A 57,671-nucleotide genomic window follows, 5' to 3' on the forward strand; every position below is an offset into this window, starting at 1 on the left:
TTTTTGGGTTCAGATCAGAAGCTCTGGTTTATTTTTTTTGTGTGTATTCGAGGATGGTGCTCCACGCCGCATCCTTCCCATGGCCCGTTTCAGAAGAAAAGAGAATCAGAGGATCATCCGGCTTCTTTTTCAATGTGTCACGGACGACCTTCAAATGTTTCTCCCATTTTCCTTTTGGAATCTTGTCGCACTTGGTTGCGACAACGATAACAGGAATCTCATGGTATTTCAGCCAATCATACATCATCACATCGTCTTTGGACGGTGCATGGCGAATATCAACCAGCTGGACGACGGCCTTCAGCTGAGGCCTCTCCATGATATAGCGCTCAATCATCCTTCCCCAGGCTTCTCTTTCGGTCTTTGAAACTTTAGCGAAGCCGTATCCCGGCACATCCACGAAATAAAGCTGATCATTGATGATATAGAAGTTAAGAGTTTGCGTCTTGCCTGGCCGCGATGACGTTCTGGCCAGGTTTTTGCGCGCAATCATCTTGTTAATGAATGAAGACTTCCCTACATTTGAACGGCCGGCAAGGCCAATTTCCGGAAGCTGGTCTTCGGGGTACTGTTCCGGCTTTACCGCCGAAATCACAATATCTGCTTTTGTTACTTTCATTTACTGTCTCCCACTAACGCATGTTTTAACACTTCATCGAGATGAGATACCGGTATGAACGCAAGGGTGCTGCGTACACTTTCCGGAATATCATCGATGTCTTTTTCGTTTTCTTTTGGCATGATCACGGTCTGTATCCCCGCTCGATGAGCGCTTAATGACTTTTCTTTTAAGCCCCCGATCGGCAATACCCTGCCGCGGAGAGTGATTTCTCCGGTCATGCCTACATCCTTGCGCACCGGCTTTCCTGAAAGAGCAGATACAAGTGCAGTTGCGATGGTAATACCGGCAGACGGTCCGTCCTTCGGTGTAGCCCCTTCAGGTACGTGAATATGAATATCCGTTTTTTCGTAAAAATCCGGATCAATTTCAAATTCTTCTGCTCTTGAACGGACATAGCTTAATGCCGCCTGTGCGGATTCCTTCATCACGTCACCCAGTTTACCGGTCAGGATGAGTTTTCCTTTCCCGGGTGTAAGCGCGACTTCTATAGAGAGCGTATCGCCTCCGGCTGTCGTATATGCCAAGCCGGTCGCTGCTCCTACCTGATCTTCCATCTCAGCCTGTCCATAGCGGAAACGCGGTTTGCCGATATAGCTCTCAAGATTTTTATCCGTTATGGTTACTCTCTTCTTCTCACCGGATACGAGCTGTTTCGCCGCTTTCCTGCATAAACCTGCAATCTGGCGTTCCATGCTCCTTACGCCTGCTTCTCGCGTATAGTTTCGAACTAGTTTAAGAATCGCTTCTTCTTTAAGCTGAAACTGAGATTTTGTTAAACCATGCTCTTTCAATTGCTTTGGAATGAGATGGTTTTTAGCGATATGGACTTTTTCCACCTCGGTATAGCCTGCGATTGAGATGATCTCCATTCGGTCGAGCAGCGGGCCAGGTATGGTCGCCAGGCTGTTCGCTGTCGTTATGAACATCACCTTGGAAAGATCATAGGGCTCTTCGATAAAATGATCGCTGAACGAATTATTTTGTTCCGGATCCAGAACCTCCAACAGGGCAGCGGACGGATCTCCTCTGAAGTCATTGGACATTTTATCAATCTCATCGAGAAGAAATACCGGATTGATCGTCCCTGCCTTTTTCATTCCCTGAATAAGACGGCCAGGCATCGCCCCGACATAGGTCCTGCGGTGGCCGCGGATTTCGGCTTCATCCCGCACTCCCCCCAGGGAAATACGGACAAAATTCCTTCCGATCGCTTTTGCAATGGAACGTGCCAGCGACGTTTTACCGACTCCAGGGGGCCCGACAAGACAGAGGATCGGCCCTTTCAGTGAATTGGTCAGCTGCTGAACAGCCAAATACTCCAGTACACGCTCTTTTACTTTTTCAAGTCCGTAATGATCTTCGTTTAAAATTTTTTCTGTACGGATAATGTCCAGCTGATCTTTCGTTTCCTTTGTCCAAGGCAAATTGATCAGCCAGTCGATGTAGTTTCGAATGACCGCGCTCTCCGCAGAGGAACCTGGCATTTTTTCATACCTGTCCAGTTCTTTAAGTGCAATCTCCTGTACATTTTCAGGCATGTCCGATTCTTCAATTTTTTCTTTAAGTGAAGAGATTTCGCCTGTCTTGCCCTCTTTTTCCCCAAGTTCCTTCTGAATGGCTTTCATCTGTTCGCGAAGGTAATATTCTTTCTGGGTTTTTTCCATCGCCTTTTTGACGCGCTGGCCGATTTTCTTTTCCAATCCAAGTACTTCTTTTTCGTTGTTCAGGATGGAAATCAGATGGTTCAACCTTTCCTTCACGTCAATAATTTCAAGGATATGCTGTTTTTCTTTAATTTTTAACGACAGGTGAGAGGAAATAACATCAGCCAAACGACCTGGTTCTTCGATATCTTGGACAGAAGCCAAAGTTTCAGGTGTTACTTTTTTGGAAAGGTTTATGTACTGCTCGAATTGCTGAAGAGCCGTTCTCATAAGGGCCTGAATTTCCAAATCCTTTTCGCCCTGATCTTCCATCAGTTCTACTTCAACTTCCAGGTATTCCTCACGGTCAATGAACTGCTTGATCTTTCCGCGCTGGATGCCTTCAACGAGCACACGGATGGTACCGTTGGGAAGCTTAAGCATCTGATTCACCTTGGAGAGGGTTCCGATTTCATATATTTGTTCGCCGCTCGGATCTTCTAGAGCTACTTCCTTTTGTGTTGAAAGGAAAATATGCTGATCATCAAGCATAACCTGCTCTAATGCCTGTACGGATTTTTCCCTTCCTACATCAAGGTGGAGCACCATGGTGGGATACACCAGCAGGCCGCGAAGAGGAAGGAGGGGAAGGATGCGGGTAGTTTTTTCGTCCATTTAACACACCTCCGAATACTGCTTAATGTATTGAATGATTTCAAATTCATGCAGCCTATTTTTAGAATGTTGGCATTTGCAGCTTCATAGCAGTATTCCGCTTGAGAGAGCTTAGCTACAGTTCAATGCCACAAGACAGAGAAATTTCTTCAGTCTTTGTACAATTCTACCTATAAAGAGCCAATTTGTCTAATTGTATCTCGTTTTCACACTCTAAAGGAAAGCCCCCTCTTCACACGGATTTCGGAGGGGACTGCAAAAAGGCTGAAGCAGGAATAGCCTGCTGATTATCTTTATCGATTTCCGGGAACGCCAGCTGAAATACTTGGGATAACTTTGTCACTGGAATGATTTCAATTCCTGAGATTTCACGCAATATAGCCTGGTCATTATCTTTAGGGATAATAACCTTCTTCACTCCCGCAAGCTTAGCCGCTAATACTTTCGCCATCACTCCGCCTACAGGCTTCACTTTTCCATGAACACTTAATTCACCGGTCATAGCCAGTTCATTATCAATCTTGATATTGTGAATGGCCGAGTAAATAGAAGTAGCGATCGCGATTCCGGCAGATGGCCCGTCCACTGGTCCGCCGCCCGGAAAATTGACATGAATATCATAGAGTCCGGCGTCGACTCCCATATTGCGAAGGACGGTCAGCACATTTTCAACCGATCCCTTGGCCAGACTTTTTCTTCTGATTGATTTTGAGCTGTTGCCGATCGATTCTTCTTCGACTATGCCTGTTATCGTAATCGTACCCTGTTTTTTTGCAGGTAAAACGGTGACTTCAATCTCAAGCAGTGAACCGCTGTTTGGTCCGTATACTGCGAGCCCGTTGACCAATCCTACTTTTGGTTCCTCTGAGATCTTACTCTCTGGGCGCGGGGTCATCTGGCTGGAATGAATGACCCATTCCATATCTGCTTGTTTAATAAAATTACGGTCTTCCGTAATGGCCAGCCCTGCCGCAATCTGCATCATATTCACAGCTTCACGGCCATTCTTGGCATAGGTTGAAAGCAGCTCAACCGTTTCCTCCTCCACGTTCATGTTTACCTTATCCGCAGCTTTCAGCGCAATCTGCTGAATTTCCGGAGACTGAAGCTCTCTAAAAAAGACTTCCAGACAACGTGAACGGATGGCTGGAGGAATTTCATCCGGCGTTCGTGTGGTTGCTCCAATTAACCTGAAATCTGCAGGAAGTCCATTTTGAAAAATATCGTGGATGTGGGAAGGGATATTCGTATTCTCTTCATTATAATAGGCGCTCTCCAAAAATACTTTTCGGTCTTCTAACACTTTAAGCAATTTATTCATTTGAATCGGGTGAAGTTCTCCAATTTCATCGATGAACAGGACCCCTCCATGGGCGTTTGTAACAGCTCCCTGCTTCGGCTGCGGAATTCCAGCCTGTCCCATCGCTCCAGCCCCTTGATAGATAGGATCGTGTACGGAACCAATCAAAGGATCTGCAATTCCACGTTCGTCAAACCGGGCGGTCGTTGCATCCAATTCAACAAATACGGATGTCGGTCGGAAAGGGGACTTTTTATTACGCTTAGCTTCTTCCAGCACAAGACGGGCTGCAGCAGTCTTACCAACGCCAGGCGGCCCATAGACGATGACATGTTGAGGGTTAGGGCCGCAAAGTGCAGCATACAGTGCCTTAATGCCGTCCTCCTGACCGACGATATCAGCAAACTTTCCCGGCCTGACTCGTTCAGACAGCGGTTCAGTCAATGAAACCGATCGCATCTTTCGCAATTGATCCATTTCTTTTTTTGATTCTTTATCGATACTCACTTTCTGAGTGCGCTGATTCTTCAACAAGTTCCAAAAGTACAGTCCTATCACGATTCCAAAAAACAGCTGAATGAGTAATGCAATTCCAGTCCAGTTCATTTCTTCCTCCCGAATTTTTTTTATGCTCCTAGTATCTCCGAGTGGGTAAAGGACTAAACAGGGAAATTGGAAAAGCTAAAATAGGACGCGACTTAGAATCGCTTAAGTTTGCATAGATTTTAAAGGCATTTACACGCCGTCTGAACCAGTGTTCGCTGTCAGTAACGATTGAAGATCGAAAATAGGCAGTAACCTAAAAAAAACCAGCCCCTGAAGGCTGGTTTTTATACTCAATTTATGCACTTTCCTTTGGTGTTTCTTTTTTCGGTTCAACAATCGTTCCGTCTTCAAGTTCAAGCTTCGGCGGAACTTTGTCAGAAACCGTTTCTTTCGTAATAATACACTTAGCCACGTCTTCACGGGAAGGAAGCTCGAACATGACATCCAGCATCATTCCTTCAATGATAGAACGCAGACCGCGTGCACCCGTTTTACGTTCAATGGCCTGAGTCGCAATCTCAGTGAGAGCTTCATCCGTGAATTCAAGTTCAACACCATCCAGGTCAAGAAGCTTTTGATATTGCTTAACAAGCGCATTTTTTGGCTTTGTCAGAATTTCAACAAGTGCATCCTCATCTAGCGGAGTAAGGCTTGCTGTGACAGGAAGACGCCCAATGAACTCTGGGATCAAGCCAAAGCGAAGCAAATCCTCAGGCAATACTTTTGCCAGGTATTCACCGGCTTTCAGTTCAGCCTGCCTGGACTCGGAGCTGAATCCGATGACTTTTTTACCTAAACGGCGTTTGATGATCTGTTCGATGCCATCAAAGGCACCGCCGCAAATAAACAGGATATTGGTTGTATCGATTTGAATAAACTCCTGATGCGGATGTTTTCTTCCTCCTTGAGGAGGTACACTGGCAACGGTGCCTTCTAGAATTTTAAGCAAGGCCTGCTGGACCCCTTCGCCGGAAACATCACGTGTAATCGATGGATTTTCAGACTTTCTGGCAATTTTATCGATTTCATCGATATAAATAATGCCTTTTTCTGCTTTCTCCACATCATAATCAGCCGCTTGAATCAATTTAAGCAGAATATTTTCAACGTCTTCGCCCACATATCCTGCTTCAGTTAATGATGTGGCATCAGCGATCGCGAAAGGCACATTCAGTATTCTGGCGAGTGTTTGAGCCAATAGCGTTTTACCGCTTCCTGTAGGCCCGATCATCGCGATGTTGCTTTTTGAAAGTTCCACTTCATCTGATTTCTGGGAAGAGTTGATCCGTTTATAATGGTTGTAGACCGCTACGGAAAGAGACTTTTTAGCTTGCTCCTGGCCAATGACATATTCATCAAGAATCTTGCGGATTTCCATTGGCTTTGGTACTTCTTTAAGTTCTACATCCTCTTCAGTGCCAAGTTCTTCTTCCACAATTTCAGTGCAAAGCTCGATACATTCGTCACAAATATATACACCTGGTCCTGCTACCAGTTTACGAACTTGATCTTGTGTTTTTCCACAAAAGGAACATTTCAGCTGCCCTTTTTCGTCATTGAATTTAAACAATGAAATCACCCCTAAACCTTAAATTGGATGAAACCAATTACCTTTTCATACCCGTTCCAGATATGCTTGTTTCATTATGCTGTAAGCAATTTTTCAAATGTACATTGATTTCATTTCCGCAAGTTTATGTATTGGATTGTATCATATTACCCCTAATGAACGGAAATAAAAACCCTTCCCTGACAATTAATAGTATGTATTGGCTGAAACGATGTGTTCTATAAGTATTAACCTTATGGCTTGTTTTAAAACCTCTATCCCAAAATAAAGCCTTTAGAAAAGTTTCAATAAAAAAGTTCTTTTTCCTGCCAGAAAGGATAAATAATTATATAAAACAAGGCACGAAAAGTTCGTGCCTTGTCCGACCTTACTCTATCTTATGCAATTGTTTTGCTGTTATCCACTAGAAGATCAATCGCTTTTCTGATTTTCAGATCAGCCGCTACAGCATCATTGCCGCCTTGCATAGCAAGCATTTGCGTAATTTTCTCTACGTCCATATTGTACGTTTCTGCCATTTTCTTAAGCTCTTCATTGATTTCTTCTTCATTTGCTTCAATATTTTCAGCTTCAGAGATCGCTTCAAGTACGAGGTTTGTTTTCACGCGTTTTTGAGCGTCTTCTTTCATTTGCTCACGAAGGGCAGCTTCATCTGTGCCTGAGAACTGGAAGTAAAGATCCAGGTTCATGCCTTGCATTTGCAGGCGCTGTCCAAATTCTTGAACCATACGGTCTAATTCTGTGTTAACCATCGCTTCAGGAATATCAACTTCTGCTGCTTCCACCGCTTTGTCAACGACAGTGTCGCGTGTGTGGTGTTCAGCTTCATGCTTTTTGCTTTCTTCAAGCTTCGTGCGAATGCTTGCTTTAAGAGCGTCAAGCGTTTCAACTTCGGAATCGGCTTCTTTAGCAAACTCGTCGTTAAGCTCAGGAAGCTGCTTCGTTTTAATTTCATGGATTTTCACTTTGAATACGGCAGGTTTACCAGCAAGCTCAGTTGCATGGTATTCTTCAGGGAACGTAATGTTTACGTCTTTTTCAGTACCAGCTTTATCTCCGATTAACTGCTCTTCAAATCCAGGAATGAAAGAACCAGATCCGATTTCTAATGGATAATTCTCAGCTTTTCCGCCTTCGAACGGTTCATCATCAACGAATCCTTGGAAATCGATCACAGCGGTATCACCGTTCTCAACTTCCCCTTCTTCTTTGACAACAAGCTCAGCTTGCTGCTCTTGAAGACGTTTGATTTCGTTGTCAACATCTTCATCTGTAACAGACGCATCGAATTCTGTAACCTCAAGCCCTTTGTAATCACCAAGCTTAACTTCAGGTTTTACTGTAACTTTAGCTGTGAAAACAAGGTTGCTGCCTTTTTCCATTTGCTCGATGTCAACCTCTGGACGGTCAACTGGTTCAATGCCTGTTTCTTCTACAGCTTGGCTGTATGCTTGCGGAAGAATAATATCAAGAGCATCTTGGTAAAGTGATTCTACTCCAAAACGCTGTTCGAACATTTTACGCGGCATTTTCCCTTTACGGAATCCAGGTACGTTTACTTGTTTAACGACTTTTTTAAACGCTTGGTCAAGAGCTGTATCTACTTCAGATGCCTCAACTTCGATCGTCAAGACACCTTGATTGCCTTCTAACTTTTCCCACTTTGCACTCATTCAAAGTTCCCTCCAACATTACGTATTTCATTGAAAATCTAACATTTTCGTTACAACCATTCCATTATATCATAACAGACTTGTATTTCAACAATGACCCAGCTTGTTTCCGAATTAGTAACCTTGAAATTTATTCGGGCCAAACGTAAACCGCTCAATGTCCAGCAGCTGCTCGACTGCCTTTTCTAAATTCTCTGGGTGAATTTCAATTTCGGACTCAATCGCTTCGCAGCTGTCCATGCCGATCAGTTTACCAGCCGCACACTGAAGAGCACGTGCCCAATAATGAGGATCTGCCGGTTCAGGTACCTGAGGATAAATCGCAAGTATGTAGTCCCACCATATTGTGAGCGCAAATTCAGTCAGGGTTGGATTGTCCTGCTCCAGCCGATTCTCCAGTTCCTTTTTCACTTCAAGGTTAAATGAATCCTCATAAACATCATGAAGTTCCTGTATGTTGATCGAATAAGTATTTCCAAACTTATGTAAAACTACGGTTTCCTCTATGTCCTTTGATTTTAAATAGTTTAAGGCCATCGTCTTAATACCCGGATGTCCATCTTGATTTTTTAAAAACTCCTGATACACGCCGAACGTGTCCTCAGGGTTCATATAGCTCAATTGCTGCATGGCAATCCACTGGTTATGTATTTCATCGCTTGCCAGCATCGCCCGAAGAGTTTCAATTTCCTTGGAACGGTCCTGCGGCGGGTCAGGCGAAAGGTCAATCGGCGGCTCCGGATCATCTGCCATCTTACGGCTGAAATGAAGAAGCTGATAAAAAGATTCTGCCTGAGCAGCTGGAAGCTGGTGTTCCTCAAGCACCGCTTCAACAACGGATACGACCGTTTCATATTCCGAAAGCTGTATAAGAACAGAGAGGTAAATCTGCAATACATCAAAATATTCTCCGATTCCCTGTTTCAGCATTTTTTCTGCTCTTAACTTCGCTTCCTGGAGCTGGCCAAGTTCGATCAGGCTTAACACAACACCCAAATGTCCTTGAGAATGTCCGGGGTCGATGTCCAGCAGCTGAAGAAAACAGGATAAAGATTCCTTAAATTGTTTTGCTTTTAGAGAAGACATACCTTTCTCGAGCAATCGCGAAGACAAATTAGGGAACGGTACTATATTGCTGGTTTTTTTGTCTTTTTTTTCATTTGCCATTGGTTTTCTTCACTTCCAGTTCTATTTGCATCAGTTTAACAGTTTAAAGACGCAAACTCAAGATGAGGCATTCTACAGGAAGGAACAATAAATCCTGCACTCAATTGTGCAGGATTGCTCGTATGTACAGATTTCCCTTTGGGGGATAGGGAATAACAGGAGAAGGCTTGGTGCATCCCGATGCCTCTTATCCTTTATTATTCCCTGTCAGCTGTTCTTCAAACCCGTTGGCTTTTAGACCACTCCGATCCTCTTCTCGTAGCGGCTGATTGCTTCATCGTACTGAAGCGTAAGTGATATTTCATCCCAGCCGTTCTGAAGCATCTCTTTCCAATACGGATCAAAATCGAACGAGGCGACCTTGTCTGTTCCCAAAGAGATTTCCTGCTGGTCCAGGCTGACGGTTATCCGCTCATTTCCATTTTTCACTCTGGCTTTCAGTTCTTCGATTACCGGTTTAGGAAGGGTAATGACAAGAATGCCATTCTTCAATGAATTATTATAGAAGATATCCGCAAAATCAGGTGCTATAATCACTTTAAAACCATAATCCTTAAGTGCCCAAGGAGCATGCTCTCTTGATGACCCGCATCCAAAATTCGCACCTGTGATTAATATTTCCGCACCCTTCGCATCTTCATGATTCAGTTCAAACTCCGGGTTTGGAGAGCCCTCACTGTTAAACCGCCAGTCAAAAAACAAAAATTGGCCAAAACCGCTGCGCTCGACCCGTTTTAGAAACTGCTTGGGTATGATCTGATCGGTGTCCACATTTTCGCGGTCCAGGACCGCTGCTATTCCCGTCAACGTTTTAAATCCCGGCATAAGCTTCACCTTCTCTCAAACCGGAAACAAATTTTCGAACATCTACAAATCTGCCTTCAATCGCAGCAGCTGCTGCCATCGCCGGGCTGACAAGATGGGTTCTTGCACCTTTGCCCTGCCTTCCTTCAAAGTTTCTGTTGGAAGTGGAAGCACATCGCTCGCCCTCAGGAACAATATCCGGATTCATGCCCAGACACATCGAACAGCCCGAATCCCGCCAGTCAAAGCCTGCTTCCTTAAAAACAAGGTGAAGACCTTCTTCTTCTGCTTTTGCTTTTACTTGCTGTGAACCTGGCACAACAATGGCCTGGACTTCAGCGTGAACTTTCTTTCCTTTAACTACTTCAGCTGCAGCCTTCAGATCGCTTAAACGTGAATTTGTACAAGAACCGATGAATACATGCTGTACCGGCACTTCCGTCAAAGACTGTCCCGGTGTAAGACCCATATAGGCCAGTGCTTTTTGGATCGATTCCTTTTCTTTTTCAGACTGCACTTCATTTAATGAAGGAACATGTTCTGAAATTCCTACACCCATGGAGGGATTCGTTCCCCATGTGACCATCGGCTCAACTTGTGCAGCATTGATCTCAATGGTTTTATCAAATACTGCATCAGGATCAGACCTTAGCCCGCTCCACTCATTGACTTTTTCTTCAAATTCATCGTCCTTTGGAGCGTATTTTTTTCCTTTTATATACGCATAGGTAGTCTCATCCGGCGCGATCAATCCTGCTTTGGCCCCCGCTTCAATGGACATGTTGCAAAGCGTCATCCGCTCTTCCATCGTGAAATTCCTTACTGTTTCTCCGGTAAATTCAATAACATGGCCTGCACCTGCATTGGTGCCATAGTTGGCGATAAGCGCGAGAACAATGTCTTTTGCGGTTACACCATAGCCCAGCTTTCCTTCAATCTTTACCTGCAGCTGCTTCGGCTTCTGCTGCCATAGTGTCTGAGTGGCAAGAACATGTTCCACTTCACTTGTTCCAATACCGAACGCCAATGCCCCGAACGCTCCATGTGTGGAGGTATGGCTATCACCGCATACAATGGTTTTTCCGGGCAGCGTCAAGCCGAGCTCCGGTCCGATGACATGCACGATGCCCTGATCTGCCGAGTGCAGACCTTCCAAGTGAATACCGTACTCTTTACAGTTTTCCTCGAGGGTTTGAATCTGCTTAAGCGCAATACTGTCATCTATAACAAACCTGTTCTTTGTCGGTATGTTATGATCCATCGTTGCAAAACAGAGGTCTGGCCTGCGTACTGTACGTTTTTTTTCCCGCAGGCCGGCAAAGGCCTGCGGTGACGTCACCTCATGAAGGAGGTGCAGGTCGATGTATAAAAGGCTCGGTTTGTTGTTTTCCTGGATGACCGAGTGATTTTCCCAAATTTTATCTATGATTGTTTTTGCCATTTCGCACCCTCCTCCTTAAACGTACACTTCAATCAGCGTAGCTGCTGCAGCATTGTCCTCCAGCCTGTAAATAAGCTGCTCGACCACCTGATCTGTTGTTGAAACTTTATCCTTATTGCTGGAGATATCGCCTGTTCGGAAGTTGGCATTCAAGACTTCCTGAACAGCTAATTCAATGGCATCTGCTTCGTCGTTCATATGGAAGGAATGTCTGAGCATCATCGCCGCAGAAAGGATCATTCCAAGCGGATTAGCTGCATTCGTTCCTGCAATATCAGGAGCGGAGCCGTGAACGGGCTCATATAATCCCGGACCTTCTTCACTCAAGGATGCCGAAGCAAGCATTCCAAGAGAACCTGTAATCATTGACGCCTCATCAGACAAAATGTCGCCGAACATGTTCTCGGTTACGATCACATCAAACTGTGAAGGGTTCCGGACAAGCTGCATGGCAGCATTGTCGACCAGCATGTGCTCAACCTTTACATCCGGATAATGCTTAGCCGTTTCATCGACGACTTCCCTCCATAGTTTACTGGACTCCAGAACATTGGCTTTGTCCACGGAAGTCAGCTTTTTCTTTCTGGAGGCGGCAAGGACAAACGCCTTTTTTACTACTCTTTCAATCTCTTTCCTATGATAATAAAGAGTATCTACCGCCTCATCCGAGCCCTTTCTTTCTTTTGGCTGTCCAAAATAGATTCCTCCAGTGAGCTCCCTCACGAATACAAGATCAACATTTTCAAGCAAAGCAGGCTTTAAGGGTGCAATATCGGCCAGCGGCCCGAACGCTTTGACTGGTCTTACGTTCGCAAAGACATTCAGTTCTTTTCGGATCCTCAGCAACCCTTGTTCCGGCCGCTGTTCCATTCCGTCCCATTTGGGTCCGCCCACCGCTCCCAACAGAACCGCATCACTCTTTTTGCACTGTTCAATCGTTTCAGGGGGCAGAGGATTTCCTGTCTCATCGATGGCATTTCCGCCGATCGGCATCTCGGTCACTGTAAACCGATGGTGAAATCGGGATTCAATAGCCTTGAGCACCCGCAATGTCCCTTTCATCACTTCCGGTCCGATTCCGTCACCCGGCAAGACTGTTATTGCTTTTTCCATCTTAACCCCTCCTCATAAAATTTATAGACTGACTTTAACTAATTCGTCCTTTTGCGCATTCATAATCGTTTTATTTAATGCGTGGACATATGCCTTTGCAGATGCCTGCAGCACGTCCTGAGCTGTTCCGCTTCCGTTGATCTCCTGGTCTTCGTACTTTAGCAGCACATAGACCTGTGCGAGCGCATCCCTTCCTGAGCCAACGGACTGAATGCGGTAATCCTTCAGGTGCACTGGCAGGGGCAGCATCTTATCCAATGTATTGTAGATGGCCTCTACACTTCCTGATCCTGTTCCTGCTTCCTGAATTCGTTTTCCGTCCGGTGATTTTAATGTAATGGTCGCTGTCGGAATGTTGTTCGTTCCATAATTAACCTGGATGTCTCCCAACTGATACATAGGGACTGGAGGCTGAATCTGATGTTCGAGCAGGAGTGCCAGAATGTCTTCTTCCGTCAGCTCCTTTTTCCTGTCAGCGAGTTCTTTAAATTCTCCGAACAGTTCGTTGAGCTGTTCTTCGCCTGGTTCAAAGCCCAGTTTGTTAATATGTTTTCGGAAGGCATGTCTTCCGGAATGCTTGCCAAGAACCAATTGATTGGAAGAAACTCCAACGAGCTCGGGAGTAATAATTTCATAGGTGGATTTTTCCTTCAGGACGCCATCCTGGTGGATGCCCGATTCATGGGCAAAGGCATTCCTTCCCACCACTGCTTTATTCGGCGGAACACTAATGCCGGTCAGCCTGCTGACAAGACTGCTCGTTCGGCTGATCTCCTTAAGTTCCATGCGTGTTTCCGCCTGATAGAAGCTGCTTCGGATCGCAAGGGCAACCGCAATTTCTTCTAATGAAGCATTTCCTGCTCTCTCACCGATTCCGTTGATCGCACCTTCGATCTGATCTGCACCGTTCTCAATGGCTGCCAAGGAATTGGCAACCGCCATCCCCAGGTCATCATGGCAATGAGCCGATAGTTTCGCCTTGTGGATATTTGGAACATGCTCTCTTACGTACCGGAACAGGTGACCGTATTCGGCAGGGCTGTAATACCCTACCGTATCCGGAAGATTGATGACCGAAGCACCTGCATCAATCACCTGTTCTATAATTTTTACGAGAAAAGCCAGATCTGACCGGCAGGCATCCTCTGCAGACCATTGGACGACTGGAAAGCGCTTGCGTGCGTATTTTACTGATTGAACGGCGGTTTCGACTACCTCATCCGGTGTTTTCTTCAGCTTATATGTCATATGGATGGGTGAAGTAGCCAAGAAAACATGAAGCCGGGGTTCTGCTGATCCCTTTAACGCTTCCCATGCTGCATCAATGTCTTTCGTTGTGGAACGGGCAAGACCGGTAACCGAGCTGTTCTTGATTTCTTCAGCGATTCGTTTCACTGCCGCAAGATCACCGGGGGAGGCTGCCGGAAATCCCGCTTCGATGATATCCACACCGAGCCGTTCGAGCTGTTTGGCGATCTCAAGCTTTTCCTGGGCATTCAGGTTCACTCCTGCCGTCTGCTCCCCGTCTCTTAATGTGGTGTCAAAGATATCAATTTTTCGCACTTGTCACCGCCTCCTTCGTTTTTTGCTTTTGTTGTTTAACAAAAGGCATCATCGCTCTGAGTTCACGGCCCACTACTTCGATCGGGTGTTGTTTTTCACTCTCATTGATCGCATGGAATACTGGACGGTTTGCCTGGTTTTCCAAGATCCACCCTTTGGCAAACTCCCCGCTTTGGATATCCTTCAATACTGCTCTCATTTTTGTTCTTGTATCTTCATCAACCACTCTCGGGCCAGATTGGAAGTCTCCCCACTGTGCTGTATCAGAAATGGAATATCTCATTCCTTCCAGTCCGCCTTCGTACATTAGATCAACAATCAGCTTCAGTTCATGTAAACATTCAAAGTAGGCCACTTCTGGCTGATAGCCTGCTTCGACGAGCGTTTCAAATCCTGTCTTTACTAGAGAGGTCAGCCCACCGCACAATACCGCCTGTTCACCGAAAAGGTCCGTTTCGGTCTCTTCTTTAAACGTAGTCTCGAGAACACCGGCTCTTGCGGCTCCAATTCCTTTTGCGTATTCCAACGCTGTTTCTTTCGCTGTTCCAGTTACGTCTTGATATACCGCGATAAGGGCAGGCACCCCTGCTCCGGCTTCATATGTCCGTCTTACGAGATGTCCTGGCCCTTTAGGTGCAACAAGGAATACATCCACAAAGTCCGGCGGAACGATCTGATGGAAATGGACGTTGAAGCCATGGGCGAAAACAAGGGACTTACCACGTGCCAGCGCCGGTTCGATCTCTTTTTTGTAAACTTGCGGCTGAAGTTCATCCGGAAGAAGAATCATGATCACATCCGCTTCATTGGCAGCTTCTTCAACTGAGGCTACACGGACACCATCCTGGACGGCCTGATCATAAGATTTACCTTGTCTTACTCCGACAACCACGTCATAACCGCTTTCCTGCAGGTTTAGAGCGTGGGCATGCCCCTGTGAGCCGTATCCGATCACGGCTACCTTTTTTCCGTTTAAATATTGATCTGCGATTTCCTTGTCATAGTATACTTTTGCCATTTTACATCTCTCCTCAATTTTTATTGGTATGATTAAATGATTGAAAACTGGTTCAGGTTATACACAGTCCTCTGTGTTCCGCGCGGCATTGCCGTCAGTCCGGTCCTTGAGATCTCCTTGATCCCGTAAGGCCTCAGCAGCTCGATCAATGCCTCTACTTTATCGTTGTCCCCGGTTACCTCAATGGTCACATTCTCAAGGCTGACATCGATGATCGACGCCCTGAAAGGTTCAATGATGACCTTAATCTCACTTCTCGTATCCGGTGTGGTCAGGACTTTGATCAAAGCCAGTTCCCTTGCCACAAGAGCCATGTCTGTCAGGTCCTTCACCTTCAGCACATCAATCTGCTTATGGAGCTGTTTAAGCAGCTGTTCGAGTTTCCTGTCATCCTCCACCTGTACAACAATGGTGATCTTTGATATACCGGGATCATCGGAATGTCCTACAGTAATACTCTCAATGTTAAATTGCCTTTTGGTCAGCAGTCCGGTCAGCCTGTTGAGTACACCGCTCTGGTTTAAAACGGTTGCTGTAATAATGCGCCTCATGGTTTCACCCCGATCATTTGATGAATTCCTTTCCCGGGTGCGATCATCGGATAGACGTTCTCATCCGATGTCACCCTGCAGTCGAGCAAGAAAGGTGAGTTGGATGCCAGCGCCCTTGCAAATTCCTGGCGGGCTTCTTCTTCAGTTCCCGCAACCGCCCCATCAATTCCATAAGCAGCTGCAAGCTTCACGAAATCAGGCTGGACTGGAATCAAAGACTGGGAATATCGTTCCTCGTAAAAGATTTCCTGCCACTGCCTTACCATTCCGAGTGATTGGTTATTGACGATAACAATGATGACCGGAAGCTTTAATTCCTGAAGGACAGACAGCTCTTGAAGTGTCATTTGAAAACCGCCATCCCCTGTTACGGCTACAACGGGAAGTTCCGGATTGCCAATTTTAGCGCCAATCGCGGCTGGGAACCCGAATCCCATCGTTCCCAAACCTCCGGATGTTACCCAGCGATTTGGTTTTGAAAAACCGTAATATTGCGCGGTCCACATCTGATGCTGTCCAACATCGGTCGTCACAATAGCTTCTCCTTTTGTTTCTTCATGGATGATTTCAAGGAGCCGCTGAGGCTTTAATGTTTTATCATCTTTTTTATACCAGAGCGGGTAGCTGCTTTTCAGCTCGGATAGATGATAGACCCATTCCGCCGTATCCCCTGAAGAAGTGCTTTCGCGGAGCAGGGCAGATACGGTATGTTTGGCGCATCCTACGATCGGAATCAATGTTTCTACATTTTTGCCGATCTCCGCCGGGTCAATATCGATATGAGCTACTGCTGCCTTTTGGGCGAAATGGTTAAGATCACCAGTCAGCCGGTCATCAAACCGCGCTCCAATTCCAATGAGAAGATCGCATTCGTACAACGCAATATTGGCGGCATAGGTCCCATGCATTCCGGCCATCCCAAGGAAGAGTGGATGATCGGACGGGAAGCTTCCTAACCCGAGCAACGTATTCGCAACAGGGATCCGGTGCTGTTCAGCCAAGGACAGGATCTCTTTCTCTGCACCCGCAAACAGTACGCCTGCACCTGCAAGAATGACTGGCTTTTTCGCTGTCGCAATGGCGTCTGCTAGACGTTTCACCTGAAGCAGATTCGGCATAACTGTTGGCTGATATCCCGGCAGCGAAACGTGCTTCGGCGCAGCGTACGCTCCCAAAGCCGTTGAGATATCTTTGGGAATATCCACCAGAACCGGACCAGGCCTTCCTGACTGGGCGATATGAAAGGCTTCCTGAATGATTCCGGGGAGGTCTTCCACTCTTCTTACCTGGTAATTGTGTTTGGTGATCGGCATCGTCACACCGACAATATCTGCTTCCTGGAAGGCGTCCGTTCCAATGACGGTTGTTGCCACTTGACCGGTAAATATGACAAGAGGGAGTGAATCAATCATCGCATCAGCTATCCCGGTTACTAGATTGGTTGCCCCCGGTCCCGAAGTGGCAATCACAACTCCTGCTTTACCGGTAACCCTGGCAAATCCTTGAGCCGCATGAATAGCTCCTTGCTCATGGCGGGTTAGAATATGTCTGATCTTTTTCTTGTACAATGCATCGTAGATGGGAAGAACAGCACCTCCGGGATATCCGAACAATACCTCTACCCCTTCTTTCTCGAGTGCTTCCATCAGCATGTCTGCCCCTGACATCATTTGAACTTTACTTTTTTCTTCATCAGCCACCCAGCTGGCTTTCATTCCTGATTCCTCCCTTTATAAAATCAAAATAAAAAACCTTTTCACCCAAAATGACAGTGTTCTGCTGCCAAAGGGGTGAAAAGGCTTCTTTTCACGGTACCACCCTTCTTCGCGGCTGTGCTGCAAGCCGCCTCATGGACGAATTGATTCGCCCGGTTTGATAACAAGTTAACACCTTTTCCGGGTTAACTCGGCCTGCCCTACTGGCTTACAGCGTTCGGACAGGCACTCAGGGGTGAGGTCCTGATAAGAGTATTACCGGCTCTCAGCGCTTCCGGCTCTCTGTGAATACTCTGTTATCATTCTTCCCCTTCATCGATTTAGCTCTATTTTCCTTTTTTAGATGGTTAAATCTTTAGAACTCCGCCAGTATTGGCAGAAGTGACAAGCTTGGAGTAACGGGCAAGATAGCCTTGCTTAATTTTTGGTTCAGGCTGTTTCCAGTCCGCTTTTCTTTTTTCAAGTTCTTCTGTGCTCACCATAAGATTGATTGTTCTTTTCGTCAGATCAATGAATATGCGGTCTCCGTTCTCCAGGAATGCAATGGGTCCTCCTTCAGCTGCTTCAGGTGAAATGTGCCCAATGGATATGCCTCTGGAAGCTCCAGAAAATCTTCCGTCAGTTATTAAAGCGACCTTGGTGCTTAGTCCCATTCCTGCAATGGCGGAGGTAGGTGAAAGCATTTCCGGCATCCCCGGTCCGCCTTTCGGTCCTTCATAGCGGATGACTACAACGTGGCCTTCTTTTACCTTTCCGCTGTTGATGCCCTCTAACGCCTCATCCTGTGATTCAAAAACGATGGCTTCTCCTTCAAAATATTTTATTGAAGGGTCGACCCCGCCCACCTTGATCACACATCCATCCGGAGCAAGATTTCCATAAAGGATGGAAAGTCCTCCTACAGGGCTGTAGGCGTTGTCTGGATAACGGATGACATCGCTGTTTGTTATGGAGGCATCTTGTATATTTTCATAAAGAGTGTCACCTGTTATAGTGATCCGGTCTCTATGAACTGCGCCGTCTATACCGCATAGCTGTTTGATGATGGCGCTGACTCCACCCGCTTCATGGACATCCTGCATCGTATAATCGGATGCGGGACTGATCTTCGATAAATACGGGACTCTCTCAGCAACCTCATTAATTCGTTTCAAATCATATTCGATTCCCGCCTCATTTGCGATGGCCAGCATGTGGAGAACCGTATTCGTTGATCCTCCCATGGCCATATCCAATGCGAAAGCGTCATCGATGGCTTCTTTTGTAATAATGTCTCTCGGCCTGATGTCGCGTTCAACGAGTTCCATCAAACAGGAGGCAGCGTCTTTATAAAGCTTATCCCGCTCTTTCGAAGTGGCAACCAGGGTTCCGTTTCCTGGAAGCGTGATTCCGAGCATTTCCATAATGGAGTTCATGCTGTTTGCCGTAAACATCCCAGAACAGGAACCGCAGGTCGGACAGGCGCTTGTTTCAAGTTCCAGCAGTTCTTCCCTCGACATCTTACCGGAAAGATGGGACCCGACTCCTTCGAATACGGATACGAGCGAGAGCGATTTTCCTTCGGAAGATTTTCCCGCCTCCATCGGTCCGCCTGATACAAATACGGCCGGCACATTCGTTCTGACTGCCGCCATCAGCATCCCTGGCGTTATCTTGTCACAGTTCGGAATAAAGAAGACTCCGTCGAACCAGTGGGCATTAATGACGGTTTCTGCTGAATCCGCGATAATTTCACGGCTCGGAAGCGAATAGCGCATCCCGATGTGGCCCATGGCGATCCCATCATCCACTCCGATGGTATTAAACTCGAACGGAACACCGCCTGCTTCCCGAATCGCTTGCTTTACTTTTTCACCCACTTTATTGAGGTGCATATGCCCGGGGATAATATCGACATACGAGTTACAGACCCCGATGAACGGTTTGTTCATATCTTCTTCTTTGACACCGGCAGCATGCAGCAAGCTTCGATGCGGCGCACGGTCGATTCCTTTTTTTATCATGTTACTGCGCATAAACCACAACTCCTGTTACGAATTAATTATCCCGCCTGAACGGTACTGGAAGCCGGATAAACTTTGACTCCCTCTTCAACAACTCTTTGTCTGAACATTTGAAGCAAGGTGTTCGTGTGTTTTCCCGGAACCCCTTCACCGATTACCCGGCCATCCACTTTTATAACTGCGATGACTTCGGCTGCGGTTCCTGTGAGAAACACTTCATCAGCCACATAAACATCATGTCTTGTAAATGGCTCTTCGCTTACGCGGTAGCCAAGCTCTGAAGCAATCTCAAGAATGGCGTTTCGTGTAATTCCCTCAAGCGCTCCCAGGTAACCAGGAGGTGTCTTAATGCTGTTTCCTTTTACAATGAATACGTTGTCCGCCGAACCCTCTGCCACATAGCCTTGATCGTTCAGCATGAGCGCCTCGCTCACCCCGGCCAGATTGGCTTCGATCTTCACCAGAATGTTGTTCAAATAATTCAGTGACTTCACTTTAGGGCTGAGAACATCTGCCCGGTTCCGGCGGCTCGCTACGGTTACAATTTCAATTCCAGTTTCATAAAGTTTTTTAGGGAAGAGGGCCAGCTGCTCTGCAATGACTATGACTCCAGGCTTCGCACAGCTAAAGGGATCCAAGCCTAAATTCCCTCTGCCTCTTGATATGACTAAACGAATGTAGGCATCACGATACTGGTTTTTCTGGAGCGTCTCGACAATAATTTTTGTTAGCTCCTCTTTCGTGTGCGGAATGGTTAACATGATGGATTGAGCTGATTCAAACAGACGCTTTAGATGTTCATCGATCCGATAAACATTTCCATTGTAGACTCGAATGCCTTCAAACACCCCATCTCCGTATAAAAATCCATGGTCGTACACAGAGACTTTGGCGTCTTCTTTTAAGACAAATTCGCCGTCTACATAAACCCATTGTTCTTGCATCGTGATCCTCCTTTTCTTCTTTGTGAATTGTTCGAATATTTAAATAGTAACCTGATAATTGCTGATTATGTTACGCCCCTTTTCGTTCTAGGTCAACCACCTTTTTTTAAAAAATTAAATTTTTCTGTTTATTCAGTTTTTTTGTATCCGCTTACATTCTTTGTTTATCAAAGAAAACAAGGACAAACGCCGAAATTGTAAACATTTTTAAAGCGCTTACAAAATAAGGACAGCCCGCATGCAAAGCTGCGTAAATAGAACACAAAAAAAGACACCTTTTCAGTACATTTAATCGATGTACTGAAAAGGTGCTGCATATGTAAGTTAGATGGCGTCCCAGGAGAGATTCGAACTCCCGACCGTACGCTTAGAAGGCGTATGCTCTATCCGGCTGAGCTACTGGGACATATGTATTTTAGAGCCCTTTTCGCTTAGCAATGCAACTTCATGCGATTGCAGAGCGCTGCGGGCACACAGTTTTGTTTTCCTCGGGGAAAACATATGATCAATCAAATCTTTGACTTTTCCAGTATAAAAAAGTCTTGCCTGTTTGTTTCCATTGCGACGTGAGAAATAGCAAATGGAGCGGGTGATGAGAATCGAACTCACGACCAGAGCTTGGAAGGCTCTTGTTTTACCACTAAACTACACCCGCAAGTAGGTAACTTGGCCGCTAACATCAGCGACATAAGTAAATATACTATATCTTTTATAGTATGTCAACAGTTTTGGGGAGAAAAATCTCCCCATCAATAAGAAAAGCGAAAGTGCCCCGTTAAAGTCCCACAAGCACTGGAGCTTTTACACAGCAACACGCTTTATATGTTGAGGTGTAAAAATGAAGCGACCAAGGATGAAGATCTTACTTTTTATCCTCCGAGGACTCGCTGAAAACAAGAAATACGGTTTTCAGTCTTGGGCACTGCAGCTAGACATTACATCCCGCAATCCTCTAGCTTGAAAACTGAAATTCTCTTCTAAGGTCTTCGACTTCTTGCCCTTCAAGATCCAGAAAGTATACGGTCACCGAACTGCCGTCAACCTCGCAGATCGCATACGTTTTCTCAAAGCGTTCCCTCGGCATTCTGATGCTCCCGGGGTTAATATATACATGGCCATTCTTTTCAAAACTGTGCGCGGCATGGGAGTGTCCATAACAAATAATCCTGGCTCCCGTTTCTTCACCCCTATAGGTGAGGGATACAAGCGACATTTTTACATTGTACAAATGGCCGTGAGTAACATAAAAGCATGTGTCCCCAATCAGCTCTATGGCTTCAGTAGGAAGGTCCGGGGCCGCATAATCCATATTTCCCTGCACCGTGATAAAATCCTTTAATTCACGAGAGTCGGCCGTAAGTTCAGAATCTCCGCAATGAATCATTGCTTGTACTTCATCGCGATGGCGGTCTTTAATCATTTCGAGTTCTTTTTTATATCCATGGCTGTCACTGACAATTAACACTTTCACAGTTGGCTAACCTCCTAAAACAGCAGATGCACCTGATCCTTAAGCTTTGCCATGGCGTTTGCGCGATGGCTGATTTTATTCTTCTCTTCTTTAGTTAGCTCTGCCATTGTAGACGAAGTGTCCTTTACGAAGAAGATTGGGTCATAACCAAATCCGTTGCTTCCGACTTTTTTATAGCCAATCTCGCCTTCACAATAGCCTTCAACAATCAATGTTTCCTTTCCCGGCCTAGCCACAGCGAGCGCACAAACAAAACGGGCACTGCGTTCCTCCGGCGGCACACTTCGCATCTCATCGAGCACCTTGTCTATATTTTTGTCATCGTCCTTTTCCATTCCCGCATATCGGGCAGAGAAAACCCCCGGCCTTCCGTCCAATGCATCAATCACAAGACCTGAATCATCTGCGATTACAGGAAGGTTGTATAGCTCCGAGATTTCTTCCGCTTTTATTTTTGCATTTTCAGAAAATGTTGTTCCCGTTTCTTCAACATCCGGCGTGTTTTCCACATCCAGCAGCGAGGTTACTTCCATACCAAGTTCTGCGAACATGAATTTGAATTCTTTTACTTTCCCTTCATTTTTCGTTGCAATCAGTACCTTCATGGACTATCCCTGCCTTACTTTAATTAGTTTCGTCAGATCACCAAGCACTTCCTTCTGAATGCCAATTAATTCAGTGACGCCTCTCGTACCCAGATCTAGAAGTTTTTGCAGCTCTTGATAGGAAAAGGTGGCTTCTTCACCTGTTCCCTGAAGTTCGACAAATTCTCCGTTTCCGGTCATCACAATATTCATGTCTACTGAGGCGGTTGAATCTTCAGCATAATTCAAATCGAGCAAGGCTCCTTCTTTTTCATCAATCCCTGCAGAAGTGGCCGCGAGAAAATCCTTTACCGGCATTTGCTTAATCGCTTTATTCTCAAGCAGCTTTCCAAACGCTAAAACCATCGCTACAAACGATCCGGTAATGGAAGCGGTTCTTGTGCCGCCGTCTGCCTGGATAACATCGCAGTCCACCCAAACCGTCCGCTCTCCCACTTTGGCCAGATCAACGACTGAACGCAGCGCCCTGCCGATCAGACGCTGAATCTCCATCGTCCGCCCCGTAACTTTCCCCTTGCTGGACTCCCTGATCGTACGCTGTTCTGTAGCGCGTGGAAGCATTGAATATTCGGCAGTTATCCATCCTTTACCCTGCCCTCTCAGAAATGGAGGGACTCGGTCTTCAACACTTGCTGTACAAATTACTTTAGTGTCACCTACGGTGATAAGAACGGAGCCTTCAGGATGCTTTATGTAATCTTTATCGATCTTTACGGGCCTTAGTTCATCGTTAGCCCTTCCGTCATTCCTCATCATTAACCTCCTGCGTTATGCTGCTCATATTCATCATCATAAAAAAAGAGAAGGCTTGAGCCGTCTCTTTTATCCTACCACAAGTTATTGATGGATTAAAATTCACCGGTGTTTACCATTGATGGACGTGAAACAGGAGCCGTAATCGCCTTTCCGTCTTCATACTTAAGTTTTGTTCTTCCGTTTACATGAATGGCTACTTTTTTCACATCATTTAATTCTGTCAAGGATAATACGATAGATTTCAGTACCGCATCATCAATTGTATTTTCCGATTTATTATCCAGGATAGCTTTATTAAAATTAAGTGTGGCGACACCATTTTTAACGACAGGCGTATCAAGAAGCTGCACATCGTTTCTGAATCCGCTCAGCAGCCGGCTTTGTTCTCCTGGCCCTTGAATCAGTTCTTGAACAGCCGCTGTAATTTTATCGCTGTCATTTTGAGCGATCCTCCGAGTCACGGGAACATAATATTCCTGGGATCCATTGTCCGCTACGAAATACAGAGTAGCCGTATCGCTGCTGTTCATGTTCACTACATCGCCATTTTCAATATTTATGCCGTCAGCCCGGCTGACTCCTTCATCAATCGGTGTATGATTGACAGGCATGACTTTCTGATCCTTGCCATCTATTCGGATTTTTACATTTTTTATCGTATCGAATTGAGTAAGCGTGAAAGTAATCGCCTGCAAGAGCTTTTGCTCATCCTGCCCTCTGTAATCCTTGAATTCTTTTGAAAAATTTGCGATTGCCGTACCGTCTTTTCCAACGACTACATCGAGCACCTGTGTATCCGGCGGGAGCACAGCCTGGAATCCATTCGGCAGAATATTGGATACCGGACCGTCTTTCACAAGGTATTCTAACACTTGTTTTGCAGCTGTACCCGATTTTGGCAGATTCAGCATCTGGGGCACGACAAGTCCGTTGCTGTCCAATAAGAACAGCTGTCGCTTCACAGAGTTTTTGCTCTCTTTGGCAGCCGTTTCTTTATCAAGGGACTTGCCATCTTTCACGTAGTTCACTTTCGGGGGATCGAGCTCATTTCCTGTTTTTTCTCCCCCCAGTCCGCACCCCGCCATCAGCAGTGACACTGATAGAAGCAGCAGCGGTGCCCCTGCCCTCATTTTTTTGTACATACTTTTCCCTCCCCAAGTGGTTGTACTACTATGTATACGGGCTGTCCCGCCGTTTAGACCATTCCGAAAAAAAATAAAAGGACAAAACCACTCAATGGTTTTGTCCTAAAAAAATATAAGACAAAACCACTCAATGGTTTTGCCCTAATTTGATATAGTGCACCTGTTCTACTTTTTGTTCCATCCAGAGGTTGGCGATTTCAAGGAAATGCCCGTTATCTGAAGTGGAAAAGAATTCATGGACCGGCTTTCGTTCTCCTGTGTACAGCAGCCCGCTGTGATCTAGAATCGCGGAAGCCTCTCTGGCTGTTTCTGCTCCCGAACAGATCAGCTTGATTCCCTTACCCATCACTTGTTGGATGACCGGGCGCAGCAGCGGATAGTGGGTACATCCGAGAATGAGCGTATCGATCGGTGTTTCTTTTAAAGGCTGAAGCACCTGATGTACCACATGCGCCGTTTCCTCTCCTGTCAGTTCGCCGTTCTCGACGAGCGGAACGAACGGAGGACAGGCAAGGCTATGAACCATGACATCGCCCTTGATGCTCTTTAAAGCCTTTTCATATGCCCCGCTTTTTACCGTACCGATCGTCCCTATAATGCCGATCTGCTGATTTCTCGTCACTTTCAGGGCGGTTCTCGCGCCAGGGTGTATAACGCCTATGACCGGTATGCTGAGCCTTTTTTTCACTTCATCCAGTATAGCTGCCGTCGCCGTGTTGCAGGCTATAACAAGCATCTTAATTTCCTTGCTTAGAAGAAACTCAATCATTTCCAGCGTGTACTGCCTTACTTCCTGCATTGGCCTTGGACCATAAGGACAGCGTGCAGTATCACCCAAATAATAAATTTCTTCTTTTGGCAGCTGCCTGATGATTTCTCGTGCAACCGTTAAACCGCCTACACCTGAGTCGATGACGCCTATTGGTTTATCCATTTGTTCGCCTCTTCTTTCTATCGGTGTCTTTTCATGTTGTATGCCCAAACAAGAGGCCTATTTCCTCTCTGTTTCATAGCATCCTTCATTCACACCGCTCTAACACAAAAAATCCTTCAAAAGAATAAAATAAAACTTGAATCTTGTCAATAGTCGGCATAAGAAGAAAAGCCGACTCCTGTTCACTGCGTTAAGGCAATGAACAGGAAATCAGCTTTACTATGCATTAGAAATTTTCGTTTACAAACTTCACAACATCTTCCGCAATATCCATGTTTAAGATCGTTTCCACATGTTTTTCTGCTTCCGTTTTGGAAAGTTTGGAAAGCTGGCTTCTCGCAGGAAGGACCGATGTCGCACTCATGGAGAACTCATCAAGTCCAAGGCCTAAAAGAATTGGGATCGCAATCGGATCTCCAGCCATCTCGCCGCACATTCCCACCCATTTGCCTTCTTTATGGGCAGCTTTGATCACCATTTGGATCAGCCTTAGGATAGCCGGGTTATATGGCTGATAAAGGTAAGAAACTCTTTCATTCATCCTGTCAGCGGCCATTGTGTATTGAATAAGGTCGTTCGTACCGATGGAAAAGAAATCAACTTCTTTTGCAAAACGGTCAGAAAGAACAGCAGTAGAAGGAATCTCTACCATGATTCCGATCTCGATGTTATCAGAAACGGAAACATTTTCATTCACAAGCTTCTCTTTTTCTTCTAGAAGAACTTGCTTAGCTGAACGGAATTCGACTAACGTTGCAATCATCGGGAACATGATTTTCAAATTACCGTAAGCACTTGCACGCAGCAATGCTCTAAGCTGGGTCCTGAAAATATCTTGCTGCTCCAAGCAAAGGCGAATTGCTCTAAACCCAAGGAACGGGTTCATTTCTTTAGGAAGGTCCAGATATGGAAGCTCTTTATCGCCGCCGATATCGAGTGTACGGATGACGACAGGTTTTCCTTCCATTTTTTCAAGAACTTCTCTATAAGCCTTGAATTGCTCCTCTTCCGTAGGCAGCTGGTCACGGCCCATATAAAGGAACTCGGTTCGGTAGAGTCCTACCCCTTCCGCTCCGTTTTCAAGAACACCTTTAACATCCTGAGGAGTACCGATATTCGCGGCAAGCTCTGCATGGTGGCCGTCTGCGGTTGTCGTCTTTTCATTCACCAATTTTGCCCACTCTGCTTTTTGCGCTTTATAATCCTCTTGTTTCTTCTTATACATCTCGAGTTCTTCGTTCGATGGATCAATGATGACCTTGCCATCCAGTCCATCAATAATCAGCATCGTACCGCTGGAGATTTTCTCTGTTACGGTTTTTGTTCCTACGACAGCGGGAATTTCCATCGAGCGGGACATGATCGCTGAATGAGAAGTTCTGCCTCCGATATCCGTAGCAAAACCAAGGACAAACTTGCGGTTAAGCTGAGCTGTGTCAGATGGTGTCAAATCTCCCGCAATAATTACGACTTCTTCTGAGATGCTGGCAGGAGAAGAGAATTGAACACCCAATAAATGAGCAAGCACCCGTTTGGAAACGTCACGGATATCCGCAGCGCGTTCTTTCATGTACTCGTTATCCATTTGCTCAAACATGTTGATGAACATGCCTGAGATCTCATCCATCGCGCTTTCCGCGTTTACATTTTCATTCTGGATTTTGGTTTTCACCGCATCAATTAGCTCTGGATCTTCAAGGACAAGAAGATGGGCAGCAAAAATCGCTGCCTTGTCTTCCCCTAATTCTTTTAATGCATTTTCTTTGATCACCTGAAGCTCGCCTTTGGCCTTTTCAACCGCAGCTGAAAATCGTTCAACCTCAAGACCGGTATTTTCAACCGTCTTCTTTTCGATGGCTAATTCAGGATTTTCAAGAATAAATGCTTTAGCAATCGCAATGCCTGCTGATGCAGCAATACCTGAAATGATTTCAGACATTACTCACCAAGCCCTTCTTTTTTCATGACATCTTCAATTGCAGCCAATGCTTCATCAGCATCAGAACCTTCAGCTTTGATTGTGATTTCAGATCCGCTTTGAATTCCAAGGCTCATTACACCCATGATGGATTTAAGGTTTACGTTTTTGCCGTTGTAGCCAAGAGTAATGTCAGAGCTGAATTGACCTGCTTTGTTTACTAGTACTGTTGCCGGACGTGCGTGAATTCCTGAGTCGCTTGTTACTTTAAATGTTTTTTCTGCCATGATTAATAACTCCTTCGTAATTTTTATTTGATCGTAATAATATCTTCTTCACCTTTAGACACAGTTCCTGTTTTTTCAAGGTGAATGCTTTCTCCTTCAGCAAGGTTCGTAAACACAATTGGTGTGATGACTGATGGAGTATTCTCTTTAACAAATTCAAGATTAACTTTCATTAATTCTTGTCCTTGTTCTATGATGTCACCCTCATTGACAAACGATTCGAAACCTTCACCTTTCAGTTTGACCGTATCGATCCCAAAATGGATCAAAATTTCACGGCCGCCATCGGATTCGATTCCAATCGCATGCTTCGTCGGGAATACATTGATGATTTTACCGTTTACCGGCGATACTACCGTTCCATTTGAAGGTTCAACAGCAAAGCCGTCACCCATCATCTTGCCTGAGAAGACTTGGTCGGGCACTTCCGTAATAGGGATGATTTTCCCTTCAAGTGGTGAAACGAAACGCTCAGCTATCGCAGGTGCAGGAACTTCCATTTCTGTTTTTTCAGTTAACGGTTCTTTTTTCGCTGCTACTACTTTACCGTCCATAATGTCTTTGATTTCGCTCTTGATGGTATCAGAACGGGTACCAAAAATGGCTTGGATGTTGTTCCCCATTTCGAGCACTCCTGATGCGCCAAGTTTTTTCAGACGATCTTTATCGACATTTTTCGCATCGTTTACAGCAACACGCAAACGTGTAATACACGCATCAAGGTCTTTAATGTTCTCTTTTCCGCCGAGTCCTTCAAGGATGTTGGCTGCTAAAGAACCTTCGTTGCTTGCGCTGACGTTTGTTTCAACTTCATCATCCACCACTTCCCGTCCTGGGGTCTTAAGATCCCATTTTCGGATGACGAATCGGAAACCGAAGTAATAGATGACTGCCAAAACTAAACCAACTGGAATAACCAGCCACCAGGCTGTACGGTTTGGCAGAACTCCAAAAAGAAGATAGTCAATGATTCCACCTGAGAATGTCATACCGATTTTAACATTTAACAGCTGCATTGTCATAAATGACAACCCGGCAAAGATGGCATGAATTCCGAATAGAACGGGTGCAACAAATAAGAATGTAAACTCAATCGGTTCCGTGATCCCTGTCAAGAAAGAAGTTAATGCAGCAGAACCCATGATTCCGGCTACAACTTTCTTGTGCTCAGGACGTGCTTCGTGATACATAGCAAGTGCGGCTGCAGGAAGCCCAAACATCATGAACGGGAATTTACCTGTCATGAAAGTACCAGCAGTTAACGGCACTCCATCCTTGATCTGTGCAAAGAAGATCTTTTGGTCCCCACGGACGATATCTCCTGCTTTGTCCGTATATTGGCCGAACTCGAACCAGAACGGCGAGTAGAAGATGTGATGAAGCCCGAAAGGAATCAACGAGCGTTCGATTACACCGAAAACAAACGCAGCCAATGTTCGGTTAGAGTCAAGCATGAAATGTGAGAATGCATTTAAACCAGCTTGGGCATACGGCCAAATACCGATCATGATAATCCCAAGTACCAATGATGAAACTGCTGTAATGATCGGTACAAATCGTTTTCCAGCAAAGAATCCTAAGTATGAGGGAAGTTCAATCTTATAAAACCGTTTATAAAGATAGGAGGCAAGTATACCGATGATGATACCGCCAAACACCCCGGTCTGCAGGGTAGGAATCCCTAACACATTTGCAAACTCCGGGTTGTCTTTGATCATGTTAGGCGTAATGCCTTTTAACGTACCCATCGTTACGTTCATAATTAAATATCCGATAATGGCTGCTAGTCCGGCTACTCCTTCTCCGCCAGCAAGTCCGACGGCAACACCGACCGCGAAAAGCAAGGACAGGTTGGAGAACACAATATTACCCGAATTTTCCATAACGCTTGCTACAAGCTGGAACCATCCTGCTTTTAGAGCAGGTAATTTATCGAGCAATGCAGGGTTTTTGAACGCGTTACCAAACGCAAGCAGCAAGCCGGCTGCAGGCAAGATGGCTACAGGAAGCATTAATGCTTTACCTACCCTCTGCAGTACTCCAAAAATTTGTTTCCACATGGGAATTTTCCTCCTTATAATCGTTTTTCTTTATGCTGGAAGCAGAATAAACCAAAAAAGGCATGAGTGTAAAAAAGCGCATACAAAAGCTAATCAGATATAGAATATCCGAATTAAGCCCTTACTACACTTTTTTCTTCACTCATGCCTGATCGAATCAGTAACACGTAAAGCAAAAGCACATCTTATAAAATTAAGTAAGCCTTTGCAAATGCATCGTTAGATACACAGCTTCCGCTTCTGGGATTGGTTTATTTAAAGTATTTTGCATTACCTTAATTAACTTCCAAGCAAGATTGTAGCACAAAGGATATTCTTCTTTCAACACCTTTGCTAATTTTTCTTGCTTGTCCACCTGCTCCCCCATCTCCACCCGTTCAATGGTATGGCGGAGATGCCTGACAAGCCTGAGATAATTGATGCTCTTCCGGTTCAGTTTAATGGAAAGAGACTCTTCAATGATGTCAGCCAGCCTATTGATGAGGCGCGAATGTTCATTGATATCACTCAGACTCTTATTCGTAACCGCACTATGGATATGAAGCGCTACAAAGCCGATCTCACCTTCTGGGAGATGAATTCCGAGTGACTGATTGATTTCCTCGATCACTTCTTCAGCGACCGTGTATTCCTTTGGATATAGAGTCTGGGTCTCGGACAGAAATGGGTTTCGAATATCCATTCCCTGCTCCAGACGCTTTACAGCAAAAGCAACATGGTCGGTAAGCGCGACATGAATATGTTCATTGAGTGTGGTTTGCATCCGTTCTTCAATGTGTGTGATCACATCATTGAGCAGCTCGATAAAGGACTCTTCAAGAGAATGCACCAGCGTCTTATACTGCTCCTGCTCTTTCTCATTCGTTAAAATATAGAGTTTATCAATGGCATGATTCGTTATGAAATCGCCAAGCGCTTTGCCGAATCCAATTCCCTTTCCGATGATGATCAGTTCCTGGCTGGAGGCGTTCGTAGCAACAACCGCATTGTTATTGAGTATTTTTTTTATATGAAAGGGACCATTCATCCTTTTTCAATCCTTTCAAGAAAAAGCCTAAATTTCGCAATGCTTACATCATAGCCCAAAACAGATGGTTAATCAATTAAGAAAACTGCTGTAAATTCAGGAAAATTGAACTTTTCACCGAGGTGTAAAAAAGAAAACGGCTTTCATGGAAAGCCGTTTCCTGACTAAATTTCTAGTTCTCCAAGCCTCAGTAATTCGACGACGGCTTGAGAGCGCCCTTTTACCCCAAGCTTTTGCATCGTGTTGGAAATATGGTTGCGAACGGTTTTCTCGCTGATAAAAAGCTGCTCTGCGATTTCTTTAGTCGTTTTGTCTTGGACCAGTAGTTCAAAAACTTCTCTTTCTCGTTTTGTAAGTAGAGGCTTCGGTCGGTAGTGTTTCTCTTTCAATGATTTCACCCCTCCTTGCTAGGGTTTAAAGAACTGCCAATGCACAATTTGTAAATTGGAAGTATTTAGTCAACATATACTATGTTAAGAAGTTTTTAGGAGTGACTTGGTTCATTGAAAAAGTATTGGTTTTTTGTCCCGTTCTTTCAGAAAATGAAGCCCATTTATATCTAATTGCCTGGATGGATGACATGCAAACTTGTCCATTTTTCCCTTAGTCATAAAAATAGGCCTCTTCTTGGGTGAAGAGGCCTCGTTGTTGATTAAACTCTGTCGCTTCCGAAAAAGTTCTTGAAAGCTTGGAAGGTTGTATCTCTGTTCAAAGCAGCAATTGACGTTGTCAAAGGAATTCCTTTCGGACAAGACTGGACGCAGTTTTGCGAGTTGCCGCAAGACGCAAGTCCGCCGTCCGTCATGATTGCATTAAGCCGCTCTTCCTTGTTCATCGCTCCAGTTGGATGCGCATTGAAGAGACGAACCTGAGATAACGGCGCTGGGCCGATAAAATCAGATTTGCTATTAACATTCGGACATGCTTCAAGACATACACCGCATGTCATACATTTAGAAAGTTCATATGCCCATTGACGTTTAGTCTCAGGCATACGAGGCCCCGGACCCAAATCATAAGTTCCGTCAATTGGAATCCATGCTTTTACCCGTTTCAAAGCATCGAACATACGGCTTCTGTCAACTGCCAGGTCACGGACGACCGGGAAGGTTTTCATCGGCTCAAGACGGATCGGCTGTTCCAGCTTATCGACAAGAGCTGTACACGATTGGCGGGGTTTTCCGTTGATCACCATCGAACAGGCTCCGCATACTTCCTCAAGGCAGTTCATTTCCCAAGTAATAGGAGTTGTCGCTTCACCTTTAGCATTCACAGGATTACGGCGAATCTCCATAAGTGCGGAAATCACGTTCATGTTCGGACGATATGAAAGCTCGAATTCTTCCTGGTATGGGGCGGTTTCAGGACTGTCTTGCCTTGTGATGATAAACTTAATGGTTTTTGCGCTCATCCTTATTTCGCCTCAGCTTTCTTTTTGGAATAGTCACGCTTACGCGGCTTAATAAATTGAATATCAACTTCTTCATAAGAGAAGTCAGGACCATTTGTCGCCGGATTGAATGTAGCTTTTGTCGTTTTTAGCCACTCATCATCGTTACGATCCGGGAAGTCTGGTTTGTAATGTGCACCCCGGCTCTCATCACGGTTAAGGGCACCGATTGTGATAACTCGTCCGAGCTGAAGCATATGCCATAGCTGACGAGTGAAGGAAGCTCCCTGGTTGCTCCATTTGGACGTATCGTTGATGTTAATCTTTTTGTAACGCTCCATAAGTTCAACGATCTTGTCATCTGTTTGTTTTAACTTATCGTTATAACGAACAACCGTTACATTATCCGTCATCCACTCACCGAGCTCTTTATGAAGAACGTAAGCATTTTCGCTGCCGTCCATGCTCAGGATATCATCATATTTTTCTTGTTCCTTGCGAACCTGCTGTTCGTAAACAGTCGATGAAACATCATCAGAAGACTTTTCAAGGCCGCTTACATAAGCTGCAGCTGCAGGACCCGCTTGCATTCCGCCAAAGATCGCAGAAAGAAGGGAGTTCGCTCCAAGACGGTTCGCTCCGTGATATTGATACTCACACTCACCTGCTGCGAACAAGCCAGGAATGTTTGTCATCTGGTTGAAGTCAACCCACATGCCGCCCATTGAATAGTGGACAGCAGGGAAGATTTTCATCGGAACTTTACGAGGATCGTCACCCATGAATTTTTCATAGATTTCTATAATTCCGCCCAGCTTGATATCGAGCTCTTTAGGGTCTTTATGTGAAAGGTCAAGATAGACCATGTTCTCACCGTTGATTCCAAGCTTTTCATCAACACACACATGGAAGATTTCACGTGTTGCGATATCACGTGGTACAAGGTTACCGTACGCAGGATATTTCTCTTCAAGGAAGTACCAAGGTTTACCGTCTTTATAAGTCCAAACACGGCCACCTTCTCCACGCGCGGATTCACTCATCAAACGAAGTTTGTCATCTCCAGGAATGGCTGTTGGATGGATTTGAATGAACTCGCCGTTTGCATAGTGAACGCCTTGTTGATAAAGAGATGCTGCTGCTGCACCTGTATTAATGACAGAGTTCGTAGATTTACCGAAAATGATTCCAGGTCCTCCAGTAGCCATAATTACAGCATCCGCTGCAAAGCTGTGGATTTCCATAGATTTCAAGTTTTGTGCTGTGATTCCTCGGCAAACGCCTTCATCATCCACGATCGCTGATAGGAATTCCCAGTTTTCGTACTTTGTAACAAGACCTGCCACCTCATGGCGCCTTACTTGCTCATCCAATGCATACAAAAGCTGCTGTCCTGTGGTTGCACCGGCAAATGCCGTACGGTGATGCTGTGTGCCTCCGAAACGGCGGAAGTCAAGAAGTCCTTCTGGAGTACGGTTAAACATAACTCCCATGCGGTCCATAAGATGGATGATGCCAGGTGCCGCTTCACACATCGCCTTTACTGGCGTCTGGTTGGCAAGGAAGTCTCCACCATAGATGGTGTCATCAAAGTGAACATATGGGGAATCTCCCTCCCCTTTTGTATTAACAGCTCCGTTGATTCCTCCCTGTGCACAAACAGAGTGAGAGCGCTTAACCGGAACTAATGAAAACAAGTCAACGTTCATGCCGGCTTCCGCTGCTTTAATGGTGGCCATTAGACCAGCAAGGCCTCCACCGACGATAATAATATTCCCTTTACTCAAGATGGTTCACCCCTTCTTAAATGAATGCAAAAATAGTACGTACGCTAACGATAGCAAGCGCGACAAAAACGCCCATCGTCACGTAGGTTGATACTCTCTGTGATCGAGGCGAAACCGTGAGACCCCAGCTGACAAAAAAAGACCATAGGCCATTTGAAAAGTGAAACACTGCTGATAGAACCCCAATCAAATAAAACGCCACCATAAATGGCGAGCTTAAGATGTCTGCCATCATCTGATAGTTTACTTCTGCGCCAAATGCTGCTGCAATACGGGTTTCCCAAACATGCCAGGAAACATAAATAAGAGTTATGACTCCTGTTACACGCTGCAAAAGGAACATCCAGTTACGGAAATATCCATAACGGCTTGCGTTGTTTTTAGCCGTAAAAGTAATATAAAGTCCGTAAATCGCATGGAAATAGAGAGGAATAAAAATCACAAATGCTTCCAATAAATAACGGAATGGTAGGTTACCCATAAAATCTGCCGCATTATCAAACGATGCTGCCCCTTTTGTTGCAAAATAGTTGACTACTAGATGCTCAATAAGGAATAATCCAACCGGGATTACACCAAGTAATGAGTGTAGCCTTCTGGTGTTAAAATTTCGACTGCCTGCCATACAATTTGCCCCTTTCTCAATTACCTCTGTCTTTTTGCTGAAACCAGTGGTTTCTCTCCATCCCGTTTTAAGCGTTTCCTCAGCGCCATTACTAAAAAAGATGACCTATTAAAGCGTTAACCTAATAACATGTTTCATTTTACTCCCATCGTTTGACACCGTCAAGAAAACGGTAACATAAAAAGTTGGAAAACCTGTTGATTTTACTAACTTTTTCCGATGCATACCCTCACTTAAATTTCGACAAATGTGTGACTTTTTATAGAGTTATTGTTTTATTCAAGCTATAATGAAACAAGTAGAAAGCGGGGAGATCTAAATGGAACAACATGAGGACATCCAACACAATGAAGAAGCAACAGCCGAAAAGGAAAACAAGCCTGCTGCAGGAGTGCCTGCATTCGCTTATGAACTGCTGAAAAACATTCTTCTTCCGGATCTGCTTGGAAAAGAGGAGAGGAATATCCTTTATTGGGCAGGAAGAAAACTGGCAAGGAAATTCCCATTAGGGTCTACAGAAGAAATGGTTCATTTCTTTGCAGAAGCCGGCTGGGGCAACCTGATCATCGTTGAAATGAATAAGAACGAGATGGTTCTTGAACTGTCTTCCAATCTTATCGACAAACGCTTTGACCTGCAGGATAACCCTACATTCGGCCTGGAAGCCGGATTTATCGCCGAGCAAGTCCAAAATCAAAGAAAATGTATCACTGAAACCTATGAAACTGTGAAACGAAAGAACAAAATCCATTTTACCGTCCAGTGGGACCGCAAAGATGAGACCGCAGGCGAAGAAGGCGCCTAAAACGAAAATGAGCGGATAAAGACAAAAACTGATTTCGTCCCCCGGAAGAACTGGAATCCGAAACGCGAAAAACCGGCAGAAGCCGGTTTTTTTTTTGCGTTGACAATATAAAATGGCTGAATTAATGTTAACTTATATAAAATTCAAGTTAACATTAAGGAGGTAAACCCTATGAAATGGATGGAACTTGCAAACGAAGTGATCGACGGGAAAGAGCTATCCGAAAAGGAGGCAATGTCGATATTGGATTCTGACGATGATGAGCTGCTAAGTTTACTGCACGGTGCTTTTACAATCAGGAAGCATTACTTTGGCAAAAAGGTCAAGCTGAACAAGATCATTAACACAAAGTCAGGACTTTGCCCCGAGGACTGCGGCTATTGTTCACAGTCTTCCGTTTCTACTGCCCCTATCGAAAAATACGCGATGATGGATAAAAACACGATCGTTGCCGGTGCAGCAAAGGCATACAAACAAAACGTCAGAACTTATTGCATTGTGGCAAGCGGAAGAGGGCCGCTCAACCGTGACTTAAACACGGTCATAGAAGCGGTAAAGGAGATCAAATCCAGCTATAACATGAAAATATGTGCATGTCTTGGCATCCTAAATGACAAGCAGGCACAATCTCTAAAAGAGGCTGGGGTCGAACGGTATAATCATAATATCAACACTTCCGCTGACCACCACAGCCAAATCACGAGCTCGCATACATATGAAGACCGAGTCTCCACTCTTGAAAAGGTAAAAGAGGCAGGCATCTCACCCTGTTCCGGGGTCATCGTCGGAATGGGCGAAAGCCACGGTGACATCATTAAGATGGCAAAAGCCTTGAAAGAGATTGATGCAGACTCTATCCCGGTCAATTTTTTGCATGCCATTCCTGGCACTCCATTGGAGCATCTGGATGAGCTGAACCCTCGTTATTGTCTAAAGGTGCTCGCATTATTCCGGTTTATTAATCCAACAAAGGAGATCAGAATATCAGGCGGCAGAGAAGTGAATCTCCGAAGCCTGCAGCCACTTGGCCTTTATGCGGCCAACTCTATTTTTGTCGGCGACTATCTGACGACCGGAGGACAGGAAACAACGGCAGACCACCAAATCCTTGAGGATCTCGGATTTGAAATCGATTTCTTAAACGAGACGGTACAGATTTGATCGTGCAGTTGAAAATAAAAAAATCCGGGCACTTTAAGCCCGGATTTTCTTATTATAATTGCTGAACTGGCTGCCGTGCGTCCAATTCAAAGACGTCGTGCAGTGTTTCAATCGCTTTAATCATATCCTGCTGGTCCACAACTGTTGAAACTTTGATTTCTGACGTGCTGACCATTTTTATCATAATCTGATGATCGGATAAAGCTTTAAACATTTGTGCAGCTACTCCTGGATTAGAGATCATCCCGGAACCTACGATAGATACTTTCGCTAGTCCGTCTTCATGCACGATCGAACCGAACTGAAGCGAACTCTTATTCCTTTCAAGCAGCTCGATCGTTTCATCCAAAATGGCCGTTTCAATTGAAAACGAAATATTTGTTCTCTCCTGCGGGTTTACACTTTGAATGATAATATCCACATTCACACCGTTCTCTGCAAGTAAGGAGAAAACCGATGACAGCGTGTTTAAACCATTCGGAAGATCTTCAATTGTAATTTTTGTTACGTTCCCTTCAAAAGCCAGGCCTCTTACTACTAAATTATTTTCCATTGATGCTTCCTCCTCCACGAGTGTCCCATTTTCTTCCTCTGTACTCGAACGGACTTCCAGCCTTACCCCATAATTTTTTGCGAATTCAACCGCTCTTGGGTGAAGCACCCCTGCACCAAGATTGGCCATCTCAAGCATCTCATCATAGGAGATGGCAGGCAGTTTTCTCGCATGTTTTACCACCCGAGGGTCTGTTGTAAATACGCCCGTTACATCGGTATAAATCTCGCACTTATCGGCACGAAGGGCAGCTGCAAGGGCAACTGCCGTTGTATCTGAACCTCCACGCCCAAGTGTTGCAATATTTTTTGAACCAGTTACTCCTTGAAAACCGGCAACAACCGCAATTTTTCCATCTGCAAGCATTTCTTGAATTCTCTTCGTGTCGATGTTTAAGATGCGTGCATTTCCGTGAACATTCTCTGTTTCAATGCCTGCCTGCCAGCCTGTCAAAGACTCCGCTTCATATCCGGCTTCCTGCAGAGCCATCGCCAGTAATGAAACGGTGACCTGCTCTCCCGTTGTCAGAAGCATGTCCATTTCTCGCTTGGAAGGCCTTGCGGTTATTTCACCTGCCAGGCGTACAAGTTCATCGGTTGTTTTCCCCATCGCCGAGACAACGGCTGCTACTTGATTCCCCTCGTTTACCGCATGAATGATCCGCTTAGCCGCATTTCTTATTTTATCCGGTGTGCCTACACTCGTTCCACCAAATTTTTGAATGATTAAAGCCACGATGTCCATCCTCTCTCATCATTGAATATAATTTATTGCCTCGATCTAAAAGGCACCCAGATATGGCCAGCCTGATTTGGCTTCCACTACGCAACAAACTGATAAATAAAAATAAAAAAGCAGCAATAAGGAAAAGACCTTATTGCTGCTTGGTATAAGCAACAGTAAGCCAGCTTGTTTTCCCCTCTTGTGAGATAGTCCTCCACACACCCTCCGGGCAAGAATGTGTGACAGCTCTGCATTTATTCAATGCAGGTCCAGCCGTAAGAAACAGGAGCTTCTTAAAGCTTCGGCAAAAATCCCCTTTCCGCTACCATCATAAGAGCTCCTTCTCTTCAGATAGCATACTATTGGTTTTTGCTCCTCTACCATCACTTCAAAACTGAAGTATGGCGCTCTATTAAAATTTGTTTTTAAGTTTAGCAAAGGATTTCTGAAAAATCAATACCTTTATGAAGGTTCCTTTTGAAGAGCCTGAATAATTTCCTCCGCAACATTCAAAGGGATGCCTGCTGCCTGAAAATCCTCCAGGCTGGCCTCTCTCATTTTTTTAATGGAACCGAACTTCTTCAGCAGCAATTTTTTCCTTTTTTCTCCGACTCCAGGAATGTTATCAAGACTAGATTGAAACATGCCTTTTGCCCTGACCTGGCGATGAAATGAAATCGCGAATCGATGGACTTCATCCTGTATGCGCTGCAGCAGATAAAATTCTTGGCTGTTCCTTTGCAGCGGAATGATTTCAGGAGGGTCCCCCATCAAAAGCTGTGACGTCCGATGCTTTTCGTCCTTAGCCAGTCCGCCGACTGGTATCGCAAGGTTCAGCTCATTCTCCAGAACATCCTGAGCAGCTGCGATCTGTCCTTTTCCCCCATCGATAATGATGAGATCTGGCAGCTGTCCGTTCTCTTTTAAGATTCGGGAATAGCGCCTGCGAACCACCTCTTTCATCGAGGCGTAGTCATCAGGACCGGTTACTGTTTTAATCTTATACTTCCGATATTCTTTTTTGTTCGGTTTCCCGTCTTCAAAGACGATCATGGCAGATACTGGATTCGTTCCATGAATATTGGAGTTATCAAAAGCTTCGATACGGTAAGGAGCAGGAATATTTAATTGCAGCCCCAGATTTTCAACCGCTTTTATCGTACGCTCCTCATCACGCTCAATAAGAGCAAATTTTTCATTCAGCGCGAGCTGAGCATTCTTTGTAGCCAGTTCAACAAACTCTTTCTTTTGTCCCCTCTTCGGCTGAATCACTTTTATGCCGAGGAGTTCTTTGATCAATTGGCCGTCCGCCTCAGGAGGCAGCAATAGCTCCCGAGGCAGAATGTGATTTTTTTGAAGATAAAACTGTCCAATAAACGATAAGAAATCTTCAATAGCCTCTCCATAAAAAGGAAAAAGAGAAACATCACGTTCGATCAGTTTGCCTTGGCGGATAAAGAAAACCTGAACACACATCCAGCCTTTATCGTAATAAAAACCAAAGACATCTTTGTCTACCATGTCTGATGTCATCATTTTCTGCTTCTGCATCACCGCATCAATATGCTGTATCTGATCCCTAAGTTCCTTCGCCCGCTCAAAATTCAAGGCTTCTGATGCAGCAAGCATTTTCTCAGTAAGCTCCTCCTTCACCTCAGGGAAGCCTCCGTTCAGGAATTTAACGATTTCCTCTACCATCTTCCTGTTCTGTTCTTCTGTAATATCATAAACACACGGGCCTAGACACTGGCCGATATGATAATAAAGGCAGACTTTGTTGGGCATATGATCGCACTTGCGGAGCGGATACAGCCGATCCAGCAGCTTTTTCGTCTCTTGCGCTGCGAATGCATTAACAAACGGGCCGAAATATTTCCCCTTGTCCTTTCTGATCTTTCTCGTATACAGGAGGCGGGGCTGCTCTTCGGCTGTAATTTTTAAGTACGGGTACGTTTTATCATCTTTAAGCATGACATTAAATTTAGGATCATACTTTTTAATCAAATTCATTTCAAGAAGGAGAGCTTCTAGCTCTGAGGAGGTTATGATGTATTCAAAATCAGTAATATTCGCGACCAAACGCTGTGTTTTCCCGTCGTGTGAACCAGTAAAGTAGGATCTAACACGGTTCTTTAACACTTTTGCTTTTCCTACATAAATGACTTTTCCGAATTGGTCTTTCATCAAGTAACAGCCAGGCTGATCCGGAAGCACAGCCAGCTTCTCTCTTAAGGTATCCACGTTGTCTCTCCCCTCCTTTTTCTATGTAACATCATAGCATGATATCCTAATTTTTGCAGTTGAAATACAAAGCAATAAAAAAAGACCGGCATCAGCTGCCAGCCTTGGTTATAGACACAATTATTTATGTTTGTTTAAGAGCTCGCCAAGCGCTTCTTTTGGCTGGAAGCCTACAACTTGGTCAACAACTTCCCCGTCTTTGAAAACGATAAGGGTAGGAATACTCATTACTCCGTATTTACCTGCTACTTCTTGGTTTTCATCAACATCTAGTTTCACTACTTTTAAATCTTGATTTTCACTGGCTAGTTCTTCTAGAACTGGCGCGATCATTTTACAAGGTCCGCACCATGGTGCCCAAAAATCAGCAAGCACTAGTCCTTCGCTTGTTTCTTGACTGAACGTTTGATCAGTTGCATTTACGATTGCCATTTTAAAATTGCCTCCTTAGTTCATCGTGTAAAAAGAGTATATCATCAAAACTGACTAACAGCTATTTGTTTGCTCAGGTTTATCGTTCCCAACTTGTCCTTGAATCAAACCATAGTTTTAATGGGATGACTGCTTCAAGTGGGCATCACAGTTAAAGAGTGAACAGGCCCATTTCTGCTCTTTATGATGCAGCATGCTCACTGAAGTGTTAACGAGTGATCCATCATACTCATCACTTGCCAACAGGCCTTTTAGCATGGCTCTAATGAAAGTGCCATGGCTGACCACAATGATCTTCCGGCCTTGATGCTGTTCTACAAGGTCTTCAAGAAATTCATTGCCTCTTTTCAATACTTGTTCTATCTTCTCTTTTCCATGTTCCAGTTTACTCCAGTCAGTACCCCACCGTTTTATACGGTCCTGCTCATTTGTGCCCTCCAGCCTGCCAAAGTTGACCTCCCGGATGCGCTTGTCAGTATGCACAGGAATCCCAAGTGCCTGCCCGATGATGGAGCCTGTTTCACGCGCACGAGTGAGCTGGCTTGTAAAAAGTAGATCCCAATGTTCTTTCTCAAACCTTGAAGCAAGAGCTTGAGCCTGTGCACGTCCCTGATTATTCAATGGAACATCGATAATCCCCTGAATTCTTCTCTCAGCGTTCCAATCGGTAACGCCATGTCTTACGAAAGCAATTATTGTCACATTGTCCACTCATTTCTTTATTTGACGTAATTCATGGACTTATTGTATAAAAAGAGGCCAGCTTTGTCAGCCAGCCCCGCTCCATCTTTTTTATGATTTTACTAAAACATTTTTGAATTCTTCCGTAAGCAGTGGTACGACTTCGAATAAATCCCCTACGATGCCATAGTCCGCAACAGAAAAGATGCTGGCTTCAGGATCTTTGTTGATCGCAACAATGACTTTGGAATTGGACATACCGGCTAAATGCTGGATGGCACCGGAAATTCCGCAGGCAATGTAAAGATCAGGTGTTACAACTTTTCCTGTTTGTCCGATTTGAAGGGAGTAATCACAATAATCGGCATCACACGCTCCGCGGGATGCACCGACAGCAGCGCCGAGCACGTCGGCCAACTCTTGTAGCGGTTTGAATCCATCTTCAGATTTAACTCCTCGTCCTCCGGCAACGATGATTTTCGCTTCCGATAAATCCACACCTGTAGAAGCTTTGCGGACAACATCCTTCACAATGGTGCGCAGATCCTTAACATCGACCGCCAGAGAGGAAACCTCTCCAGAACGGCTTTCATTTTTTTCAAGCGGAGCAATGTTATTCGGTCGGATCGTCACAAACACAAGACCGTCTGTAATGACTTTTTTCTCGAACGCTTTACCGGAGTAGATCGGCCGGGTAAAAACAACGTTGTCTCCCGCTTGTTCAAGAGAGGTTACATCTGAAATCAACCCGGATTGGAGACGGGCAGCAAGTCTTGGTGATAGATCTTTTCCAAGCGCAGTATGGCCCAACACCAATCCTTCTGGCTTTTCCTGATCGATGACTTGAAGCAATGCCTGAACGTATCCGTCCGTAGAATACGTAGTTAGCAGGCTGTGCTCAGCAACAATGACCCGGTCTGCTCCATAATGGACTAAAGACTGTCCCGCTTCATTTAAACCTTCGCCGCAAAGCACGGCGACCACTTCACCGCCAGAGGAAATTTCCTTAGCGGCACCAATCGCCTCATAGGATACATTTCTTAATTCACCGTCACGGACTTCCGCAAGTACAAGAACTTTTTTAGACATGTAGCATTCCCCCTTATATCACTTTTGCTTCTGAGCGTAATAATGAAACCAGTTCCTTCACTTGATCGTTCAATTCTCCGCTTAAAATTTTCCCTGCTTCCTTTTTAGGAGGCAAGAAAACTTCCAAGGTCTTTGTTTTTGCTTCAACATCTTCTTCATCGATATCAAGATCATCGATTTCAAGTGTTTCCAGCGGCTTTTTCTTTGCCTTCATGATCCCCGGCAACGATGGATAACGTGGTTCGTTCAAACCTTGCTGAGCTGTGACTAGCAATGGAAGCTTCGTTTCAATTTTCTCAACGTCTCCCTCCACATCACGTTCAATCGCTACATCTGCTCCATTGATTTCAATCTTCGTGATGGTTGTCACTTGCGGGATTCCCAATAGTTCGGCCAATCGCGGCCCGACTTGTCCAGTTCCGTTATCGATCGCAACGTTCCCCCCAAGGATCAAGTCATAATCCTTATCCTTGAAGAACTCAGCGAGAACAGCAGATGTCGTATATTGGTCGGAGCTCTCAAGATCCTCGTTATCAATTAAAACCGCTTTGTCTGCTCCCATAGCCAATGCGGTACGAAGTTCCTTTTCTGACTCTTCGGTTCCCACGGTTACAACGGTCACTTCACCGCCATGAGCGTCACGAAGAGTGATCGCTTCTTCTATCGCATATTCATCATACGGATTGATGATATACTCAGCACTGTCATGAGAAATCTGTCCGTTAGAAATGCTGATCTTTTCTTCGGTATCAAACGTACGTTTTAAGATTACATAAAGATTCATGCTAATCCCTCCAACTATTTATTAGTTTTTAAAATTCGGCTGCCTTTTTTCAACAAACGCTTGAACTCCTTCTTGTCCATCTTCAGATACGAAGACTTTTCCGAAATACTCGGATTCTTTCTTTGCTCCTTCGCTGTACTGGCCACGGGCCGCATACTGCAGAAGCTCGAGTGTGTACCGGATGGACAAGGAACTTTTCGCAGCGGCTTTTGAAGCCAGCCTGTAAGCCTTTTCAAAAAGTTCCGCATCAGAATAAGCGGCGGTTGCCAAGCCCCACCTCACCGCTTCTTCACCTGAAATCGGTTCGGAGGTGACGAGCATCTCGGCTGCTTTGGCAGTTCCAACAAATCTAGGGAGACGCTGTGTTCCTGCAAAACCAGGGATCAGCCCCAGCTGCAGCTCCGGGAGCCCCAGCTTTGCCTCGCTGGATACGAGGCGGATATGGCAGGCCATTGCCAGTTCAAGCCCCCCGCCGAGTGCGGCACCATGAATCGCTGCGATAATCAGCTTTGGATAGTTTTCCATCCGGTCAAACAGCTGCTGCCCGAACGCTCCCAAATCAGCAAACTCAGCTTCATTATCAATCGTAGTAAACTCTTTAATATCTGCACCCGCTGAAAAGAAACGGCCTTCACCTTTGATGAGGATGACCTTTGCTTCACTGTCATTCTCCAATTCTTCGAAGACCTCCGACAATTCGCGGATCAGCTGGGTGGACAAAGCATTCGCCGGATGGCGATTCAGTTGAATAGTAGCTATCTTATTCTCTTTTTGAACCTGTAAAAATCCCACTCTCTCACACTCCTCAGGATAATCTATTCTTGCGCGGGGAGAGCCCCTGCAGTGTTGCTTAAACCATTAACAAGCATTCGGTGTACAGGCTGGGCAAGTGACGGCAAATCATAACGATGATCATTCATGACCCAGTTCGTTGCTGTTTCATCAATCGTGCCAAAAATCATCTGTCTGGCCAGCCGGGTATCCATGTTCCTGTCAAATGCATTTTCCTCCATCCCTTCTTTCAGGATAAGGTCGATCAGGGATAGATATCGTTTCAGCACTTCCCCGATCTTTGCCCTTAATGCCCGGTTGGTCTGCCGAAGCTCCAGCTGTGTGACGATGGATAGCTGGTGGTCTGCATCCAAGAGACGAAAGTGCATCTCGATCAGAGTTAAAAGTTTTTCGGTCGCCGACTTTTTGCTTTTCAGCTCGCTCCCCGTTCTTTCGATAAAGGTTCCCATTTTTTCATTAAAAACAGAAACAAGCAGATCTTCTTTATTTTTAAAATAGAGATAGATCGTCCCATCTGCTACAGATGCCTGCTTTGCAATTTTTGACACTTGGGACTGATGATACCCATGGACTGCAATAACATTAACTGCGGCATCAATAATTTTGTCGTACTTTGGGCCTTTACGCTTCACGATAATCTCCTCACTTCAAACGAGCTGCTGTAAACTGAATGATTGTTCATTCATATTTTAATTGTAAAACAAATCGTTTTTTTCTGTCAATTCTATTATTCCTTTGTTTGTATAAAAAAACAAGGACCTTTTTAATAAAGGTCCCTATATCTCCTGTGTTTCCCGCTCTTTCGCTCTTTCTTCCTCCAATAAAACTCTTCTTAGAATTTTTCCGACCATCGTTTTTGGAAGCTCGCTTCTGAATTCATATACACGCGGAACCTTAAACGCAGCCAAATTTTCTCGGCAATATTTATTGAGCGTTTCCTCTGTGCAAATGGCATTCTCTTTCAACACGATAAACGCCTTAACGGTTTCGCCGCGATAGGGATCCGGAATTCCGACGACAACGGCTTCCTTTACCGCTTCATGCTCATAGAGGACTTCTTCAATTTCGCGTGGATATATATTATATCCTCCCGCGATGATCATATCTTTTTTCCTGTCGACGATATAAAAATAGCCGTTCTTATCCATATATCCCATATCACCGGTCATAAGCCATCCATCTTTAAAAACAGCAGCTGTTTCCTCCGGCTGATTCCAGTAGCCTTTCATCACCTGAGGCCCTCGCACCAATAACTCGCCGACTTCTCCAACTTCCGCAAACTCTCCGCGCTCCGTTGAATAAATGGCAGCTTCCGTATTTGGCCATGGCAGACCGATACTGCCTTTGACCTGGTTTCCATAGATCAGATTGGAGTGAGTAACAGGTGATGCTTCTGTCAGGCCGTAGCCCTCAACCAGACTTCCGGAAATGACCGCTTGAAATTTTTGCTGAACTTCTTTTGGCAGCGGTGCAGACCCGCTGATGCAAGCCTGAATGGAGGAAAGGTCGTACTTCATTAAATCCGGATGATTCAGCAGAGCAATATACATGGTCGGCGCACCCGGAAACAAGGTAGGCCGCTGCTTATGAATGGTCTGCAGTACTTGCTTCGGATCAAAACGCGGCAGAATGATCAGTTTGGCCCGTGTCATGATGGCCTGATTCATCACCACCGTCATTCCATACACATGGAAAAAAGGCAAAGCAGCGAGTACCACTTCTTCTCCCACGCGGTGTTTATAAATCCAGATGCTGCATTGTTTTGAATTCACCACCAAATTGGAATGAGTCAGCATGACACCTTTTGCCGGTCCAGTCGTCCCTCCTGTGTATTGGAGCAGCGCCACATCTCCTTTTGGGTGAATGTCTACTGGAATCCGCCGATTTTCACTATTGCTGACTAACTCTTTAAACGAATGAACACATCCGCCATACTGTACATCAACGACCGTAAAAGGTTTTTGTTTTTTCTGTACAAACGGATAGAGCAAATTCTTGGGAAAGGGCAAATAATCCTTAATTCCCGTCACGATTATATGCTCGAGCTGTGTCATTTCTTTTACAGCTGCAACCCTTGAAAAGAGCTGATCAAGGCAGACGATTGCAGATGCCCCGCTGTCCTCGAGCTGGTGGCTCAGTTCTCGTTCCGTATACAGGGGATTGGTCTGAACCACGATTCCCCCCGTGAGAAGGATGCCGTAATAGGCAATAACTGCCTGCGGACAGTTTGGAAGCATAATCGCTACCCGGTCGCCTTTGCCGATACCGAGGGAAGACAGCCCGTTGGAAAATCTCACAGCACTCTCGTAAAGCTGTTGATACGACATTTCTTTACCTAGAAAATGAAGAGCAGTCTTTTCTGGGTTTATAGTGGCTGCTTCTTCTAAATACGTGAATAAGGGTTGTTCCTCATAGTCAACCTCACTGGGGATTTCTGGTGGATAATGGTTAAGCCATCTTCTTTCCACTTTTACCTCCTCCTTGATTCACGCCTTTCTAAAAAATACTCTCTCATCTTCATTATAATGAAAACGTATACAATTTAACATATTTTTTTAAAAATTAAAAAAGTTTATAGTGCTTTTGGCACTTTTTTGCGGGGATGAGCCTGTTTTTTCCGCAGCATACTAAACAATAAAACAAAGGAGGCTAACATTCATGACTCATTCAAAATCTAGAAGGGATGGAGCTTGGAAAGCGGGCAAAGAAACCCAGCACCCTCATGGCAAAATCAAATCACAGCAAGAAATCGCAAGCGAAATCGGAATGAAAGACACCAACCAGCTGACTGCACAGCCAGCTGATTTTGATGAGATCGAATACTGAATAGAACTTCGGCGGGCGTTGCCTGCCTCAGCTTTTTCGCTCACGGCTCGAACGCCAAAATCAGCTCTACTTCAGTTTACAATGGCGGACCCGAATTTTCTTGAAACAAAAAACCAGCCGGGAGGCTGGTTTTTTGCTTAAAAGCTGCGGAAATCCAATTTCATTTCCTTTATGTTAAAAAAATTAAATAAACGATGCCGAAGAGAATAAAAATTCCGCTGCAAATGAATAAAACCTTCCATAACGTATCCACCAACGCTTCACTCCTAATCAATCCCTGAACCGATCACAAACGACAAACCGATGGAGATGACCATGGAGATCAGACCCACGGCACGGTTATCGTTTTCAATCTCTTCATCAATATTGAATCGCGGGGTTAAAAATTCAAAGATAAAATATCCGGCCAGCAGCAGAACAAAGCCGAATAGGCCCCATGCCATCATCTGAGGAAGGGAATCGTTCTGCCCGATGGAATAGCGGAAAATATTCGCGATGCCGAATATCTTTCCGCCGGTTGCCATCGCTACGGCCAGATTTCCTTTTTTAATCTCCACCCAGTTCTGATACCTGGTGACGACTTCAAATACTGCCAAAAAAATAACGAGGAAAAGTACGACTACACTGTAATTTGCCGCCGTTTGGATAAACGGATTGTGGGATACGTCCATCTCTGACCTCCGATTATTTTAATACCGCTACGGTTATTCCGCTTCCGCCTTCGTTTGCCGCTCCCATTCGTGTCGATTTCACATTAGGGTGTGATTTAAGCAGCTGCTGGACACCCGAACGAAGGGCACCTGTGCCCTTCCCATGAATGATGGAAACTTGAGGATATCCCGCTAGCATCGCTTCATCCAAATACTTATCCACTTCATGCATCGCATCCTCATACCGTTTTCCGCGAAGATCGAGTTCAGGACGAACAGAGTCATCACTGCCCTGTACTTTTACAAACGTTCTCGGCTCTGTTTTTTTCTCCTTCGTCTGCTTGATTAATTCCAGGTCGCTCAGTGACACGTTCATTTTTAAAATACCGATCTGTACCTGGTATTCACTGTTGCTGACTTTATTGATGATATGGCCTTTTTGTCCAAAGCTCAGCACTCTCACCTCATCGCCTGGTTTAAACGAGGCAGACTTTGGTTTGGTGGAAGCAGCTTTTTTCTTTTTCGAGCGAAGTGAAGGAGTGGCTTCCTCCAGCTTCTTACGGGCATCGATCAATCGGTGTTCCTTCACATTGCCCGCTTCTTTCTGATATTCCCGAAGTTCTTTAATCACTTCTTCAGCGGTCCTTCGCGCATTCGCCACGGCTTCTTCCGCCTTCCGTTCGGCTTCTTCAAGCAAACGGTCACGATCCCGGTCAAGATGCTGCAGCTCTGTTTCGAGATCCTCTTTTAACTGTTCTGCTTCCTTCCTGATCCTTATGGCATTCTCCCGTTCTTCTTCGGCATGTTTCTGGTTATCTTCAAGCGAACGGATCATGTTATCAATTTTGTTATCTTCATCACTGATCTGCGATTTTGCCTCATCAATAATAGAAGGCTCCAAACCTAGACGTCTGGAAATTTCAAACGCGTTGCTTCGTCCCGGCACACCGATCAGCAGCTTGTAGGTCGGCCTCAGCGTCTCCACGTTAAATTCTACGCTCGCATTAATGACCCCTTCCCGGTTATACGCGTACGCTTTTAACTCGCTGTAATGTGTGGTGGCAATCACTTTTGCTCCCCGTTCAAAAACATAATCCAAGATGGAGATCGCAAGCGCCGCACCTTCCTGGGGATCTGTCCCCGCACCCAATTCATCAAACAGCACAAGGCTTTTAAAGTTGACGGTTTTAAGGATATCAACAATGTTGACCATATGAGAAGAAAACGTACTTAATGACTGTTCAATAGATTGCTCATCGCCGATATCGGCATAAATTGCTTCGAACACGGTCATCTCAGACTCTTCTTCTGCAGGAACCTGCAAGCCTGATTGAGCCATCAGCGACAGCAGACCGATCGTTTTTAACGTAACCGTCTTCCCGCCTGTATTGGGTCCGGTAATGATCAGTGATTGAAACGTTCCGCCCAGCTCAACATCGATCGGAACGACAGCATCCTGATCGATGAGAGGGTGCCTTGCCTTGCGCAGGGAGATGTATTCCCGATCGTTCATGATCGGTTTCGTCGCTTTTAGCTCACGGCTATACTGCGCTTTGGCAAAAGTAAAATCGATTTCCGACAGAATCGCCACATTGTGAGCGAGAGGCTCAGCAGATTCCCCGACTAAAATGGAAAGTTCTTTGAGAATCTTTTCAATCTCTCTTGCCTCTTTGGCTTTTGCGTCTTTCAACTGGTTATTTATCGCAACTACAGCCTGGGGTTCAATAAAAAGCGTGGCTCCCGATGCGGACTGATCATGTACCATTCCGCCAAAGCTGCCTCGGTATTCTTGTTTAACGGGCAGCACGAAGCGATCATTTCGAATCGTGATGATCGCATCGGATAGCATCTTTTGATAGCTTGAGGAACGGACCATGCTTTCCAACTTCTCACGCACTCTCGCTTCAAACGTGCGGAGCTGGCCCCTAATTGTTCGCAAGGCCGGACTGGCACTGTCCATAACATGTCCGTTGTCGTCAATGCATGCTTTGATTTCCTGCTCCAAATCAATGAGCGGCTCAATCTGTTCCACCAGGCCTTCAAGGATCGGCAATTCAATGCCATCCTCAACCATTCCCTCTGTAAACCGCTTAAACCGCCGACCGCCATACACTGTCGTCGCTACATCAAGAAGCTCATCCGTATTGAGCAGGCCGCCGATCTGTGACCGCTTCAAACTGGCTCGAATATCCCGTATTCCGCCGAGCGGAGCCTGTCCTTTTAAACGGAGAACCTTAACTCCTTCATCAGTGCTGTCCTGCCAATGGCGGATCTCCTCATATTCAACGGAGGGCTTCAGCTGTTCAACCTTCTGCTTACCTAAGCTTGAGCTTGCATGTTTTTTTAGCTGTTCGATGATTTTTGTATATTCTAAGACACGAAGTACTCGTTCCTGCAAAATTAGTTCCTCCTCCCAGGAGACGTTCTATTCTTGTTTATCATTTCGTTGTAAAAACGATTTCAACTCTTGAATCGGCATGGTGTTCAACACATTTTCCGGCCGGATATAGCCTTTACGGGCGACAGAAACACCGATGTCCATATGCCCCAGCGTTTCCCGGTAATGGGCATCTGTATTGATCGTAATTTTCACACCTTTATCCTGTGCTTTCTTGAGCCATTCGGGTGCCAGATCGAGCCGGCTTGGATGGGCGTTCAGTTCAAGTGCGGTATTCGTTTCAGCCGCCACTTCAATCAGCATATCCAAATCCACATCATAACCGGGACGGCGTCCGATCACCCTCCCTGTCGGATGTGCAATAATATCCACATGATGGCTTTTGAGCGCGGTCTTCATCCTTTTCATGATCGTCTCTCTGCTCTGTGAAAAAGAAGAATGGATCGAAGCGATGACAAGATCCATTTCAGCCAGGAGTTCATCATCAAAATCCAGTGTACCATCCGGCAGAATGTCCATCTCCACGCCGGCTAAAATTTTAAAATCATCGTACTTCTCGTTCAGCCTGTCAATCTCTTTTCGCTGCTGCCTCAGCCGCTCCGGAGTCAGTCCATTCGCTACCCTCAAGTACTGGGAATGGTCAGTGACCGCGATGAATTCGTACCCTTTTTCCCTTGCGGCTTCGGCCATTTCTTCGATCGTGTTCGCTCCATCGCTCCATGTGGAGTGCATATGAAGGTCTCCCCTGATATCATCAGGTTTGATCAGCCGCTGAGGCTCGCGAAACAACTCAAGTTCATCTCCGCCCTCACGGACTTCCGGCGGTATCCACTGAAGTCCGAAATGGGCATAGAATTCTTTTTCCGATGGAAATGTCATGACCTCGCCGGTCTCTGTATTTTCAACACCGTATTCACTGATTTTTTCGTTACGCTCTTTCGCCAGCTGCCTCATCTTCACGTTATGCTCCATCGAACCAGTGAAATGATGCAGTGCGGAGGCATACTGATCTTTGGAAACGAGTCTGAAATCCACGGATACCGGATACTCGTATTGAAATTGGAGAGAAACTTTAGTGTCGCCTTTTGCGATGATATCAGAAACGCCTTCGAGCTGGACGAGCTGTTCTTTTACTGCAGCCGCATCGGTAACCGCGAGAATGAAATCCAGATCTTTAATCGTCTCGCGAAAACGGCGAAGACTCCCAGCCAGCGAAAATTTCTCAATCCCTTCCACGTTCTTCAGCTGCTCTTCAATTTTTTCCGCAACAGGAAGCATAAATGCGATGGGAAGCCGCTCGGGGCGTTTTCCGAGTTCCTCAATTGCGGCCAGTATTTTCTCTTCTGTCTTGTTCCCAAATCCTGCGAGTCCTCTGACCTTTTCCTGTTCACACGCCTTTTTCAGACTTTCAATATCGGTAATCCCCAGTTCTTGATAGAGCTTGGCAATCTTTTTTCCGCCGAGCCCAGAAATGTCAAGCATCACTAAAAGTCCAGACGGAACCTCGGCCTGCAATTCCTCAAGCAGCGAAGACTTCCCTGTTTCGAGCAGTTCAGCAATGACTGCCGCAGTACCTTTTCCGATTCCTTTTAACTGGGAAGGATCCCCGATTTGCTGCATGTTCCTATCATCGGATTCCAACGCCTGGGCTGCCCTCCTGTAGGCCGAAGTTTTAAAAGAGTTCTCCCCTTTGATCTCTAAATAAACGGCGATCATTTCAAGGACATGGACTACCTGCTTCTTATTCAAATGAACACCCTCTTTCACAAGACTTGATAAACGATGCACGGTAAAAAAACTTCTCTGTTAAAGAGAAGTTTTACGCTATATTTTTGGACCACAAATCTTTGATCGTTTCTGAGAAAACTGGCGTATTTTCCACCATTCCCTGTCCGATAAAGGAATCCTGGTAAGCGGAGTGGATCGAACCGGACGGGATTAACGAAGCGACGTAAAGCAACAAGAACAAAATCAAGTAAACTTCGACAAATCCTAAAATCCCTCCAAGCCAGCGGTTAACCGTGCGGAGCAGCGGCAGATCCGCAATGAAGTTCAGCATGTTACCTACGATCTGCAGAATGATCTTTGTCCCAAAGAACAAGAGAGCAAAGGCAATGGCGCGGTAATACACATCTTCTAAGGAAATGCTGCTAAGAATCGTTGACATCGGGCTATCATTGCCGATGGAAGGATATGGAATCCATAACTTCAAATGAGGCGCAAGGTCATCAAAGTATAGATAAGCCACCACATACGCTGCGATAAAGCCGACGAGATGAATAACCTGCATGACAAGGCCGCGCTTCAGTCCGATAAAAAATCCGGCAATGAGTAAAACAATTAAAATGAGATCTAACATTTATTTATCCTCTTTCCTAATCTGCTGTTGCAATTTTTCCAGCTCTTCTTTAGTCTTTAAGTATTCGTTCATCAGATTTACTGCTGTGAGTACGGCAAGCTGTTTCGTATCCAATACAGCATTATACTGCTGGATGTCCCGCATCTTTTCATCAACCATTGCAGCAACCGAACGAATGTGGCTGGAAGCCTCAGTGCCTATTACTGTATACTTTTGACCAAAGATTTCCACGATGGTCCTTGCTTTCATTTTGTCTTCCGCCACAAAATTACCTCCAATCATAAGTTCACCTGCAAATAAGCTAAGAACTCTAATCATTATCTTAACAGAAAGCGAACAGTTATGAAAATATTTGTTCTAAAACCAGCTTTCATTATATCCAAATCCTACTAAAAAAAAATCCAATGAAAAGGAACATGATGATGGCAAATACGGTACTAAAAATGACAACCCAAGAAATCAATAAACTGAAAGAAGCCTACCAAGCTTTTATACAGCCTTCTTCTCCCCCGGGAAGTGTTTTTACGGCAAAACCCGCAGGCTGTACGGTTACAGCCTATAAATCAGGCAAGGTCCTGTTTCAAGGTAAGACGGCCGAAATGGAAGCTCAAAAATGGGGCTCCGCACCGGCAGCATCCGATCCGAAGCCTGGTAAATCAAAACCTTCCCATGCATTTGCCCCTCCTGAAAACGTGGGTACTCTATCCTTGATCGGAAGCGATGAAGTGGGAACGGGTGATTATTTCGGTCCGATTACAGTGGTAGCTTCGTATGTTCCAGCGTCACAGCTCGAGCTGGCAAAAGAATTGGGAGTAAAGGATTCAAAGTTTCTGAACGACAAGCAGATCGCAGCCATCGCAAAGGATCTTCTGCATACCATCCCGTACAGTCTGCTCGTCCTCAGCAACCGAAAGTACAACGAACTTCAGGCAAACCGAATGAGCCAAGGGAAAATGAAAGCTCTTCTGCACAACAAAGCCCTTCATAACATGCTGGAAAAAACAAAGGACCTTCACGTAGACGGTATTTTAGTGGATCAGTTCTGTGAGCCGGGTGTCTATTTTAATTATCTCTCAAGAGAAAGAAACATCGTAAAAAACAACGTGTTCTTCGCCACTAAAGGTGAATCTCTTCATTTGTCCGTAGCCGCCTCATCCATTCTCGCACGTTATGCATTTATTAAAGAGATGGATAAAATCAGTGCAAAAACAGGTATTGAGATTCCTAAAGGCGCCGGCAGCAAGGTGGATGTAAAAGCGGCTGAAATAATCCGCAAATACGGCCCGGATTACCTTAACGATATCGCGAAAATTCATTTTGCCAACACGAAAAAGGCGCTTAATCTAGCAGATGGCAAACGAAGCTGAGCGGCTTCCCAAATACAAAACCCGCATTCTCAATGAGAGAGATGCGGGTCTTTATTTGCCTATTATTTCCGAAGCTCAGCCCCGAATCGTTCTTCCAGGCTGCGCAGAATGTTTTCATGAGCTTTTGTTACTTCTTCATCCGTAAGCGTACGTTCAGGATCAAAATATTTTAATGAGAAGGCCAGTGACTTTTTGCCTTCCTCCATGTGCTCGCCTTCATACAAGTCAAACAAGCTGCTTTCTTTCAGAAGAGCTCCTCCCGCTTCATGAATGACAGTGTTTAAATCTCCGGCAGGCAGGTTCTTGTCAACCACCAATGCGATATCTCTCGTGATGGAAGGGAATCGAGGCAGTGTCTGATAAACGGTAGGTTCAACGATCGTCTGGATTAACTGATCCAGATCCATCTCAAACACGTAAGTTTCGTTTAGATCCCATTCTTTTTGAGTTCCCGGGTGTATCTGGCCGATCAGGCCGATCGTGATGCTGTCAAGCTTGATGACTGCTGTTCTTCCTGGATGCATCCCTTTCAAACTTTCACTCTCAAAAGAAATTCTGCTGCTTAATCCGAGTTCTTCGAACAATCCTTCAAGAATTCCTTTCACCACGAAAAAGTCCGTTCTCTTCTTTTCACCCTGCCAAGGATGGATATTCCAAAGGCCTGTGAGCGCACCGGAGAGATACGTTTTCTCTTCAGGCAGAACAGAGATCGGCTGTTCAATGGTAAAGAAGACAGAACTGATTTCAAACACACCTACATCATCAAGTGAACGGTGATGATTATGGCGCACCACTTCAAGAAGCTGAGGAATGAGTGTGCTTCGAAGGGTACTCCGCTCCTCGCTCATCGGGTGGGAAACCGAAATGGTTTGTATATTTTCCTGCTGCTCCTTCACAAAAGAGAAGCTGGTTGCTTTTTCAGGAGTGGTCAGTGCATAAGTTACAGCCTGATACAGTCCAGCGCCTTCAAGATAACGCATAACCTTTCTTCGGGCAGCCTGATAGGGGCTAAGTCCGCCAGGTCGGCTTTCTGTTACAAGATACGTGGTAGGAATACGGTCATATCCATAGATTCTTCCCACTTCCTCTACAAGGTCCGCATCAATGGTAATATCCGGCCTTCTCGCGGGAACGGTAACCTTGAATGTTTCTCCCTGTACCTCAAATGGAAAACGAAGTCTTGTGAAGATTTCACTGATTTGTTCGTTTTCAATCGCTGTTCCGAGCAAGCTGTTAATTCTCGTTCGGGTGACTTCAGCGGTTCCTTCACTTACCGAGCGTTCGCCATCCTCAACAATGCCTTCCGCCACTTCTCCTCCAGCATATTGCGCCATTAAGGAAGCAGCACGGCGGGCTGCCTCGTACACACGGTTGCGGTCGATTCCTTTTTCATATCGTGCACTGGCTTCACTTCGGAGCCCAAGATCCTTGGATGCAGCTCTTACACGTTGTCCTTCAAAATAAGCGGCTTCAAGCAGAACTGTCGTAGTATCTTCCTGAACTTCCGATGTTGCACCGCCCATGACACCGGCTACTGCAACCGGTACTTCACCATTGGTGATGACAAGATGGCTGCTGTTTAATTTTCTTTCCGTGTCATCAAGCGTCACAATTTCTTCTCCGTCTTTCGCTCGGCGGACGACCACTTCCCTGGATCCGAAACGGTCATAGTCAAAGGCATGAAGCGGCTGTCCGTATTCGAGCAATACGTAGTTCGTAATATCCACCACATTATTAATCGGACGGATTCCCGCTGCAATCAACCGGTTTTGCATCCAAAGAGGTGATGGCCCGATAGAAACATTCTTGATCAGCATCGCTCCATAGTAAGGATTGTCTTCTGTTGCATCAACTTTTACTGAAATATAATCTGAAGCTTTTTCACCGGTATGTTCAAGTGGAACTTCAGGCAGCCGCAGTTCTTCGTTAAGAATGGCTGCTACTTCATATGCGACACCAATCATGTTCAAGCAGTCTGCACGGTTTGGTGTCAACCCAAGCTCAAGAACATAGTCATCCAGGTTCAAGTAGCTCAAAGCATCGCTGCCAACTTGTGCATCAGAAGGCATGACGAATATTCCGGCCGAATACTCTTTTGGCACCAGTTTGGTATCCACACCCAGTTCAGTGAGGGAACAGATCATCCCATGTGACGCTTCTCCGCGAAGTTTCGCCTTTTTAATCTTGAAATTCCCAGGAAGTACGGCACCTACCTGCGCGACCGGAACTTTTTGTCCCGCAGCCACGTTTGGTGCGCCGCATACAATCTGTACCGGTTCTTCTGCACCGATGTCAACTTTACAGACCCGTAGCTTATCCGCGTTCGGGTGCTGAACACATTCCAGCACATGTCCAACGATCACTCCAGTGATCCCTTTGTTGAGGGACTCCACGATTTCTACTTCAATTCCACTTTTCGTAATTTTTTCACCCAGCTCTGCAGCCGTGATATCAATATTTACATACTCTTTCAGCCAGTTATATGAAACTAACACAGGGTTCCCCTCCTTATGCCTTTTTGAATTGTTTTAAGAAACGAAGATCATTGGTGTAAAAATGACGGATATCATCGATGCCGTACTTGAGCATGGCGATCCGCTCAGGGCCCATTCCAAATGCAAACCCTGTGTATTTCTTAGAGTCAAAGCCAGCCATCTCCAATACGTTCGGATGCACCATACCGGCTCCGAGGATCTCGATCCATCCCGTATGCTTACAGATCGAGCAGCCTTTCCCGCCGCATTTAAAACAGGAAATGTCCATTTCAACGGAAGGCTCAGTGAACGGGAAGAAGCTCGGACGCAATCGAATTTTGCGATCCTCACCGAACATTTTTTTCGCGAAGGTTTCGAGCACACCTTTTAAATCGCTCAATCGGACGTTCTCGTCAACGACAAGTCCTTCAATCTGCATGAACTGATGAGAGTGGGTAGCATCATCATCATCCCGCCTGTAAACTTTTCCGGGAGAGATGATTTTAACCGGCCCTCTTCCATGATGCTTTTCCATCGTTCTTGCCTGTACAGGGGAAGTCTGGGTACGCAGGAGAATGTCCTCTGTAATAAAGAAAGAGTCCTGCATGTCTCTAGCCGGATGGCCTTTCGGCAGGTTCAAGGCTTCAAAATTGTAATAATCGGTCTCCACTTCAGGACCCTCTGCTACGGTAAAGCCCATCGTTAAGAAAAGATCTTCTATTTCTTCGATGACCGCTGTTAACGGATGTGAATTTCCTTTCCTTACCGGACGGCCGGGAAGCGTCACATCGATCGCTTCTTTATTCAGCTTTTCTTCAATAGCTGCTTGCTCCAGCTGTCTGATCTTTGTATCGAGCGCTGCTGTAATAGCATCCCTTACTTCATTGGCATAAGCGCCGATCACTGGACGCTCCTCTGGAGACAATTTTCCCATTCCTTTTAGCACTTCAGTGATTGGGCCTTTTTTACCCAAATAAGAAACTTTAATCTCCTGTAGTTCTTTCAGTTCATTCGCCTGCTGGATTTTCAGCAATGCCTCTTCCTTTAATGCCTGCAATCGGTCCTGCATAACATTTGCCTCCTCATATTCATGACTCATTTCAAAGCCTGACAGCCTTGAAAATAAAAAATCCCCGTCCATAAAAGGGACGAGGATTCGCGGTACCACCCAGATTTACCAAGTTTTCAGGCCAAGGCCCTCACTTGTTCACTTCGTTCACATAACGGACTTGGTCCGGTCCGCCCTACTGTCGGTTCAGGCGACTGCTCAGGAGTGAATTCGATAAATTCTACCGCAGAAACACTTTCAGTCGAGATGTTTCCTCCCTTGGCGGCGAGCTTTTATGTACTACTCTCCATCATTGCATTTCATTTATTCAGCTGTTTTTATTATAGATGAACTTCGTGGACTGTGCAATCGCCAATCTGTCTTATTACGGTATTCCTTTTCGTTATTGACCGTTCTTCTGAAGTTCATACAACATGATACCTGCCGCAACCGCCACATTTAGCGATTCAGCGTTGCCGAACATCGGGATATAAACAAGCTGGTCTGCAGACTCCATAATCTCGGTTCGGACCCCGCTGCCCTCGTTGCCGACAACGAGCGCGAACGAACCGGAAGAATTAACGTCATGAAGAGATTGGGCCCCTTTTAACGCAGAAACATAGACCGGGACTTCCATCTGCTTGCACTCATCCATCCATTCTTCTAATTTTCCTTTTACAACAGGAAGGTGAAACAACGATCCTTGTGTAGAGCGAAGGACCTTACTGTTGTAGACATCAACTGTACCTTCTCCGAGCACAACCCCATCAAGACCCGAAGCATCGGCCGTACGAATGATCGTACCGAGGTTCCCCGGATCCTGGACGCCGTCAACAAATAGATATTTCCCGCCGGCTTTTATTTGCAGTTCGTTTGAGCTCATGCGGCAGATGGCCAAGACGCCTTGCGGATGTTCTGTATCGCTCAGCATTCCC

At 45.4% G+C, this 57,671-nt stretch carries 48 protein-coding genes, 2 tRNA genes, 1 pseudogene, 1 riboswitch and 1 other annotated feature (1 of these 53 running past the window's edge); of the genes and pseudogenes, 4 read left to right on the forward strand and 47 right to left on the reverse strand.

Annotated elements, in window-relative coordinates; all coding sequences use genetic code 11:
* Nucleotides 1-28: 28 nt before the first annotated feature.
* The 30 genes from yihA to ABHN01_RS18165 all read right to left on the reverse strand — a co-directional run bounded on the left by yihA (nt 29) and on the right by ABHN01_RS18165 (nt 34,353).
* Complete coding sequence (yihA, locus tag ABHN01_RS18020) at nt 29-619, reverse strand: ribosome biogenesis GTP-binding protein YihA/YsxC (RefSeq protein WP_429876666.1); 591 nt, start codon at nt 617-619, stop codon at nt 29-31.
* A complete protein-coding gene (gene lon / locus ABHN01_RS18025; RefSeq protein ID WP_429876667.1) occupies nt 616-2,940 on the reverse strand; it encodes an endopeptidase La in 2,325 nt (774 codons plus the stop codon). Before lon ends, yihA begins: the two co-directional genes overlap by 4 nt.
* A gap of 232 nt (nt 2,941-3,172) precedes the next feature.
* Nucleotides 3,173-4,846 carry an ATP-dependent protease LonB gene (gene lonB / locus ABHN01_RS18030; protein ID WP_429876668.1) on the reverse strand — a complete coding sequence of 558 codons (1,674 nt, stop codon included), beginning with the start codon at nt 4,844-4,846 and terminating at the stop codon, nt 3,173-3,175.
* 235 nt (nt 4,847-5,081) lie between these two features.
* On the reverse strand, nt 5,082-6,356 hold the full coding sequence (gene clpX / locus ABHN01_RS18035) for an ATP-dependent protease ATP-binding subunit ClpX (protein WP_290398801.1): 1,275 nt from the start codon (nt 6,354-6,356) through the stop codon (nt 5,082-5,084).
* 377 nt (nt 6,357-6,733) lie between these two features.
* Nucleotides 6,734-8,029, reverse strand: coding sequence for a trigger factor (gene tig, locus ABHN01_RS18040; RefSeq protein ID WP_429876669.1), 1,296 nt, complete (start codon nt 8,027-8,029; stop codon nt 6,734-6,736).
* A 114-nt stretch (nt 8,030-8,143) separates the two neighbouring features.
* Complete coding sequence (locus tag ABHN01_RS18045; protein ID WP_429876670.1) at nt 8,144-9,196, reverse strand: hypothetical protein; 1,053 nt, start codon at nt 9,194-9,196, stop codon at nt 8,144-8,146.
* Nucleotides 9,197-9,430: 234 nt separating this feature from the next.
* Nucleotides 9,431-10,021, reverse strand: a complete 591-nt coding sequence (gene leuD, locus ABHN01_RS18050; protein WP_290398798.1) for a 3-isopropylmalate dehydratase small subunit — start codon at nt 10,019-10,021, stop codon at nt 9,431-9,433.
* Nucleotides 10,008-11,441, reverse strand: a complete 1,434-nt coding sequence (leuC, locus tag ABHN01_RS18055) for a 3-isopropylmalate dehydratase large subunit (RefSeq protein ID WP_429876671.1) — start codon at nt 11,439-11,441, stop codon at nt 10,008-10,010. Before leuC ends, leuD begins: the two co-directional genes overlap by 14 nt.
* A gap of 15 nt (nt 11,442-11,456) precedes the next feature.
* Nucleotides 11,457-12,554 carry a 3-isopropylmalate dehydrogenase gene (gene leuB, locus ABHN01_RS18060; RefSeq protein WP_429876672.1) on the reverse strand — a complete coding sequence of 366 codons (1,098 nt, stop codon included), beginning with the start codon at nt 12,552-12,554 and terminating at the stop codon, nt 11,457-11,459.
* A gap of 21 nt (nt 12,555-12,575) precedes the next feature.
* Nucleotides 12,576-14,117, reverse strand: coding sequence for a 2-isopropylmalate synthase (locus ABHN01_RS18065; protein WP_429876673.1), 1,542 nt, complete (start codon nt 14,115-14,117; stop codon nt 12,576-12,578).
* The gene (ilvC, locus tag ABHN01_RS18070) at nt 14,104-15,135 is read right to left on the reverse strand and encodes a ketol-acid reductoisomerase (protein ID WP_429876674.1); all 1,032 of its coding nucleotides are present in this window, start codon (nt 15,133-15,135) and stop codon (nt 14,104-14,106) included. The genes ABHN01_RS18065 and ilvC overlap by 14 nt, the downstream gene beginning before the upstream one ends.
* A 32-nt stretch (nt 15,136-15,167) precedes the next feature.
* The gene (gene ilvN / locus ABHN01_RS18075) at nt 15,168-15,686 is read right to left on the reverse strand and encodes an acetolactate synthase small subunit (RefSeq protein ID WP_290398793.1); all 519 of its coding nucleotides are present in this window, start codon (nt 15,684-15,686) and stop codon (nt 15,168-15,170) included.
* Entirely contained in the window at nt 15,683-17,401 is a 1,719-nt protein-coding gene (ilvB, locus tag ABHN01_RS18080) for an acetolactate synthase large subunit (protein ID WP_429876675.1), read from the reverse strand. Before ilvB ends, ilvN begins: the two co-directional genes overlap by 4 nt.
* Nucleotides 17,402-17,748: 347 nt before the next feature.
* The gene (ilvD, locus tag ABHN01_RS18085; RefSeq protein WP_429876676.1) at nt 17,749-19,416 is read right to left on the reverse strand and encodes a dihydroxy-acid dehydratase; all 1,668 of its coding nucleotides are present in this window, start codon (nt 19,414-19,416) and stop codon (nt 17,749-17,751) included.
* 26 nt (nt 19,417-19,442) lie between these two features.
* Entirely contained in the window at nt 19,443-20,348 is a 906-nt protein-coding gene (gene ilvE / locus ABHN01_RS18090) for a branched-chain-amino-acid transaminase (protein ID WP_290398790.1), read from the reverse strand.
* A gap of 329 nt (nt 20,349-20,677) precedes the next feature.
* Nucleotides 20,678-20,754: transfer RNA gene (locus ABHN01_RS18095), tRNA-Arg, on the reverse strand.
* A gap of 175 nt (nt 20,755-20,929) precedes the next feature.
* Nucleotides 20,930-21,003 (reverse strand) — tRNA-Gly (locus ABHN01_RS18100).
* Nucleotides 21,004-21,300: 297 nt separating this feature from the next.
* Entirely contained in the window at nt 21,301-21,819 is a 519-nt protein-coding gene (locus tag ABHN01_RS18105; RefSeq protein ID WP_429876677.1) for a metallophosphoesterase family protein, read from the reverse strand.
* A 14-nt stretch (nt 21,820-21,833) separates the two neighbouring features.
* Nucleotides 21,834-22,424 (reverse strand): XTP/dITP diphosphatase, encoded by a 591-nt coding sequence (locus ABHN01_RS18110; RefSeq protein ID WP_429876678.1) that lies wholly within the window; start codon nt 22,422-22,424, stop codon nt 21,834-21,836.
* 3 nt (nt 22,425-22,427) lie between these two features.
* On the reverse strand, nt 22,428-23,177 hold the full coding sequence (gene rph / locus ABHN01_RS18115; protein ID WP_429876679.1) for a ribonuclease PH: 750 nt from the start codon (nt 23,175-23,177) through the stop codon (nt 22,428-22,430).
* Between the two features lie 95 nt (nt 23,178-23,272).
* On the reverse strand, nt 23,273-24,322 hold the full coding sequence (locus ABHN01_RS18120; RefSeq protein WP_429876680.1) for a GerMN domain-containing protein: 1,050 nt from the start codon (nt 24,320-24,322) through the stop codon (nt 23,273-23,275).
* 130 nt (nt 24,323-24,452) lie between these two features.
* Nucleotides 24,453-25,259 (reverse strand): glutamate racemase, encoded by an 807-nt coding sequence (racE, locus tag ABHN01_RS18125; RefSeq protein WP_429876681.1) that lies wholly within the window; start codon nt 25,257-25,259, stop codon nt 24,453-24,455.
* 226 nt (nt 25,260-25,485) lie between these two features.
* Complete coding sequence (ptsP, locus tag ABHN01_RS18130) at nt 25,486-27,198, reverse strand: phosphoenolpyruvate--protein phosphotransferase (RefSeq protein WP_429876682.1); 1,713 nt, start codon at nt 27,196-27,198, stop codon at nt 25,486-25,488.
* The gene (locus ABHN01_RS18135; RefSeq protein WP_429876683.1) at nt 27,198-27,464 is read right to left on the reverse strand and encodes a phosphocarrier protein HPr; all 267 of its coding nucleotides are present in this window, start codon (nt 27,462-27,464) and stop codon (nt 27,198-27,200) included. The genes ptsP and ABHN01_RS18135 overlap by 1 nt, the downstream gene beginning before the upstream one ends.
* Before the next feature lie 23 nt (nt 27,465-27,487).
* Nucleotides 27,488-29,524, reverse strand: a complete 2,037-nt coding sequence (gene ptsG / locus ABHN01_RS18140) for a glucose-specific PTS transporter subunit IIBC (RefSeq protein WP_429876684.1) — start codon at nt 29,522-29,524, stop codon at nt 27,488-27,490.
* Nucleotides 29,525-29,717: 193 nt separating this feature from the next.
* Nucleotides 29,718-30,551: a glucose PTS transporter transcription antiterminator GlcT gene (gene glcT, locus ABHN01_RS18145; RefSeq protein ID WP_429876685.1), complete on the reverse strand. Its 834-nt coding sequence runs from the start codon at nt 30,549-30,551 to the stop codon at nt 29,718-29,720.
* Nucleotides 30,552-30,715: 164 nt separating this feature from the next.
* A complete protein-coding gene (locus ABHN01_RS18150) occupies nt 30,716-30,940 on the reverse strand; it encodes a helix-turn-helix domain-containing protein (protein WP_007202417.1) in 225 nt (74 codons plus the stop codon).
* A 263-nt stretch (nt 30,941-31,203) separates the two neighbouring features.
* Complete coding sequence (sdhB, locus tag ABHN01_RS18155) at nt 31,204-31,962, reverse strand: succinate dehydrogenase iron-sulfur subunit (RefSeq protein WP_290398781.1); 759 nt, start codon at nt 31,960-31,962, stop codon at nt 31,204-31,206.
* A gap of 2 nt (nt 31,963-31,964) precedes the next feature.
* Nucleotides 31,965-33,728 (reverse strand): succinate dehydrogenase flavoprotein subunit, encoded by a 1,764-nt coding sequence (gene sdhA / locus ABHN01_RS18160; RefSeq protein ID WP_290398780.1) that lies wholly within the window; start codon nt 33,726-33,728, stop codon nt 31,965-31,967.
* A gap of 16 nt (nt 33,729-33,744) precedes the next feature.
* Nucleotides 33,745-34,353 (reverse strand): succinate dehydrogenase cytochrome b558 subunit, encoded by a 609-nt coding sequence (locus ABHN01_RS18165; protein WP_290398779.1) that lies wholly within the window; start codon nt 34,351-34,353, stop codon nt 33,745-33,747.
* A 319-nt stretch (nt 34,354-34,672) separates the two neighbouring features.
* On the opposite strand from ABHN01_RS18165, the gene ABHN01_RS18170 reads away from it, so the two are divergent.
* Both ABHN01_RS18170 and bioB read left to right on the forward strand, forming a co-directional pair.
* Complete coding sequence (locus ABHN01_RS18170; RefSeq protein ID WP_290398778.1) at nt 34,673-35,158, forward strand: YslB family protein; 486 nt, start codon at nt 34,673-34,675, stop codon at nt 35,156-35,158.
* Nucleotides 35,159-35,329: 171 nt separating this feature from the next.
* Nucleotides 35,330-36,319: a biotin synthase BioB gene (gene bioB, locus ABHN01_RS18175; protein ID WP_429876686.1), complete on the forward strand. Its 990-nt coding sequence runs from the start codon at nt 35,330-35,332 to the stop codon at nt 36,317-36,319.
* A gap of 52 nt (nt 36,320-36,371) precedes the next feature.
* Here bioB and ABHN01_RS18180 read toward each other — a convergent pair whose 3' ends face one another.
* The 9 genes from ABHN01_RS18180 to ABHN01_RS18220 form a co-directional block, all read right to left on the reverse strand.
* Nucleotides 36,372-37,607 (reverse strand): aspartate kinase, encoded by a 1,236-nt coding sequence (locus ABHN01_RS18180; protein ID WP_429876687.1) that lies wholly within the window; start codon nt 37,605-37,607, stop codon nt 36,372-36,374.
* Between the two features lie 187 nt (nt 37,608-37,794).
* Nucleotides 37,795-37,983, reverse strand: a riboswitch (Lysine riboswitch).
* A 74-nt stretch (nt 37,984-38,057) separates the two neighbouring features.
* Nucleotides 38,058-39,779, reverse strand: a complete 1,722-nt coding sequence (gene uvrC, locus ABHN01_RS18185; protein ID WP_425589557.1) for an excinuclease ABC subunit UvrC — start codon at nt 39,777-39,779, stop codon at nt 38,058-38,060.
* A gap of 177 nt (nt 39,780-39,956) precedes the next feature.
* Nucleotides 39,957-40,268 carry a thioredoxin gene (trxA, locus tag ABHN01_RS18190; RefSeq protein WP_290398774.1) on the reverse strand — a complete coding sequence of 104 codons (312 nt, stop codon included), beginning with the start codon at nt 40,266-40,268 and terminating at the stop codon, nt 39,957-39,959.
* A 117-nt stretch (nt 40,269-40,385) separates the two neighbouring features.
* Nucleotides 40,386-40,970 carry a histidine phosphatase family protein gene (locus tag ABHN01_RS18195; protein WP_429876688.1) on the reverse strand — a complete coding sequence of 195 codons (585 nt, stop codon included), beginning with the start codon at nt 40,968-40,970 and terminating at the stop codon, nt 40,386-40,388.
* A gap of 90 nt (nt 40,971-41,060) precedes the next feature.
* On the reverse strand, nt 41,061-42,038 hold the full coding sequence (locus tag ABHN01_RS18200) for an electron transfer flavoprotein subunit alpha/FixB family protein (protein WP_429876689.1): 978 nt from the start codon (nt 42,036-42,038) through the stop codon (nt 41,061-41,063).
* Between the two features lie 13 nt (nt 42,039-42,051).
* The gene (locus ABHN01_RS18205) at nt 42,052-42,822 is read right to left on the reverse strand and encodes an electron transfer flavoprotein subunit beta/FixA family protein (RefSeq protein WP_429876690.1); all 771 of its coding nucleotides are present in this window, start codon (nt 42,820-42,822) and stop codon (nt 42,052-42,054) included.
* A gap of 21 nt (nt 42,823-42,843) precedes the next feature.
* Nucleotides 42,844-43,614 carry an enoyl-CoA hydratase gene (locus ABHN01_RS18210; RefSeq protein ID WP_429876691.1) on the reverse strand — a complete coding sequence of 257 codons (771 nt, stop codon included), beginning with the start codon at nt 43,612-43,614 and terminating at the stop codon, nt 42,844-42,846.
* Nucleotides 43,615-43,637: 23 nt separating this feature from the next.
* Nucleotides 43,638-44,246 carry a TetR/AcrR family transcriptional regulator gene (locus ABHN01_RS18215; RefSeq protein ID WP_429876692.1) on the reverse strand — a complete coding sequence of 203 codons (609 nt, stop codon included), beginning with the start codon at nt 44,244-44,246 and terminating at the stop codon, nt 43,638-43,640.
* 144 nt (nt 44,247-44,390) lie between these two features.
* Complete coding sequence (locus ABHN01_RS18220) at nt 44,391-46,082, reverse strand: AMP-binding protein (protein WP_429876693.1); 1,692 nt, start codon at nt 46,080-46,082, stop codon at nt 44,391-44,393.
* Between the two features lie 190 nt (nt 46,083-46,272).
* Here ABHN01_RS18220 and ABHN01_RS18225 point away from each other — a divergent pair.
* A pseudogene (locus tag ABHN01_RS18225) lies at nt 46,273-46,374 on the forward strand (DUF6254 family protein); the annotation flags it as partial.
* A 332-nt stretch (nt 46,375-46,706) separates the two neighbouring features.
* On the opposite strand, the gene ABHN01_RS18230 reads toward ABHN01_RS18225, so the two are convergent.
* From ABHN01_RS18230 to zapA, 5 genes are all read right to left on the reverse strand, one after another.
* A complete protein-coding gene (locus ABHN01_RS18230; protein WP_429876694.1) occupies nt 46,707-47,111 on the reverse strand; it encodes a DUF350 domain-containing protein in 405 nt (134 codons plus the stop codon).
* A gap of 13 nt (nt 47,112-47,124) precedes the next feature.
* Nucleotides 47,125-49,488, reverse strand: a complete 2,364-nt coding sequence (locus ABHN01_RS18235; protein WP_429876695.1) for an endonuclease MutS2 — start codon at nt 49,486-49,488, stop codon at nt 47,125-47,127.
* 27 nt (nt 49,489-49,515) lie between these two features.
* Nucleotides 49,516-51,237, reverse strand: a complete 1,722-nt coding sequence (gene polX / locus ABHN01_RS18240; RefSeq protein ID WP_429876696.1) for a DNA polymerase/3'-5' exonuclease PolX — start codon at nt 51,235-51,237, stop codon at nt 49,516-49,518.
* A 70-nt stretch (nt 51,238-51,307) separates the two neighbouring features.
* Entirely contained in the window at nt 51,308-51,847 is a 540-nt protein-coding gene (locus ABHN01_RS18245) for a CvpA family protein (RefSeq protein WP_429876697.1), read from the reverse strand.
* Nucleotides 51,848-52,129: a cell division protein ZapA gene (zapA, locus tag ABHN01_RS18250; protein WP_290398763.1), complete on the reverse strand. Its 282-nt coding sequence runs from the start codon at nt 52,127-52,129 to the stop codon at nt 51,848-51,850.
* Between the two features lie 140 nt (nt 52,130-52,269).
* Here zapA and rnhC point away from each other — a divergent pair, with 140 nt between their 5' ends.
* Entirely contained in the window at nt 52,270-53,214 is a 945-nt protein-coding gene (rnhC, locus tag ABHN01_RS18255) for a ribonuclease HIII (RefSeq protein ID WP_429876698.1), read from the forward strand.
* Between the two features lie 62 nt (nt 53,215-53,276).
* On the opposite strand, the gene pheT is transcribed toward rnhC, so the two are convergent.
* The 3 genes from pheT to ABHN01_RS18270 all read right to left on the reverse strand — a co-directional run.
* Entirely contained in the window at nt 53,277-55,709 is a 2,433-nt protein-coding gene (pheT, locus tag ABHN01_RS18260) for a phenylalanine--tRNA ligase subunit beta (protein ID WP_429876699.1), read from the reverse strand.
* Between the two features lie 13 nt (nt 55,710-55,722).
* Nucleotides 55,723-56,757 (reverse strand): phenylalanine--tRNA ligase subunit alpha, encoded by a 1,035-nt coding sequence (pheS, locus tag ABHN01_RS18265; protein ID WP_429876700.1) that lies wholly within the window; start codon nt 56,755-56,757, stop codon nt 55,723-55,725.
* A 72-nt stretch (nt 56,758-56,829) separates the two neighbouring features.
* Nucleotides 56,830-57,059 (reverse strand) — a binding site (T-box leader).
* Nucleotides 57,060-57,139: 80 nt separating this feature from the next.
* Nucleotides 57,140-57,671, reverse strand: the 3' portion of a protein-coding gene (locus ABHN01_RS18270) for a TrmH family RNA methyltransferase (RefSeq protein ID WP_429876701.1). Its footprint extends 233 nt past the window's final position; the window shows 532 of its 765 coding nt (coding positions 234-765); its start codon lies off the right edge, out of view; the stop codon is at nt 57,140-57,142.

This window comes from Fictibacillus sp. NRS-1165 (assembly GCF_050468105.1).
GTDB classification, from domain to species: Bacteria; Bacillota; Bacilli; order Bacillales; family Fictibacillaceae; genus Fictibacillus_C; species Fictibacillus_C terrinigri.

Bases quoted from the DNA above. Each gene is read 5' to 3' on its own strand.
- yihA (WP_429876666.1), bottom strand. From the start codon at position 619: ATGAAAGTAACAAAAGCAGATATTGTGATTTCGGCGGTAAAGCCGGAA.
- lon (WP_429876667.1), bottom strand. From the start codon at position 2,940: ATGGACGAAAAAACTACCCGCATCCTTCCCCTCCTTCCTCTTCGCGGC.
- lonB (WP_429876668.1), bottom strand. From the start codon at position 4,846: ATGAACTGGACTGGAATTGCATTACTCATTCAGCTGTTTTTTGGAATC.
- tig (WP_429876669.1), bottom strand. From the start codon at position 8,029: ATGAGTGCAAAGTGGGAAAAGTTAGAAGGCAATCAAGGTGTCTTGACG.
- ABHN01_RS18045 (WP_429876670.1), bottom strand. From the start codon at position 9,196: ATGGCAAATGAAAAAAAAGACAAAAAAACCAGCAATATAGTACCGTTC.
- leuD (WP_290398798.1), bottom strand. From the start codon at position 10,021: ATGCCGGGATTTAAAACGTTGACGGGAATAGCAGCGGTCCTGGACCGC.
- leuC (WP_429876671.1), bottom strand. From the start codon at position 11,441: ATGGCAAAAACAATCATAGATAAAATTTGGGAAAATCACTCGGTCATC.
- leuB (WP_429876672.1), bottom strand. From the start codon at position 12,554: ATGGAAAAAGCAATAACAGTCTTGCCGGGTGACGGAATCGGACCGGAA.
- ilvC (WP_429876674.1), bottom strand. From the start codon at position 15,135: ATGGCAAAAGTATACTATGACAAGGAAATCGCAGATCAATATTTAAAC.
- ilvN (WP_290398793.1), bottom strand. From the start codon at position 15,686: ATGAGGCGCATTATTACAGCAACCGTTTTAAACCAGAGCGGTGTACTC.
- ilvB (WP_429876675.1), bottom strand. From the start codon at position 17,401: ATGAAAGCCAGCTGGGTGGCTGATGAAGAAAAAAGTAAAGTTCAAATG.
- ilvD (WP_429876676.1), bottom strand. From the start codon at position 19,416: ATGCGCAGTAACATGATAAAAAAAGGAATCGACCGTGCGCCGCATCGA.
- ilvE (WP_290398790.1), bottom strand. From the start codon at position 20,348: ATGCAAGAACAATGGGTTTATGTAGACGGCGAATTTGTCTTAAAAGAA.
- ABHN01_RS18110 (WP_429876678.1), bottom strand. From the start codon at position 22,424: ATGAAGGTACTGATTGCAACGAAAAATGAAGGGAAAGTAAAAGAATTC.
- rph (WP_429876679.1), bottom strand. From the start codon at position 23,177: ATGAGGAATGACGGAAGGGCTAACGATGAACTAAGGCCCGTAAAGATC.
- ABHN01_RS18120 (WP_429876680.1), bottom strand. From the start codon at position 24,322: ATGTACAAAAAAATGAGGGCAGGGGCACCGCTGCTGCTTCTATCAGTG.
- racE (WP_429876681.1), bottom strand. From the start codon at position 25,259: ATGGATAAACCAATAGGCGTCATCGACTCAGGTGTAGGCGGTTTAACG.
- ptsP (WP_429876682.1), bottom strand. From the start codon at position 27,198: ATGTCTGAAATCATTTCAGGTATTGCTGCATCAGCAGGCATTGCGATT.
- ABHN01_RS18135 (WP_429876683.1), bottom strand. From the start codon at position 27,464: ATGGCAGAAAAAACATTTAAAGTAACAAGCGACTCAGGAATTCACGCA.
- ptsG (WP_429876684.1), bottom strand. From the start codon at position 29,524: ATGTGGAAACAAATTTTTGGAGTACTGCAGAGGGTAGGTAAAGCATTA.
- glcT (WP_429876685.1), bottom strand. From the start codon at position 30,551: ATGAATGGTCCCTTTCATATAAAAAAAATACTCAATAACAATGCGGTT.
- sdhB (WP_290398781.1), bottom strand. From the start codon at position 31,962: ATGAGCGCAAAAACCATTAAGTTTATCATCACAAGGCAAGACAGTCCT.
- ABHN01_RS18165 (WP_290398779.1), bottom strand. From the start codon at position 34,353: ATGGCAGGCAGTCGAAATTTTAACACCAGAAGGCTACACTCATTACTT.
- ABHN01_RS18170 (WP_290398778.1), top strand. From the start codon at position 34,673: ATGGAACAACATGAGGACATCCAACACAATGAAGAAGCAACAGCCGAA.
- bioB (WP_429876686.1), top strand. From the start codon at position 35,330: ATGAAATGGATGGAACTTGCAAACGAAGTGATCGACGGGAAAGAGCTA.
- uvrC (WP_425589557.1), bottom strand. From the start codon at position 39,779: ATGAAAGACCAATTCGGAAAAGTCATTTATGTAGGAAAAGCAAAAGTG.
- trxA (WP_290398774.1), bottom strand. From the start codon at position 40,268: ATGGCAATCGTAAATGCAACTGATCAAACGTTCAGTCAAGAAACAAGC.
- ABHN01_RS18200 (WP_429876689.1), bottom strand. From the start codon at position 42,038: ATGTCTAAAAAAGTTCTTGTACTTGCGGAAGTCCGTGACGGTGAATTA.
- ABHN01_RS18205 (WP_429876690.1), bottom strand. From the start codon at position 42,822: ATGAATCTTTATGTAATCTTAAAACGTACGTTTGATACCGAAGAAAAG.
- ABHN01_RS18230 (WP_429876694.1), bottom strand. From the start codon at position 47,111: ATGGACGTATCCCACAATCCGTTTATCCAAACGGCGGCAAATTACAGT.
- ABHN01_RS18245 (WP_429876697.1), bottom strand. From the start codon at position 51,847: ATGTTAGATCTCATTTTAATTGTTTTACTCATTGCCGGATTTTTTATC.
- zapA (WP_290398763.1), bottom strand. From the start codon at position 52,129: ATGATTGGAGGTAATTTTGTGGCGGAAGACAAAATGAAAGCAAGGACC.
- rnhC (WP_429876698.1), top strand. From the start codon at position 52,270: ATGGCAAATACGGTACTAAAAATGACAACCCAAGAAATCAATAAACTG.
- pheS (WP_429876700.1), bottom strand. From the start codon at position 56,757: ATGCAGGACCGATTGCAGGCATTAAAGGAAGAGGCATTGCTGAAAATC.